The following is a 49,117-nucleotide window of genomic DNA, read 5'->3' on the forward strand; positions in this document are numbered from 1 at the left end:
GAAGGGGGTGTTTTTTATATCAAAAAATTGAATTTGAAAATAATTAAATCCTTTTAACTAAATAAGAAGCTCCATTCAGTTAATTTATGCCAAACAATAAATGGCTTACTGATAAGGCTAATATCATATAAAACAACCCAATAAATTAGTTGAAAAGCTAAATAATAAACAATAGTGAATGGTTCAAAAAATGAATGATTTACAATGAAATTTTTATTTACAAAGAGCATCAAAGTTAATTATTAAATAAAATGCCAATCCAAATTTGTATATTGAGTATTCAAAATTATGGTTTCAGTCGAAAGGTTATATAAAAATTCATTCTTAGTAACTAAAAAAAATATAAAACTCTTAAAACTTGAATTTTCATGATTTTTTATGCCAATTGAATTATTAATCAATCTATTAAATGAATAATCCACTAGAAAGTTGTATAGACAAAAATCCTAATTTATTGCATTTATATAAAATATGAATCTAGGTTCATTATTTTAAAAATACTCACAATTGGAGGTGAGATAAAAAATGACAGCGCAGACAATGAATGTGAATGCTGTAATTGATAATGCAAAATTTAAACCCTTTCATTTATCAATCGTATTATGGTGTTTATTTATCGTAATTTTTGACGGTTATGATTTAGCAATTAATGGCGTAACGTTGCCACTTCTTATGCAAGAGTGGGGTATGACTTCTGTCCAAGCTGGGTTATTAGCGAGCACAGCGCTAGCGGGAATGATGTTTGGTGCGATGCTTTTTGGTATGTTGGCAGATAAAATTGGTCGAAAAAAAGTTATTTTGATTTGTGTAACCTTGTTTAGTGGTTTTACTTTTTTAGGAGGATTCGCAACTAATCCAACAGAATTTGGAGTTTTAAGATTCATTGCTGGACTTGGTATCGGCGGTGTTTTGCCAAATTTAGTAACTTTAACTTCTGAATATGCACCACAAAAATTGAGAAGTACCTTAGTTACGATTATGTTTAGTGGCTATGCAGTTGGTGGAATTATGGCGGCTTTATTGGGTGTAAAATTTACACCTGAATTTGGTTGGCAGATTATGTTCTTTATTGCAGGAATTCCATTATTAGTATTACCGTTTATATGGAAGTATATGCCTGAATCACTAACATTTTTAGTGAAACAAAAAAATTATGAACCTGCTTCACAAATTATTAATAAGATCAATGCAGATTTAAATGTTAATTCTTCAACTCATTTGGTTCTAAACGAAATTAAATTACCTGATGCATCGGTTAAATCTCTATTTACTGATAATAGAGCGAAAACGACGTTATTATTTTGGTGCTGCTTTTTTATGTGTCTTTTAATGACATACGCATTAGGAAGTTGGTTACCAAAGTTAATGATGGCTGCAGGTTATTCTTTGGGAAGTAGTTTAACATTTTTACTTTCATTAAATATTGGCGCTGTCATCGGTACTATTGGTGGTGGAATTCTAGCAGACAAATTTCATCTCAAACCTGTTGTGATTTCGATGTTTGTAATCGGAGCTTTTGCTTTATTTGGATTAAGTTTTAACTCACCACCAATGGTTATTTATCTACTGGTGGCATTGGCTGGTGCAGCATCAATTGGTACTAGTATTTTAATATATAGCTATGTAGCGCAATCTTATCCAATTGCGGTACGTTCTACTGGAATTGGTTGGGCTTCAGCAGTAGGGCGTACAGGTGCAATTGTTGGCCCCATTGTCATTGGTATTCTTTTAGGAATGGAATTGCCACACAAATGGAATTTCATTGCCGTTGCTATACCAGCAGTAATTGGTGCAATAGCCGTATTCTGTATTAAAAGGACAAAAGTGATTGAAACAGTTCCTGAAAAAATAAAAATCGCATCTTCAATTACACAGTAGAATAAAAGCCTCATAAGAGGCTTTTTTTATAAATATGATTTTAAAATTTTTTGATGCTCTTTAACCTGTTTGGCATAACGTTTACCTTGTTTTTTCATTTTTCGATTTGTGTTGTATCCAGTAGGTCCAACGTTGTAATAGGCCAGTGCTTTTTTCCAGCTACCAGTAGATTGATTGTATTTTGATAGAATATAAGTTCCACAATGAATATTAATATTTTCTTGAAAAAGGTCACCTGGACAAGATTGCTGCCAATATCTAGGGATAATTTGAGTAAGACCTACAGCACCTGCTGGTGATACTGCATAATTTCGATAACTCGATTCTTGTCGAATAAGTGCGGCCATTAACAGGGGGTCGACATCAAATTGTTGCGCACTTTGCACAATTAGGGGAGAAACCCTATTTGCGGTGTCTGGGTGTACAGAGTATGCCTTTTGGATACCTGTTGAAAGTTTTGCGGCGCGTTTTTGTACTGAACCACCACCTAAAGATGAGCAACCAACAAACACGACACACGATGATAGAACTAAACTAAATTTAAGGAAAGTAAAGGATGGGTGAGGTGATTGTAAACGTTGTAAAAAAAGCAAAATTGTAACCGTGCAAATTCAATTTGCAAAAATCATAAGTAAGCTGGTGATTGGGGTCAAGCCCTAGATAAATTGGAGTGTTGTAGTTTTGCAATATATTGATGAGTAAGATAAATAGATCAGAAAAACTTTAAAATTGATTCAAAATTTTCTTATAATAATGCCATTATTAAATGCCTGAAATCATCATGACGCCAGCTTGTAAATTTCTGAAAAACAAAAAGATAGATTATTCTGTTCATGAATATGACCATGATCCTAATGCTGAAAGTTTTGGTTTAGAAGCAGCTCAAAAATTGGGTTTATCTGTACATGAAGTTTTTAAGACACTTCTAGTGACAGATGATATCAATTATTTTGTGACAATTTTACCAGTGGACCATCAACTTAATTTAAAAAAGGCGGCGAATGCTTTCAGTTGTAAAAAACTTAAAATGGCTGATCCGAAAGTGGCTGAGCGTCTGACCGGTTACTTAGTGGGTGGGATTAGTCCAATTGCTCAAAAAAAGCGACTTAAGACAGTCATTCACCAATCGGCAAGTTCTCTTAAAAAGGTGTACGTGAGTGGTGGAAAACGAGGGCTAGATATCGGATTAGATCCTCAATCATTGGCCCAAGTATTAGATGCTCAATTTAAGGACATTGTGGATCACACTTAATGTTTGATCACTACATTTGACGTAGATTGGTTAGATATTCTTGAGCGATAAAAATTTCTTGATCATCAGTTGGGCATACCTTGTTCCATTGATGTTCTTGATCTAATTCCCAAGCACGTTGATTATCGTTCAGATAATTCAATAGACCATCTTTAATAATCGTTTTCTTTAGTTTTTTATCTTCAATCGGAAAACAAGTTTCTACTCTTGAAAATAAATTACGTCCCATCCAGTCTGCACTTGAACAATATAATTTCTCATTGCCTTGATCTAGAAAATAGTAAACCCGTGTGTGTTCTAAAAAACGTCCTACAATAGATCTGACGCGGATATTTTCTGATAACTGTGGTACTTGAGGTCTTAATGAACAGATGGAACGAATGATCAGATCGATTTGAACACCTGCATTTGAGGCTTGATAAAGTGCCGCGATTAATTTAGGTTCAGTTAAAGCGTTAACTTTGATAATAATATGCGCTTTATGACCAGACTTAGCATGGTGGATTTCATTGGCAATGAGTTTTAAAAGCTGTTCATGCAAGGTAAAAGGTGCATGGAACAGCTTTTTAGGCTTTGCCATTTTTCCCATACCTGTCAATTCTTGAAAGATTTTATGGACATCTTCACAAATTTCATCATCAGTGGTCAGCAGACCGTAATCGGTATACATTTTTGCATTTCCAGCATGATAATTACCAGTTCCCAAATGAACATAGCGCTTCAGATGGTCTGTTTCTCTACGAACAATCAAAATCATTTTAGCGTGAGTTTTATAGCCCACGATGCCATAAACAACGACAGCTCCAGCTTCTTGTAAAAGGTTGGCGACCATGATATTGGATTCTTCATCAAATCTAGCACGTAATTCAATAATCGCAGTAACTTCTTTACCATTTCGTGCCGCTTCTGCTAAGACTTGAACGATCTCTGAATCTGGTCCGCTGCGATAAAGAGTTTGCTTAATTGCCAAGACATTAGGGTCTTTTGCAGCTTCTTTTAACAGGTTGATGACAGGTGAAAATGAGTCAAACGGATGATGTAAAAGGACATCACGTTGTTTCAATACATCAAAGATACTTTTTGATTGTCTTAGTATCTTCGGTATCACGGGTTGATAGGGTTTAAACTTTAAATCTGGACAATCAAAATCTGAAAATAATCGAGCTAAATTCACAGGGCCTTGAACACGATAGAGTTGTGAAGGTTCTAAATCAAATTGTTCAAGTAGATATTGGTTAATCGTTTCTGGGCAATTGTGATCAATTTCAAGTCGAACTTCACGTCCAAATCTTCGCGAAGAAAGTTCATCTTTAAGAGCAACTGCCAGATCGTCTACATCGTCAGCTAAATTTAAGTCAGCATTGCGTGTAACACGGAATTGGTAGCATCCTGTCGCCTTCATTCCTGGAAATAAGTCATTGATATGTTGTTGCAGAATAGCCGACAACAGGATGTAATGTTGCTTATCTTTGCATAAGTCATCAGGAATTTTGACCGCCCTTGGTAAAGTTCTCGGTGCAGGTACGATCGCGAGCTCAATCTGACGACCAAAAGCATCTTTACCTTCAAGCGTGATAATAAAATTAAGGCTCTTATTGACTAAACGGGGAAAAGGATGGGCAGGGTCTAAACTGATGGGCGTGATTACTGGTTGAATAAATTTACTGAAGTAGTTTTGAATCCATTCAGTATATTTATCTAAAATTCCATGATATTGAATAAATTCGATACCATAAGATTTAAGTTGAGGAATGAGCTCGTTATTAAGTATCTGATATTGTTCTTGAACCGCATGATGCGTTGTTTTAGATATTTGTTCTAAAATAATTTCATTGGGAATAGCATCAGGCGCAGTTGTTATTTGATTTAATTCTATCTGTTTTAAAAGTCCAGCAACGCGTATTTCAAAAAACTCATCTAAATTCCGAGAAAAGATGATTAAAAAATTTAGTCGCTCTAATAAGGGGTGGTGAGGGTCTTTAGCTTGAGCTAAAACTCGTTTATGGAATTCTAATAATGAAAGTTCGCGATTAATGTAAGTGTCTGAATTGTGTTGAAAGTTTTCAAAAGAGTGCATAGTACCAATTATTGCTTTAAAAGCCGTCAGGAAAGACCTTGCAGCGATGGTACGTTTGATGTGTGACAGTAATATTACATTGGTTGGTATATATACGATAAATATAAGTTATTGGATTTATTTTATTTCAATAAAAAAGCACACTTTTGAAGTGTGCTTTTTTTGTCCTTTCTAATTTAGAAGTCGTAGCGGAAACCAAGTGAGAGACCTGTAGAATTTTCACCGTTGGCGCCTGCAACATTATTCGTTCTTGCTTGAGACCATGGATTTAAATTAACATTTTCATCATTAAGGACAGTTGCTAAATTGGCATAGACACGCACAGCTTTGTCTAAACGATGCTCAACACCTAATGCTAATAGAGTTGAGTCTCTTTCATCAGCATCTACACTACGTTGAAAAACTTGACCACGAACTGTAGTTTTTGGTGTTAATTTATAGTCTGCAGCTACACCATACACATCTGAATCACGATTGTCCTGACCGTCAACTTTAGCCATTTGATAGAATGCGCCAAGATTTAAGCTGTCAGTAAGTTTGTAGGCGCCAGCGATACGTAATGCATCACGATCAGAACTAGCACGAGCATTCGTTGCATTCTCTTCATACATCGCATATGCAATAGCAAAATCGATAGGGCCTTCTTTGTAGGTCAAAGCAAGATCGTACGCTTTGTTGTCTTTTTCAGCTTGACCATTCTCTTGTTTATCGATGGTAGTTCCAGAGTGTAGTGATAATGCAGCAGCAACATTAAAACCATTTCCGAATTTTGGAGATTTATATTCAATGGTATTTTCATTACGTTCATCGAAACGTTGATCACTTACACGAGTCACGTTACGTAAATCACCAACTTGATCACCGAAATAATTTACTGGAGAACGAGCTGCTTTAAAGGGTGTGTCGAAACGACCAACTTTTACTTGACCAAAGTTACCTTTCAAACCAACGAAAGTATCACGAGTTGAAAATTCAGTACCACCATCAGTGTTACCACTTGTAAAGTTAATTTGTTGTTCGATTTGGCCAAAAACAGTCATGCCATTTTCTAATTTTTGTTCAGCTTTAAAGCCTAAACGAGATGAGTTAGATGATAGACCTACTTCATTATAATCTTTACCATCATCAAGGTAATCTAATGAAACATGTGCGCGACCATAAATTTTAACGTCAGCTGCCATTGCGATTGCTGGTGTAATAAGTGTTGCCCCAACTGCTAATGCGCAAAGTGTTTTTTTCATTTCTAGCTCCAGTAAAGACTGATTTTTTGTCCTAATAATCATGATCAGTAGTTTTTTTGTAACTACTGTTCTCTATTGGTGCTAAGTATTCATTACAAATAAGTCAGTAATATTAAGAATTTATTTCATTATCATTAAAATGGGTAGAAACAATTTATAGTAATCTAAAGGCATAAAAACAAAAAAGGAGCCAAAGCTCCTTTCTTTATGAGGATCTGTTATAAAGCAGCTTTAATCTTCTCAGCCAAAGCCTTGATACGTTCTTGATCACCCATTTGTGCTGCGTGTTTACCCAGTTCATGAATTGAACTTGGAATAAGATGAAAGTGTACGTGAGGCACGGTTTGCCCAGCTGCAGCACCAGATAACTGCATCAACACTATACCTTTTGCATCTAGTGCATTTTCAATCGCTTTTGCAATTTTTTGAACGATTTGAATCGTGTATGCTGCAGTGTTTGGGTCCAAGTCGAGTAAAGTTACGGCAGGTGATTTAGGGATGACTAAAGTATGACCATCTGCCTGAGGCATAATGTCCATAAATGCAAGAACTTGCTCATCCTCATACACTTTAATTGCAGGAAGTTCACCTCGTAGAATTCTTGCAAAAATATTTTGATCATCATAAGCCATAGCTATTCCCAGAATGTAATTAGATTGAATTATTTACAGTTCAATTCTTTCTGACGTTGCTTAATAGAGTCAAGTTTTTGTTGCTCTTTTTCTGAGAACTTAGGTTTAGTTGTATTGCAATTTTCATTGCCAAACTTTGCCTTAGTATCTGGATCTTTAAAACAGAAGCCTTTTGATGCATAGATGATGTTGTAATCATCTTTAAGTTTTTCACACTCTTTTGTAGTGTCGGCAAAAGCATTAACCCCAGCTGAAACAGATACAGCAGTAATTAAACCTAATAAAAACTTATTCATGAGTATCCTCATTTAGAAATGGACATTTGATATTGTCACATTTCAATTATATGGGCTTTATATGTGAATTCAATGGCGAAAATTTATTCTAAGGTAATTTTGCTCCATGATTCGTACATTTTAACTGCTGTCGAAAAATCACTATTAGGTTCAGCTATTGCGTTAGCAGCACCAATTAGACTTTGAGTAAGCGTAATGACAGGTGCGGATAATTTTGCTTGATGAATGAGGTCTACTGCGATACCAGTGTCTTTGCTCAGTAACGGTAAGGCAAAAGTATTTGGAAAACTTCGATTTAATACCCGTTGAGGCAATATATTTTCAGTCACACCACTTTTACCACTTGAAGCATTGATGCACTCTAAAGCTTCATTTAAATCCACACCATGTGCTTTAAGTGCAGTAAAACCTTCAGCAGCGGCACATAAGTGAACAGCTAAGAGCATGTTGTTCACTGCTTTCACAGCAAAACCAGATCCTGAGTCTCCTACATGCTTAATCAGTTTACCCATGGCTTGCATTGCTGGTAATGCAGCTTCAAAAGCAGCTTTTTCACCACCTACCATGAAGGTTAAAGTCGCATTTTCAGCACCAATAGTTTGTCCGCTAACCGGCGCATCTAGAAAAAATACACCTTTTGATTTTAAAAAAGCTTGTTGTGCTTTAGCTGCATCAGGCACGCCACTGGTACAGTCTACCCAAATTGATCCAGATTTAATGTCGACTTGATGAATGATCTCATTGACTTGCTGACTCGTTGGTAAGCAACTAAAAATGATATCAGCTTGGGCAGCTTCTTGAAGTAATACAGCTTGTGTTTGATATTCAGTTGCATGTTGTTTGGCTTTCTCGAAATTTCGATTCCATACCAAAACTGATTCATAGTGTTTGGGTAAATGGGCTGCCATACGGTAACCCATTGCTCCTAATCCAATAAATGCAACTGTCGTCATTTTCTTTACTCTATTTGTGTTGAACGCTCTGCTAACCAGTGAGCAAGTTCAGGCCAAAATTGATCGGCACTTTTTTGACTCGACATTAAACCTAAATGCCCACCAGGAATAAGAGTAAACGTGACATCACGACTATTTGTCAATTCAGTCAATGGTCTAACAGCATCAGCTGTGACCATTTGATCGCTTGAACCAGCGCCAATCATAAGAGAGCAGTCTATATTTTTTAATTCGATTTTCTTATCTTGAAGTTCGATATAACCATTTTTTAGCGGATTTCTTAACCAGACATTGAATAACATGTCTTGGTTTACCCCAGCAGGATAATCAATCATATGATTGAGGAAATAACCTAAAGTGGCGTGTTCATGCAAAAGTTTTTTATCATCAAGATTCAGTAATAATTGTTTATGGCCTTCATACCAACCTTTAGGATCTAAAATTTTAAATCCAATTGCATTTAAAATACCTGGGGAGTGAATGAGGCGCTTAGGAATACGACCGTTATAAACTTTATGTTTGAGTAGACGAGTTCTTTCAAGATAGCGATTCATCTTAGCATATAGCTTTCCGATACTGCCTGAAGCAAAGCTATCAATTGGACTACCTAAAACGATTAGATTTTTTACATGGTTCGGCTGTCTGAGCGCTGTGTACAACAGAACAAATATTCCCGCCATACTCCAGCCATGTAAAGAAATTTGATCAGATTTAGCGTGTGTGCGTATTTGATCGATACAATTCGGGATTGCATCATCAATAAAACCTAAAAAGTTGAGATCGCGATCCTTATAGCTAAAGTGTCCCCAATCCAATAAATAGACATCAAAACCTTGCTCTGTATAATATTTAATAAGAGAACGGTATGGATAAAGATCATAAATATCCATCTTGATCGCTAAAGGCGCGACAAAGACCAATGGCTCAACATATTTTTTATTTTCAGATGCGTAATATCGAATTTTACTCGATTTATGAGTACCTATCACATCATACGGCGTTGCTTGAGATAAAACCAAAGATTTACCGTAAAAAATGCGTGTCCCTAAATTTTTTAACTTGCTTTGTTTAGAACGCCAGTTAGTTTTTAAATGTTCCATGAAGGTTGAAGATCTCATAAGCATGTGATTTGAACGAAGTCTAAGCGATATTTATATATTTTACCTTGACCTTAAATGCTTTGGACGCTCAAAATGTTGGCAATTATTCACAAAGGCAGTTTTTAGGACTGATTTAGAGCAATGAGCCAGCAAGACGACATTGAATACCAACTTGATACATTAGCACTTCGTACAGGTCATACACGCAGTTTTGAAGGTGAGCATGCTGAACCGATGTTTCTAACTTCTTCATTTGTATATGCAAATGCAGCAGAGGCAGCAGCTAAATTCTCTGGGAAAGAGCCCGGTAATATTTATTCTCGCTTTACAAACCCAACAGTCGCAATGTTTGAAAAAAGATTGGCTGCAATGGAAGGTGCTGAACGTGCAGTGGCAACAAGTACGGGTATGGCTGCGATCATGGCGGTGGCGATGTCATTCTTAAAGGCTGGTGATCATGTTGTATGTTCTCGCGCAGTATTTGGTTCAACCGTGGCCTTATTTGAAAAATACATTTCTAAGTTTGGTGTGACTGTCAATTTTGTTGATTTAACAGATTTAGATGCTTGGAAAGCTGCGATCAAACCAGAAACTAAACTACTATTTGTAGAATCTCCGTCAAATCCATTATCGGAAATTGCTGATATTCGTGCATTAGCAGATATCGCGCATGAAAATGATGCCTTACTCGCAATTGATAATAGTTTCTGTACGCCAGTGCTACAACAACCATTAAAATTGGGCGCGGATCTAGTTGTCTATTCAGCGACAAAATATTTAGATGGTCAAGGTCGTGCGTTGGGTGGTGCTGTCGTAGGTAGTCATCAATTACTTGAAGAAGTTTTTGGCTACGTTCGTACAACTGGGCCTTCTATGAGTCCGTTCAATGCTTGGGTTTTCCTAAAAGGTTTGGAAACGCTTCGTCTACGTATGAAGGCTCATTCTGAAAGTGCACAAAAGATTGCTGAGTGGCTTCATCAGCACGATAAAATCGAAAAAGTATTCTTTGCTGGCTTAGCGGATCATGTAGGTCATGATTTGGCTAAGAAGCAACAAAAAGGTTTTGGTGGTATCGTTTCATTCGTGGTAAAAGGTGGGCGAGAAGCTGCTTGGAAAGTGATTGATCACACTCAATTTATTTCTATTACTGGAAATCTTGGGGATGCAAAATCAACGATTACTCATCCTGCAACGACTACTCATGGTAAATTGCCTGATGAAGCGAAGGCTGCAGCTGGCATTGCAGAAGGTTTAATTCGTCTTTCAGTAGGTTTGGAAGACGTTGATGATATTATTGCAGACATTCAACGTGGTCTTGATTTAGTCTAATTTAAATTTGTTCGGAGTATACAAATGAACATTAATATGCTTATGCAACAAGCACAGCGCATGCAAAAGGAAGTAGAGTCCAACATCAAGAAAGCGAAAGAAGAGCTTGCACAGAAAGAAGTGCATGCTGAAGCTGGTGGTGGTTTGGTAAAAGTGACAATGACTTGCCGTAATGTGGTAAAACGCATTGAAATCAATCCAGAATTGCTTCAAGACGATCCAGATATGATTGAGGATTTGATTGCAGCTGCTATGAATGACGCTGCACGCCAAGCCGAAGCGATTTCAGAAGAAACAATGAAGTCTGCAAATAGTGGTATGGGATTACCTCCTGGCTTGTCAGGTTTATTTTAAGGATATTGCCGAGTGTTCAGCGAACGGTTTGACCAACTCGTCCAAGCACTGCGAATTTTACCAAGCGTTGGGCCTAAGTCGGCTCAGCGCATGGCGTTGCATTTGATCATGAAGAATAAGCAAGGTGCTTTGGCATTATCTGAAGCACTTAGCGATGCCGCTGATCATATCCATGAATGTTCTATTTGCCACTCATTGACTGAGAATGAGGTGTGTGACATTTGTCTGTCGCAAGACCGAGATGATACCTTGCTCTGTGTGGTTGAATCTCCTGCAGACGTGATGGCAATTGAGCAAAGTGGAAGTTTCAGAGGCAAATATCATGTATTGGGGGGGCATTTATCTCCTTTAGATGGTATAGGGCCTGAAGAGGTTGGCATACCTGCATTAGTTCAACGCTTAGCTGAAGGTCAGGTAGCAGAGGTTATTCTCGCTACCAATGCAACGGTTGAAGGGCAGGCTACGGCACATTATTTGGTAGAAGCCACACGTCATTTGAATCTTAAAATGACGCGTATTGCTCAAGGTGTACCACAAGGGGGTGAGCTTGAGTATGTCGATAGTCACACCTTAAGCCAAGCAGTTCATAATCGTATGCAAATGAAATAAGCACAAATTGTGCTTATTTTTTTGATTAGAGAAATATCACTTTTCTGAATTGTTTTTTAGTCGAAAAAAATATTAAATTTTTCATGTTTTATAACTATTTACAGCGTATACATAGATTTGCTTGACGCTTTAATTGAAAATTTATATTTAAAATTGATAATTTAAGCTAAAATACATCTCGATACCAATCTAGCACATTGTTTTTTATGATGTTTCAATTTATCCAAGAGCAAAAAGAACTCGAGCATGTTTTGACACTAATGAGTCAACAAGATGTTTATGGTTTAGATACTGAATTTATCAAAGTTGATACACTATGGCCAAAATTGGGTGTCTTGCAAATCAATGTCGCAGATCAGGTGTTTTTATTAGACGGTACACGTCTAGATTTTTCGAGTTTCTGGCCTAAAGTTTTTGCTGCAAAGCAAAATATTTTCCATGCTTGTGGTGAAGATATTGATCTGATTTACCATTATTCAAAAGGCAATCATCTTAATAATGTATTTGATACTCAGGTGGCTTTGTCTTTTCTCGGACACGGATTACAGGTCAGTTATCAAAATGCGCTTAAAGAAATTTTAAATATAGAAATTGATAAAGATCAAACACGTTCAGATTGGCTTGCACGTCCTTTAACTGAAGAGCAAAAAGCATACGCAGCGAATGATGTCTTATATATTATGAATTTAGCCGATGCGCTAAAAAATGAATTAGAGAAAAAAGGGCATTATCAGTATGTACTAGAGGACTGTAAGAGCCTCACGCTTGAGATTGCGACAGAAACGCCGAAAGAGAAACTATACGAAGATGTCGGAAATTATAGACACTCTCGAAAGCAGTTAATGCAGCTACAATTGCTCAGTGTTTGGCGTGAAGAAATGGTGAAGGCTTTAAATCAGCCTCGAAGTTTTATTCTGAAAAATGCCACTATGATTGATTTGGTGGAAAAAAATCCAAAAAATACCTTCCAATTATCTCAAGTTAAAAATATTCGTCCGAATGTGGTTCGTGAGCACGGTAAAACGATTTTGGATATTATTGCGTTGCTGCCCCCAATGGAAGAATGGCCATTACGAATTGCTCGACCAATTAAACATTCATCCAAAGATATTACCCATGATGTTGATAACATGATTGGTAATCTTGCAGAAGAGTTGGTGATTCCTAAAGAAGTATTAATGCGAAAAAAATGGCTTGGGGCTTTATATCAGCATGTGGTTTTTCATGGCGATGAACAAGACTTACCTCAGTATTTACTCGGTTGGCGTTATGATTTACTAACGAAGCCATTAATTGAGTTGCTTCATAAAGATGCACAATATTTGAGTATGCAAATGAAAGTCAATGAATGACTTCTCTCAAAATTTGATTAAAGAATTACCAGTCATCCTAAACTAGACTGATGCGTTAACAAACGCTAATGTTTCGCCGTTTTTTTTGATGTATGCTTTGCTTTGAGTTTAAAAGGTGTTGTTTGAATCATGTGGTGTGAAATCTACAAATCTAGTAAGAAAGACGAAATGTATATTTACGTTGCGCGTCCTGAACAAGCGGAAAACCAAGAAGCTGTTGATCCGTTATCAGTATTATCTGATGCAATGAAAAATGCATTTGGCCGAGCGACATTTGTGATGTCACTGGAATTACATGCAGAACGCAAATTAGCGCGTGCAAATGTTTTACATGTGATGGATTCAATTCAGACGAAAGGATTCTTTTTACAATTGCCGCCTGAAGGATTGATCAATCCTAATGCGGTAGAGCCAGAGGGACTACGCGGTGCGTGATAATCAAGTTGGAGGATGGGATCAGTTTGTTTCAATGTTGGATTCAATTCCAGAATATAACATTGCAATTACCGTCTATATTCTCGGAACTTTGATTATTCTGTGGTGTTGGTACGGCATAGCGAAACGCCTACCTTCACCTTTAGGTGGAGTGACTTGGATTTTTGTGTTTGCTATTTTGGCAACACCAACGATTTCTGAAGGTCCTAATTCCGCCTTAGCACCCGCAACTTTTGGTTTGATATTTGGGGTATTAACAAAAGATTCACCTTTGATCTGGTCCAATTTCTCATTGATTGCCTTTGTTATTGCTTTAGGGTTATTGGCAGGTTATTTCTGGTCTAAGTACGCTTCTAAACAAAAGAATCCGAGACACACATCGTCAGTGAAGACACCACCACTTTAATTATCCAAATAAAAAAATAAGGTTTCATTATGTCTGTTGATGCACATCAATTTACGGGTACAGATCAATATATCGCCACAGATAGTCTCAAGCTTGCTGTGAAGGCCGCTCGAGCGTTGCAAAAGCCTCTTTTAGTGAAGGGTGAGCCAGGTACAGGTAAAACATTATTGGCTGAACAAGTTGCTGAAAGTCTGGGTTTAAAACTGATTACTTGGCATATCAAATCAACGACGAAGGCCCAACAAGGTCTTTATGAATACGATGCCGTTTCAAGATTGCGCGATAGTCAATTGGGCGATGAGCGTGTTTATGATATTAAAAACTATATTAAACCAGGTAAATTGTGGGAAGCATTTACCTCTGAAGAACGTTGCGTTTTATTAATTGATGAAATTGATAAAGCAGATATCGAATTCCCAAATGATTTGCTTCATGAACTAGACAAAATGTCATTCTTTGTTTATGAAACTGGTGAAACAATTACTGCAACACAGCGTCCAATTGTGATCATCACTTCAAATAATGAAAAAGAACTTCCTGATGCTTTCTTACGCCGTTGTTTCTTTCATTATATTGAATTCCCAGATGAACAGACCATGCGTGAAATTATTGCAGTTCATTTTCCAAGAATTTCAACGACATTGGTCAGTGAGGCACTTCAGGTCTTCTTTAAGCTTCGCCAAATACCTGGTCTTAAGAAGCCACCTTCAACTTCTGAATTAATTGATTGGTTAAGCTTATTGATGGCTGATGATATGCCTGAAGATATTTTAAGAAACCATGATAAGTCAAAAGCAATTCCACCGCTGTATGGTGCGCTCATCAAAAATGAGCAAGATGTGCAGCTACTTGAGCGCCTCGCATTTATGACTCGTCGATAGGTGATACTATGTTCGTAAGACTGTTTTACACCTTGCGAAAATACGGAATCCCCGTAACGACACGCGAGCTGATTGATTTGAATCAAGCGATTAGTCTAGGTTTGGTTTTTGCAGATCAAGATGATTTTTATCAGCTTGTGAAGACAGTCATGGTCAAGGATGAGCGTTACTTCGATAAGTATGATCGTGCTATGAAGGATTATTTTCAGGGCATTCAAACCTTTGATGTAGATGATTTACTCAGTAAAGTTAATCAACTTCCTAAAGAATGGTTTGATTTAGAACTCCTTGAAAAACACTTAACGCCAGAGCAACGTGAAGCACTACAAAGAGCAGGTTCTTTAGAAGAGCTCATGAAAATGCTGGAAGAGCGTTTGCGTGAGCAACATAAAAAACACCAAGGTGGTAATCGTATGATTGGCACTGGTGGCACTTCACCGTTTGGAGCTTTTGGTGACCACCCAGAGGGGGTGAGAATTGGAGGGCCGGGACGTAAAAAATCTGCGGTGAAAGTGTGGGAACAACGTAAATACCAAAATCTTGATGATGATCAAATTTTGGGAACACGTCATATGCAAATGGCGTTGCGTCGTCTGAGAAAATTTGCGCGTCAAGGTGCTGAAGAAGAGCTTGATATAGATCAAACGATTCGCGAAACGGCTAAGCAGGGAATTCTTGATGTACAGATGGTGCCAGAGCGTCGTAATCGAATTAAAGTTTTGATGTTGTTCGATGTAGGCGGTTCTATGGATGCCTATATTGCACAATGTGAAAAACTGTTTAGTGCAGCCAAAACAGAATTTAAGACTTTAGAATATTTCTATTTCCATAACTGTCTTTATGATTGCGTGTGGAAAGACAATCATCGCCGTACTTCGACAAAAATGAATACCTTAGATGTATTTAATACCTATGGTAAAGATTATCGAGTGATTGTTGTTGGTGATGCAAGTATGGCGCCATACGAATTAAAATCTGCTGGTGGTTCTGTCGAATACATGAATGAAGAGTCGGGTGAAATTTGGTTGCGTCGTTTGCGCCAGCATTATGAAAAGACGGCTTGGTTGAATCCTGAAACTGAGAATTACTGGCATTACACTCAAACGATAGGAATGATCAAAGAAATATTTGAAGATCATATGTATCCAATGACTTTAAAAGGCATTGAAGATATGACTAAATTCCTCTCACGCTAACTTTTTTAAATTATATTCATCTAAAGGATCTTGATATGAGCTATCAAATCAATGGTGTGGCATTGCCAAATGAAGAAGGTTTTTTTGGTGAATATGGTGGTCAATTCATTCCACCTCATTTAAAAGCAGCAATGGATGAAATCAATGTTGCTTATGAAGAAATTCGTAAAACACCTGAATTTCAAAATGAGCTTTCAGAGCTGTTTGCGCATTATGTAGGTCGTCCAAGTCCTTTATTTCATGCCAAACGACTTTCAGAACAATTGGGTGGTGCTCAAATTTATCTGAAGCGTGAAGATTTGAACCATACTGGTGCGCATAAAATTAACCATTGTTTGGGTGAAGCTTTACTTGCTAAATACATGGGCAAGAAAAAAGTCATTGCTGAAACTGGGGCAGGTCAACATGGTGTCGCATTAGCAACTGCTTGTGCCTTGGTTGGTATCCCGTGTGAAATTCATATGGGTCAAGTTGATATTGAAAAAGAACATCCAAATGTCGTGAAAATGAAAATTTTGGGTGCGAATTTAATCTCAGTCACTCGTGGAACAGCAACATTAAAAGATGCTGTTGATAGTGCTTTCGAAGAGTATTTGAAAGACCCTGAAAGCTTTATTTATGCCATCGGATCAGTCGTTGGTCCACATCCATTTCCTAAAATGGTGCGTGATTTCCAAGCAATTATCGGTGATGAAATTAAAGTTCAATCACAAGACAGATTTAACAAATATCCTGATTATATTATTGCTTGTGTTGGCGGTGGCTCAAATGCAATGGGCGCATTCAGTGCATTCCTTAATGATGATAGTGTGAAATTAATTGGTGTTGAACCAGCAGGACATGGTTTAGATACAGATCAACATTCGGCAACATTAACTTTAGGTAAACCAAGTCAACTTCATGGTATGGCGTGTTATGTGCTGGAAGATGAGAATGGCGAGCCATTACCTGTGCATTCAATTGCTTCTGGATTAGATTATCCTGGTGTGGGGCCTCAACACAGTTTCTTAAAAGATATTGGTCGTGTTGAGTACTCAACAGCAACTGATGAAGAGTGTCTGAATGCATTCATGACTCTATCTCGAGTTGAAGGGATTGTGCCTGCATTAGAAAGTTCACATGCTGTTGCTTGGGCAATACGTGAAGCTCCACAACTGTCCAAAGATACCATTGTGGTAGTGAATTTATCAGGTCGAGGTGATAAAGACTCGGACTATGTGGCAGAAAAATTAGGTTTAAATTAACACATAAAAAAACCAGCTTAGGCTGGTTTTTTAATTACATTTCTGGTGGTTCTTCATTCAAAGGTGTAAGAATATTTTCAAAGGATGAAATTTCAATCGGAATGAGCGGCGTTTCGATTGAAAGATCTTGAACAAGTGTTTCAGTCGCTTGTTGAGCTTGTTGAGCTTGTTGAGCTTGTTGAGCTTGTTGAGCTTGTTGAGCTTGTTGAGCTTGAACCATGGTTTTCATAATTTCATCAGCTGGTGCACTTAGTTCGTGTGCTTTTTTGCTGTCATATTTGGTGGCAAGTTCTTTTAAAATTGCGTAAGACAAATAACTCGTAAATGCTGGATTCTCAGATTTAGCCTTGGATGGAAGTAGAGAAACACAAGCGGCATGAAATAAACCATGTTGTACGTATGTTGCATTGAACGCAGGATCTTTAGCTTTATCAGGATCACCTAAATAACCAATCTTGAAGCCAATTTCAGATGCAGCACAGGCATTGGTCACTTCAGAAGAGGGATTGCGATAGTCAGCATTTTTTTTGAAATATAGCACTTCTGCGATCGACATCATTTCATCTTGAATTTTTTTGAGTCGACCATCTAAATTTGGGACTGCAAAATAATTTTTTAACTTAAATAGCGTTACAGTACCTTCGAGCCATTTTTGGGGTTGTTCTGTATAATTCAAATTTGTATAACAGGCAGAAGTTTGCAGGGCGGCTTCAACAAATTCTTTGTTTTTTCTTGGATTTTTCATATCTTGATCAGCCCCTAAATATCCCATTTTGTAGGCTTTTTCATAGGTATTACATGCAGGCGTGATGAGCGTCTTTTTTTGATATGTTTTTGCTTTTTTTAGCAGCTCTATTTGATTCTTTATCGTTGGTTCAAGTTCAGATGCATAAGAGGAAGCAGTTACAAATAAAGCGGTGTAACACAATAACTTTTTATACATCATCAGTCCTTAGGCAAAAAATTCCATAATGTAATGACTTTACTGATGCTGTTTAAATAGTTCAATGACTCAATAAAAGAAAATCATTGTAAAAGATGACTAATTTCAATCTATTGTTCAAAATTGAGATCATGATGGAGTTATCAAAAAAGCCCCCGAGATGGGAGCTTAGCTTTATCCTGAAATATACTGTTGAAGTTGTTCAATCAACACTTTTTGGTCTTCCATCGCGGCTTTAACTAAGTCACCAATAGATACAATTCCGACGAGTCTATCGTCTTCTAATACTGGCAGATGGCGAATATGACGTTCTGTCATTAAATCTAAACACTCATCTACGGTGTTGCTTTTACTTACAGATAAAACCGTACCAGTCATAATTTCTGAGACTGTAGTTAAGTCGGATGTACGTTGCATAAGTGCAATTTTACGCGTGTAATCCCGTTCAGATAAAATTCCAACAAGTCTTTCATCTTGTACGACAACAACGGCACCAATACCTTTTGTTGCCATTAATGTGATTGCTTCTAAAACCGTAGCATCAGGTGTGATGGTAGAGATTTCTGAATTGTTTTTATTTTGTAGGACTTGAGCTACTGTTGTCATAAAGGTTCCTCTTGTTGGATATTCGTCCATGTATAAGTTAATAACTGAAATCTTAAATCTTTACAATCGTTTTAGTGGAATTTTCTGCTAAATAGATGGGCTCAAATGATTTTGAAAAAATAGCATCTGCATGTGTGGAATAGTGAGCTTAAAGTGGCGATCTCGATGATTGCACAGGGCAGGTGTGACTTTTAGTCGCGTTAGGGTTGGGAGTAGTGAATTTTTAAAATCATCAGGCGTTATTTTTCGAGGCTGATAGTGCGGCCAGTGAATTTTTGCATAATGTAAAGCCTGAACTGAATTGAGCCAGAAGGGGAATATGTATTCTTGATTGATTGATCGAATGGCCCAACCTTGATGTTCTGGATTATACAGTCCCCACAGTACTCCACAATACATCATGGTTTTAAGGATATTAACTTTGAGTAAAAAATGCTTTGAATTTGGTTGCAACTGTACAAAGGTGTTCATGATCGTTCGATGATTCATTACCAATGATGATAAATTCAGTCTAATGATTTTTTCTTAAAGTTTAGTTGCATTAATTTAAAGTTTGGTAAGCAAATATGTAATAAAAGAGCTAAAAAAACGCCACTAATGTGACGTTTATTTATGCTTGCATTGTGGCCATGTTTTGCCAATACTGTGCTTTCAAAGAATCACGTTCTACACGGAAACCTTGAAGATAGAGTTCAGCTAGAAACATCGCTGCTTTACCGTGACCCGCACGTGCTGCATTCTCAAGTTCTGAAACTGCGTCTGTAAAATTCATTTCAAATTGAATGGTATTTACAGCATTCGAATACATATGTTCGAGGTCTTGTTGAGAGAATTGTTTAATCATATAAAACTCCTTATTCTAATTATGATTAGTACTACAGTTATAAAGACCTAAATTAGGTCAAAATGGAATATAACAAAGTAATATTAAACTATTATTACAATTTGCGTTAATTGTCAAATAAATTTTCAAGATAAATCTTTTAAAAAATACTTACATGATTAAACTTTAATCATTTTATATTGGGTTTATGATAAAACTGTAAATAACTATAAAGGAGAATGACTTATGACTAATACCATTGATGGTTTCACATTTGGCAATCCACCTGAGCCATCCGATATTATTGCGCTTGCACATCATCATAAAAAACAACTTGATGAAGCAATTTTTCATCAAGAGATCCATTTAGGTCACTACTGTTTAGAGCAGCGTAAACGCGTGCATGATTACACGCAGACACTTGATCCTGCATCCAAAGCTGAATTTTATCGCTACTATGACGGCGAATTAAAACGTATCGCCGTCATTGACGAAGAACACCCTGATGATGCTGAAGGTGGTTTAAGTGTTTTCACTATTTTTATCGTACTCGCGGTGATCGCTGCTATCTTATATTTTGGTGTTGTGCAGAATGTTGTCTCTTAAAGGTGAATAAGCGCCATTGTTAGCATAATGGTTCTTGTTAAATTCAACGTTAACACTATATTTTTAAAGCATCTCGGATTACACTTAAGCTAATCCGAGGTTGTACATGCTCCATTTAAAAAAAATTTCGTCTGATCTTTTCTCACAATTAAATATTGAGCAGATTCAAAATGCTTTCATCATAGGCATTGTACTTTTTATTCTTATTGTCTCTAGTATTGCACTGAATCGTCCAATTAATTCAGCCCACTTTGAACAAGTTCAAGCGCTCGCGGCTCAAAATCGTTTAGAGCGAACGCATGAAATGGCAACTTTGTTACTTGCAAAACCTAAGATTAAAAATATTGAATTTTATCGTTTGCTGAATGCTTATCATATCGAGAATACTCATATAAAAATTTATCCAGCGATTGAAAAGTTGGATTAGTCTTCAATCTTATTCAGATTGAGTCCAAGATTTTGATTTAGTATTTCTTCGATCTGCTTGGCAGTGACACGGTCAGAGACAGCAATAACAGTCATTTGATCGGGGTGTAAATGTTTTTGTATTGCATTTTGAATATCTTGGCGAGTTAATTTTCGAATCTGCTCCTGATACTCATTTAGATAATTGGAATTAAGTCCGTAAAAACCAATTGATGCGATTTGGGCATTAATATTTGCATTGCTATTTAAGGTCATTGGAAAAGACCGAAGAATACTTTCTTTATTTTCTTTAAGCAAAGAGTCAGTAATAGGCTGTTTTTTGAAGTCAATGAATACTTGATGTGCGAGCTTTAAGCTTTCGAGCAATTGGTCTTGTTGTGTCGCATATCCAAAACTAAAAACGCCAGGTACCTGTGGTGTAGTCAGCGTACTCGATGCGCTATAGGTGAGTCCTCGTTTAACTCGTAACTCTTTTGATAAGATTGAATTAAAACTCCCACCACCAAACATTCTGTTGGCAACTTCCAAAGCGGCACGATCTGGATGTGCTCGCTCTAAAGATAAATGACCCAATAATGCATGTGCTTGTAGGCTTTCGCGTTTTAGTACTGAAATTTTAAAACCTGATTCACTGACGGGAGTTGGAAGGTCGGGCTGTCTTTGCCCTTGCGGTAAATTGATACTGATCAGTTCCGAGATCTGTTGAGCTTGATCTTGAGTGAGTTGTCCTGTGATTGCTATATTGGAATTTTGAGCGACAAGCAATCGATCTCTAAATTCTTTGAGTAATTCAGGCGTAATTTTTTTTAAACTACCTACTGTCCCAGCTGTTGGTTGAGCATATGGATGATCCCCATACAGCATACGGTACAGTTGTATTGACATTAGTCTGGATGGATTCTCTTGAAGTTGTTTTTGCCCAATTTGAGTATTACTGAGCGCAAGATTAATGCCTGATTGTTTAAAGGTGGCATGCTTGATTAAATGCAGTAGTAAGTTCAGTGCAGGGTCAAATTTTTCAGGATCATTTAACACTCTTAGTCGAACAACAAACATATCACGATAGGCGTTGAAAGAATATTTGGCGCCTAATCCCTCAAATGTGGTGGTAATCTGTTTGGCACTGAGCTGATCTGTTCCTTCAAGCATAAGGCGAGCTGCCATATTGGATATACCGTAAAGTCCTTGACCAATGACTTCATCTCGTGCAGAACCAGCATTGAATGTAATTTGAATGTCGACCATCGGCAGATCATTCGTTTCGACAAATAAGGTTCGTACATTTAAAGAGTTTTTAAGTTCTTGAACAAAAGGCGCTTTATAATTTTGGGAAGATTTTGTGATCTCTTTTAAGCTTAATAAGTTTTTAATCGAGCTTAGACCACTGGGATCTTCTTCGATGATTTGTTCAATTGGTTCAGCTTCTATAAGTTCCTCCGCATGCGACAGTGAACTCAACATGGCACTACACAAGATACTCGTTAAAAATAGAGAAGATAAATAATTCATAAAACGCCTAGTTATTGTTTTTCTGTTCAGGATAAAGATGTAAAACGCTCAAATTGTCACGATTAAAATAAATATTGGCAATGCGTTGTAAATCGTGCGGTGTGACTTTATCGAAGTATTCAGGGAGTTGATCAATCATGCGATAGTCTAGATCATTGATGCTGAGCAAACCAATGAGTCGAGCTTGCCCAATAATATCATCTTGGCTATACACTAAATTGGAAACGAAATTCGCTTTGACCCGATTGAGTTCTTTTTCATTGATCAATTCTGATTTGAATAAATCTAGTTCCTGCTGTATGCGTTTTTGCGCTTGCTCAAGACTGATACCCTCAGCAGGTATGGCAGAGATTAAAAATAGGCTATCCCCACGATTATATGGATCATAACTTACATTAATTGAGGTCAGAATTCGCTTATCTCGGATCAGTCTCTCTTGTAGACGTGCTGAAATTCCGCCGTCCAATAGATTTTGAATAATGGTTAAAGCGTAGGCGTCTTGAGGGTTTTTTGCTGTTTTAATGGAATTGACATTCCAAGACATAAACAAGTTGGGTACATGTACAGCCTGATATTGCTCCATGAAGCGATATCCAATTCTTGAAAATTCAAGCACATCATTGCGTTCAGGAACGGATTTTTTTGGAATCTTATTAAAATATTTTTTGACTTCTCGAATGGTTTGTTCAGGATCTACATCCCCAATAATGACTAATGTTGCATTATTCGGCGCGTACCAAGTTTCGTACCATTGTTTTAAATCATTCAATTGAATGTTATTCAGATTTTTCATTAAGCCAATCACTGGTTGGCGATAGTGACTGGTCGGGTACGCAATCCATTTAAATCTTTCAAAAGCAAGGTTTCGAGGATTATCCTCTGTTCGTTGCCGTCGTTCAGCCATCACGACTTTAATTTCGGGTTCGAAATCTTCTTGGCGCAGAACTAAATTTTGCATTCGATCAGCTTCTAACTCTAATGCCAGTGGAAGATATTTTTTAGGATAGAATTGATAGTAATTGGTGTAATTTGTGGATGTGAATGCATTGACACTACCACCATAAATTCGACTAAGGCGTGTGAATTCATCATTCGGTACTTTTTTAGTGCCTTTGAACATCATATGTTCTAGGACGTGTGAAATGCCGAGTAAATTCCCTGACTCGTCACTACTGCCGACGGCATACCAGATTTGGCTGATGACTACAGGTGCGCGATGATCTTCTCTAATAATGACTCTTAAACCATTGTCCAGTGTTGTTTCGACGGTGTTTCGAGAGATTTGAGCAGTTTGTTGATTTGCAAATGTCATCATCGGTGCTGATGTAATCGCAGCAATGATGATTGTCTGTTTGAAAATGAGTTGCAGAGAGAATTTGAGCCGGCTGAGAGACACAATTAATCCGAATAATGACTTTAAAATTATTCTTGATGATGTCGTATATTTATTCAAGATTGAACTGTTGCAATTTGGTTGATCGTTTTAAAAGTAATTGCAGATCGTGAATTTAAAGCAATCTATGCTAAACTCCATTCTTTTAATCGCAATGCTTTTCAAGGAATCGGCATGCAAGAACAGCAAAATAAATTCTTGATTGATGCGGATATTGGTGATGACGATGTCACCTTACCGAGCCTCCCGGCCGTTAATGTGCCTATTATCGAAAACAATGAAGTAGAAAAGCTGGAAACGGTGCCGGCCGTTGAAGAAACAAAACCGAAAGGTGGTTTCTTCAGTCGTATGAAAGAAGGCTTATCAAAATCTCGTAAAAATTTAGCTGATGGAATGATGAATATTCTAGTCGGTGGTAAAGAGATTGATGATGAGCTGCTCGAAGAAGTTGAAGAGCAATTATTGGTCGCAGATATTGGGGTAGAGGCGACGAAAACAATTATTGCCAATTTGACTGAAAGAACTGCGCGTGGCGATTTGATCTACTCTCATTCTCTCTATAAAGCACTTCAAGAAGAATTAGTTGCTTTATTAGCACCACGTGTCAAACCATTACATATCGATCCGAATAAAAATCCCTATGTGATTTTGGTTGTGGGTGTAAATGGTGTAGGTAAGACAACCACAATAGGTAAACTCGCAAAACGATTACAAGGTGAAGGTAAAAAAGTCATGCTCGCGGCAGGCGATACTTTCCGTGCTGCGGCGACTGAACAGCTTCAAATTTGGGGTGAGCGTAACGATATTCATGTCGTTGCACAAGGTCATGGTGCAGACAGTGCTTCTGTAATTTTTGATGCTTTTGAAAGTGCACGAGCGAAAGGGATCGATGTATTGATTGCAGATACCGCAGGGCGTTTGCATAACAAAGGTCACTTGATGGAAGAGCTCAAAAAAGTAAAACGCGTTATGCAAAAAATTGATGCGACTGCACCGCACGAAGTGATGCTTGTTGTGGATGCTGGCACAGGACAGAACGCGATTAACCAAGTTGAAATGTTTGATGAAGCTGTAGGCTTAACGGGTCTTACTATTACTAAATTGGATGGTACTGCAAAGGGTGGTGTGCTATTTAACATTGCGAGCCGTACACATGTGCCAATCCGATTTATTGGTGTAGGTGAAAAGATTGATGATTTGAGACCGTTCTCAGCAAAATCATTTGTCGCTGCATTATTCGATAACGAAAAATAATCATTCTTGGGTTAATTTAAAAAGCTCCATATACGGAGCTTTTTTTATAAATATTTAAAATTCATAAAGTTAATCAAATATGAGAAAGCCGAATCTTTTGACTCAATACATTAAATACGCAATTTGTTCCAAAAATAGAACACTTTGTTATAAAGATAAGGCTGAAAAGGTTTCGTAATATGAATAAGATAGCATCATCGTTAGCACACAATGAATGTTAAAAATAAGGAATAAGTTATGTCTTTTCTAAATCAAATTAAAAATCGCCGTACCATCTATGCAATTGGTAAGAATGTTTCTTTAGACAATACTCAGATTGAAGAAACCATTAAAGAAGCGGTACGTCAAAGTCCATCGTCATTTAACTCACAGACATCACGTGTTGTAACACTTTTTGGTGAGTCACATGACAAATTTTGGAATATCGTTTTAGAAACTTTACGTAAAATTGTTCCTGCAGAAGCATTTGAGGGAACTCAAAATAAGATCAATAGCTTTAAAGCGGGTCATGCAACTGTATTGTTTTATGAAGATCAAGATACGGTGAAAGGTTTACAAGAGCAATTCCCACTTTATGCTGAGAATTTCCCAATCTGGTCTGAACATTCAACAGCTATTGCTCAATTTGCGGTTTGGACTGCATTGTCAGAAAAAAATATTGGAGCATCATTACAACATTACAATCCAATTGTGGATGAAGAAGTGGCTTCAACATTTGAAATTCCAGCTTCTTGGAAACTTCGTGCTCAGCTTGTGCTCGGTTCAATCGAAGCGCCTGCAGGAGATAAAACGTTTATTGATGACGAGATTCGTTTTAAAACTTTTAATTAATCCAAATCATATAAAGGCACTTCGGTGCCTTTTTTTATGACGAGTTCTGTCATTAAATTGTCATCGCTTGGTAGCATAGTAGTCATATCTAACAATCTAATATTGAGTTATTTATGAAATTAAAAATTGCGTCTGCATTGATATTTACGGGTTTGAGCAGTCAAATTTTTGCAGCGGCGACCTTGGTGGTTCCAGAGGAACTGGTCGTAATTTCAGTGAATAATCAAGAGGTTAAATCAGGACTATTTAAATCAAAAAAACAATACCAAATTGATGCGAATCAACCTTTGGTGAATGTTCGATATAATCAATACTTTGAACTACCTTTAAATAATCATGAGATCGTAAAGTCGGATATTCTTACTTTGAAATTGCCAACCCTAGAGGATAATAAGTCATACAAATTGGATTTAATTCATCCACCACGAGATTTGGACCAAGCAAAAACATTCGCCAAAAATCCTCAATTGGCAATTTATAATCAAAATAATCAACTCATTTCAAATAATCTGATTGTTCAAATGACCTCGCAAAGTTTGCTAGGCGGTACGATCAATCAGATATTGCATAATGAGCCACAAGCTAGCCCAATGATCAAGTCAAGTTCATCATCAATAAATACTCAAACAGTGGAACATGCTGACATTAAAAATACAAATTCAAATACTCATGATGGTCAGACGTTGATTGAAGTATGGAAAAATTCTTCAAAGCAGGAACGTCAAAAGTTTATGACTTGGCTTGCAACGCAATAAAACATTTAATATTTCATAAACAGATATAAAAAAGCCCTCATAGAGGTCTTTTTTTATAAATTAAGTGAATAGCCAAGTATAGTAACCATAAATCATCAATGGCCATGCTACATATGGACTAAATAAATACTTCCATATCCAATAACGTGGTATAAACCCTACGCCATGGATAAATCCACCAGATATTCCAATCATAATCAGCATCATGGCACGGTGACTGTAATGACCACTTGCATCCAACATCAGACTTGGGTGGATGAGTAATATGGTAGCGAGAGGCAATGCCATCAGAAATGAAATGATCATTGCGAATGAGTATTTACGTTTTTCAGAATTTGACATTGCAAGCTCACTCATCTCATTCACCATCTAAGTCTTGATGTTGTTCCATGTAAATGGCTGCAAGTACACTCGCGAAACATGCCATTAACACACCTAGTATCCATGCGAAGTACCACATAATTTTCTCCTAACAGTGATTCGGTTTTAATACAGACTATGCGTGTGGTCTTGAATATGTTTCTTGGTAATCACACCCCACATTTTGTAGTAACACCAAGTGGTGTATGCCAAGATCAGTGGGACAAAAATACATGCAGCAACTGTCATTACTGAAAGCGTCATTTGGCTAGATACTGCATCCCACATCGTCAAGCTAATGTTTGGATGAATACTAGATGGCATCAGGAATGGAAATAGGGCAAAACCAGCAGTGAGGATTGAGCCAATCACAGCGAACGATGTACCCAGAAAGCTAAGTCCCGCTTTATTTTTAGTCGATGCTAAAACCACAATTATTCCTCCGATAATCGCCATTACCGGTGCTAATATTGTGATTGGATAAATAGAATAATTGTTCATCCAGCCATGATTGGCATCAGTAAGTACTTCTTTAGCGAGTGGATTAGCTACACCATTCGTATCATAAGGTGTTACAAGCGTATAGCCTTCGATATTGCCGAAATACAACCAAGCACCAGCACCGAGAAAACAGATGAGAAAAAGAATACCCATATATCGTGTAGCTTGAGCTGAGCGTGTTCTTAATGCACCTTCAGTGCGTAGCATTAACCATGCACCACCATGCGCAGCAAGCATCGTCAAACTGACCAATCCACAGACCAAGGCAAATGGATTTAAAAGTTCAAAGAAGCTTCCTGTGTAAGTTGAACGAACAGTTTCATCAAGTGTAAAGGGTACACCAAGGAACATATTGCCAAAAGCAACACCAAAAACGAGTGCTGGTACTGCACCGCCAATACATAAGCCCCAATCCCAAGCATTACGCCATTTAGTATTTTCGAGCTTTGAGCGATAGTCAAAACCAACAGGTCTAAGGAATAAAGCAAATAATACGAGTAATAGCGCCCAGTACATACCCGAGAAAGCTGTTGCATATACCATTGGCCAAGCTGCGAAAAGTGCACCACCCGCCGTAATAAACCAAACTTGGTTTCCATCCCAATGTGGTGCAATCGTGTTGATTGCAGCACGACGCTCTTCATCGTCTTTTCCAACGAACGGCATCAGTGCCATAGAGCCCATATCAAATCCATCAGTCAATGCGAATCCAATAAGGAGGACGCCGACCAATACCCACCAAATGATTTTGAGAAGTTCATATTCAATCATGTTAAATCTCCTCAGTTGACTTATTGGCTGCTGCTAGTTTTTCGAAATGATACTTACCAGTATGTAAAGAGCTTGGTCCTAATCTTGAGAACTTGATCATTAAATACATTTCTATGATGAGCAGCACTGTATAGAAAGCAGCGAGTGCTAAAATGGAACCCCATACATCCGCTGAACTAATACTTGATGCAGATAGGTGTGTTGGTAAAACTTCACCAATAGTCCATGGTTGACGACCAACTTCAGCAACGTACCAACCTGTTTGAGCTGCAATCCATGGAAGTGGAAGGGCGATCAGTGCAAACTTGAGCAACCAAGTTTTATTTTCAGCATTACGTTTCATGACAGCATACGTTGCAAGAATGAACAACAAGAGCATTAAGAAACCTGACGCCACCATCGCTCTAAATGCCCAAAATAAACTTGGAACATGAGGGATAGTATCTAAAGCTGCAGACTTAATTTGTTGTTCAGTAGCATCAACTACAGTTGGTGTGTATTTCTTCAACAATAGACCATAACCCAAATCTTTTTGAGTCTCGTCAAATGCAGCTTTGAGTTCTGGTGATTGATCTCCAGCACGAAGTTGTTCAAGCTGTGCATAAGCGACCATGCCATTACGGATACGTTGCTCATGTTGTGCGATTAAATCTTTGATCCCTGTGACTTGTTCAGTTGTAGAGCGAGTCGCGATTAAACCCATGACATATGGAATTTTCACAGCATAGTCTGTTGTTTGCGTCTCAGGATTGGGGATACCAAATAATGTGAATGCAGCTGGTGCTGGATGTGTATCCCATTCTGCTTCAATTGCAGCGAGTTTGGTTTTCTGAACATCACCTAATTCATATCCTGATTCATCACCCAGTAAAATTACGGATAATGTCGAAGCAAGACCGAAAATAGCAGCAATGGCAAATGAACGACGGGCAAAGGCCAAATCACGTTTTTTAAGTAGGTAATAACTTGAAATTGCCAATACAAAAATTGCACCAGTCACATAACCCGCAGAAACAGTATGGACAAATTTAACTTGTGCCACTGGGTTAAAGATTAGTGCGGCAAAATCTACCAGCTCCATTCGCATGGTTTCATAGTTAAATGCGGCCCCGACAGGGTTTTGCATCCAACCATTTGCAACCAAGATCCAAAGTGCTGACATATTAGAGCCTAAAGCCACTAACCATGTCACACATAGATGTTGGACTTTAGAAAGACGTTCCCAGCCGAAAAAGAATAAACCAATAAAAGTAGATTCTAAAAAGAAGGCCATTAATCCTTCGATTGCTAATGGCGCTCCGAAAATGTCACCTACATAATGTGAGTAGTAAGCCCAGTTTGTACCAAACTGGAATTCCATCGTTAGTCCAGTGGTTACCCCTAAAGCAAAGTTGATCCCGAATAACTTACCCCAAAACTTGGTCATGTCTCGGTAAATCTCTTTACCTGTAATCACATAGGTGGTTTCCATGATGGCAAGGATAAATGCCAAACCTAGAGTGAGGGGTACAAATATAAAGTGATACATTGCGGTCATTGCAAATTGAAACCGCGATAGATCGACCACGCTTTCAGAAATCATCAACGTGTCTCCTTCATTTTAAGTTCGCTGCCCATAATTCGTTCAGCGACTTGATGGTCAAAGTTTTTGGGAATGGTAGGTGCATCAAACCAGATATTTTTAATCACGATAAGAATGATTACTTTGATAATGAGAATTAAAGCAATCTCTTTGATTAAATTTTTATTTAAACTTGAAGGTTTAATCATCATATTTAAATGCATTATTTTAATCTATTTTAATTATTATTATCTTTTTTTTATTTAAAATAAATACTTTACAGTCATAAATATTTTTAATATAAAAAATATAATAAAAACAGTTATTTATAATTTATATTTTTAATAAAATTAAATCCAACTAAAATGGTTATATTAAAAAATAAAATAGACTAAAATACTTGGTATTAATATTTTAATTCCAACTAAAATAATAGGATTATTGTTTTAAAGTTTATTAAATTGGTTGGTTTTAAATCTGATTAAAATGGTTGGTTATAAGGATTTTATTAATTTTTATATAATCGTTGAGTTGGTTGGATTTAAATTTAATGGGCGTCACAAAATACCTTGAATGAACTATTTTCCAATCAAATGCATATAATTGAAGTGGGGTGTTAATAGCTCATTAATGCTGATCAACATTGAAAAGTTGATTTGTTTTGGCAATTTTTTTAGCAATAAAATGAGATCTTTTTGCACGGATCAGGAGGATTTGAGATTGAAATTCAAGTTCCCCAAACTCTGGTTCAACTTGTACATAATGTAATTGACCGAATTCATCGCGAACGCGTGCTTGAGCAGAGAAACCAGGACGTGCATTACCACTGGAAACAGTTGCTAGTCGACCAAGCAAATTTGAGTGCTCTGATTTGTACTTGGGTTTGATCACTTGATCCAAACAATGAATCATAAATACCGTAAAGAAGATTGCGATAATTAAAGCGGGTAATAAAACATAGTACCAAGCTAGAAAGGTTTTCTGGCTTGCAAATACAATGAGCTGAAGAAAATATCCAGCAAAACTAAAATTGATCAGAAAAAAAACAAGAATGAGAACTTTGGAAAATTTAACTTGAAGCAAAGGAAGGCGAATAAGCCAATAAGGTGTTAATTTTTTTATAAATTGACTGGGTCTTAATCCCACAAAATAGCCTAAGGTTTCAGCCATGCTGAGCATTAGCAATGCAAACACGCACATATGAAATGGCATTAAATCAATTTCCATTAAAAATGCCAGCATGTCCTTCACCTCATGACTTAAGATTCTAAGTAAATTCCACCATCAGAATGAACTTTAATCTCGACTTTTTCTAAAGATTCACCTTGGCATGGGCCTGAAATGCACACACCAGTTTCTACATCAAATAAAGCACCATGAGTAGAGCATTCAATGAACTCTTGATCACGATCTAAGAATTGATTTTCAAGAAACTCGAGTTCAACTTGCAAATGTGGGCATACATTTTGATACGCATAGAAGCAACCATCTCGTTGCGTAATGAAAATGTTGTCACCATTTTCAGTTTCAAAAGATCGAGATTCTCTTTCAGGAATGTCTTCAGTCATGCAAATTTTATTCATTTTATGCGACTTCTATTTGAAATTCTTTAAGAAGTTTAGCGTAATCAGCTACGTCTAAACGTGGACCAAATTGAGCAACCACTTGGCTTGAGATTAAAATAGCCAATTCAGTCGCTGTTTGTAAATCTTTACCAGCATTTAATGCATATAAAAATGCACCAGAGAAAGCATCACCAGCACCGTTCGTGTCTAAAGCAACAACTTTACGTCCTTTCACTCGGAACTCAGTTGATTCCGTTGCTACAAGAGCGCCGTCTGCTCCAAGCGTAATAATGACGGTAGAGCTTAATTTTTGAAGTGCAGCAAGAGCATGCTGTAAGTCTTCAGTTTGTGTATACATCAATGCTTCTTGTTCATTACAGAATAGAACATCTACACCATCATCTAATAATTCGTCCAAGCCTGTACGCGCGTACTGCACCATAGCAGGATCAGAGAGCGTTAACGCAATTTTAACATTATTTGCTTTCGCAATTGCACGCGCTTGCTTCACGGCAGCTCGTGCCGTATCACTCGTAGAAAGGTAACCCTCTATATATAACCATTGAGCGGTTTTTAGCGCTTCAAAATCAATTTGTTCATTACTGAGTTCAGCAGTAATACCTAAGAAGGTATGCATGGTACGTTCTGAATCAGGACTGACCAAAACCATGCAAGTCCCAGTTACGCCTTCACTGATCGAACGTTCAGAGGTTTGTATTCCTGCATCATTTAGACCTTTTAAGTACAACGCTCCAAGATCATCATTGCCGACACGGCATCCATAAAATGCTTGACCACCTAAGGCACTAAAAGCCACTGTTGAGTTAGCTGCAGATCCCCCAGAAGCTTGACCTTTATATTCTTGAGAATTTTTTAAGTTTTGAAATAAACGGGCTTGAGTTTCCCCATCTGTAAGCTGCATAGTACCTTTTTGCAAATTTTGCTCTAAAAGAAATTCATCAGATACTTTGAATTCTTGGTCAATGAGGGCATTGCCAATCGCAAAAAGGTCAACTTTAGCCATGTCTAAATTCACATCACGAAAAAAGAAAACGATTTTACACCAATGCGATTGAATTCAGTAGCGTATAGCTTGATTTTCAAGCTTTAACCCAGATTTAATCGAAATGGATCGTTTAATTCAGATATAGTTTTATTGATTTAGTTTTAATCTGACTATTTTACTCGGAAAATAGTTGGAGTTTGTTGTATAAATGATGAATTGTATTGAACTATCAGTATAATGATCTTTGTTAAAATTTATGTAAATTAAGGAGCACACATGACCGTAGATGTTACTGAAACCATTCAAAACACCGTTCATCCCGCGTTTCAGTTGGTACGTCAACATCATGTAGCCGCACTCGATATATTAGTTTCAGAATACCGTCATAAAGAAACTGACGCTGTGCATTTTCATCTAGCAACTGAACATGATGAAAATGTTTTTTTAGTTGCTTTCCGTACACAACCGATGGATTCAAAAGGCGAAGCACACATTCTTGAGCATACTGCATTATGTGGTTCTGAAAAATTTCCTGTACGTGATCCATTCTTTTTGATGATCCGTCGTTCTCTAAATACGTTTATGAACGCATTTACAGCTGCCGATTGGACAGCTTATCCATTTGCGACACAGAATAAAAAAGATTTCCAAAACTTACTTTCCGTCTATTTGGATGCAGCATTTGCAGCCAATTTAAACCCTTTGGATTTCGCTCAAGAAGGTATCCGAATTGAGTTGGAGAATGGTGAGCCTGTTTACAAGGGTGTGGTTTTTAATGAAATGAAAGGTGCAATGAGTTCACCTTCAGATCAGTTATATCACCAACTTGCTCATCATTTATTCCCTAAAACGACTTACCACTATAATTCAGGTGGTGATCCGAAGGATATTCCTGATTTGACTTACGAAGAGTTAGTCAGTTTCTATAAGTCACATTATCATCCAAGTAATGCTATTTTCATGACTTTTGGTAATCAATCTGCCTATGAGTTACAAGAGCAGTTTGAAACTTTAGCGTTATCTAAGTTTAAGAAAGGTCAAACCTTATATTCGACACCAGAACAGCGTTTAGAAGCGCCTATTGAGGTGACAGAGACTTACGCGGTAGATGCTGAAGATTTGAAAGATAAAACCTACCATGTACTGGCATGGTTACTTCCTGAATCTAGTGATATTCAACTTCGTTTAGGCTTACGTTTGGCTGAAGGGATCTTATTGGAAGATTCTGCTTCACCATTACGTCACTATTTAGAAACGTGTGGTTATGCTCAATCTACAGGACCAATTTTAGGTCTTGATGATTCTAACTATGAAATGACTTTCTACTGCGGTATTCAAGGTTCAAATCCTGAACATGCAGAAACATTCAAAAACGGTGTGTTGAATGTGCTGAACGAGGTTGCCTCGAAGCCTGTAGATCAGTCATTGGTTGATGCGATTTTGCATCAAATTGAATTACACCAACGAGAAATTGGTGGAGATGGCACGCCTTATGGTCTAAGCCTCATCCTCAATGGTTTAAGCAGTGCAATTCATCATAATGATCCAATACATGTTTGGGATGTAGATTCGACTATTGAGCAAGTGAAAGAGCAGTTGAAAGACCCAATGTGGTTGCCTAATCTGATCAAGACCCACTTAATTGATAATCCGCATCGTGTACAGATGACGCTTGTACCAGATGCGAATAAGTCGAAATTAGAGGCTGAAGCAGAAAAACAGCGTTTAGCTGATATAGGCGCACGCTTAACAGATGCTGAAAAAGCGGAAATTGTACGCCAAACTGAGGCATTAAATGAAAGACAGGCGACTCCTGATAACTTAGATTTATTGCCGAAAGTTGGTCTAGAAGATATACCCGCTGAGCTTCCAGTCGTTCAAGGTCAATTGCGAGAAATCATTTCTAATAACTTAGATACACCACTGAACTTATACCATGCTGGTACTAATGGAATTTATTATCAACAAGTGATTATTCAAATTCCTGATCAAGTCGTGAAATCACCATATTTTAACTTGCTCTCAGTGCTCATGGGGGAAGTCGGTGCAGGTGAATATCATTATTTAGAATTACAGCAATTACAAACAGCGGTAAGTGGTGGCCTTGGGATGGGGGCATCTCTACGTAGCAAAGTTGATGATAAAGGTAAAATTAGCGCATTTTTAACGCTGACAACAAAATCGCTTGCCCACAAACTAGATACGATTCAATTGTTAAAATTGGCATTTGAAAAACTACGTTTTGATGAAAAGGATCGTATTATTGAACTCTTACAACAACGTAAGACGCGTTGGGCATCCCGTTTGTCTGGTTCTGGACATAGCTATGCCATGCAGATCGCTTCTCGTAATATGAGTGCATTGGCATTACGTGATTATAATAATACTGGCTTAGGTGCGCTTAATTGGTTGAGCGAGCTTGTTCAAAGCATCGAAACAGATGAGCAAGCTTATGCGCACCTCATTGAAGAGCTGCAAAATATTCACCGTTTGTTGTTACTCGCGCCTAAACAGTTCCTACTGGTCTGTGAAGAGCAGCAGTCTGAACGTTTAATTGAAGAAATTCAACATGTTTGGGATAAACTTGAAGTGAATCGTGAACCAGTGCGTCTTGCTGAAGTTAATTTTGAACAAACACAAAATGACGAAGCATGGCTGATTCAATCCAATGTCCAATTCTGTGCTTCTGCTTATTCAGCAGTTGAAGTTTCTCATCCGGACGCAGCACCGTTAATGGTGCTTGCGGGTTATCTACGAAATGGTTTCCTACACAGTGCAATCCGTGAAAAAGGAGGCGCTTATGGTGGTGGTGCAAGCTATGATGGCAATGCTTGTGCATTTAGATTCTATAGTTATCGTGATCCACGTTTAGCAGAAACTTTCCAAGATTTTGAAGCAAGTATTGATTGGTTATTGAATACTGAACAAAAACCACACCAACTTGAAGAAGCGATTCTTGGTCTTGTATCGAGCATGGATAAGCCAGGTTCTCCAGCAGGTGAAGCAATTACTGCATGTTATGCACTATTGCATGGACGTACGCCTCAATTCAGAAAAACTTTACGAGAGCGTTTGCTCAATGTAACGTTAGATGATCTAAAACGTGTAGCAGAAACGTATTTAGTGAACCAAAAACCAACGAAGGCTGTTGTAGCACCAATGGCTAAAAAAGAGCAACTTGCAGAACTTGGATTTGCAATAAAACAAGTGAATTAAAATTAAAAATGGGGCTTAGTCAATGCGAAATAGAATAAAACGTTCACCAATATGGTTGGGTGTGTCGTCGTTTATGTGTTTGCCTATACAGACTGTTTGGGCAACAGATGTGGTACCAGCGAATCCAGCGTCACCACAAGCGTGCGTTGCACTTGATTCAAATGCAGAGCGTTTAGCCTGTTATGATGCATTGTTCAAAGCCCCTGAACTTGAGCAACCTGCGTATGTTTCTGAGCGTCAGGCCGCGCGTGAAATACCAGCACCGCAGGTTGAACCTCAGGATTTAAAGTCTAAAATTGAGCAAAAAGTTGAAAACTTGTTTTCGGTGGAAGGTCCTGTAATTACACCAAATTCATCGTTGCTTGATAAACGATGGGAATTGGCTGAAGACAGTAAATTAGGTACTTGGAATATCCGTGCACATCAACCTGTGTATTTGCTTCCTGCATTTTGGACGTCTGATAAGAACGAATTTCCGACAAGTTTAAATCCAGACAATTCTGTTAAAGAAGATCAAAATTTAAAGTCTTTAGAGTCTAAGTTTCAAATTTCACTGAAAACCAAAGCTGTTGAAAACTTAATCGGGAATAATGGCGATATTTGGTTGGGTTATACCCAGTCATCTCGTTGGCAGGTTTACAACTCTGAAGAATCACGACCATTTCGTGAAACGAATTATGAACCTGAAGCAAGTATTGTGTTTAGAACCAACTATGAATTTTTAGGTTTAAATGGTCGCTTACTCGGTTTAACGCTGAATCATCAATCAAATGGACGTTCGGATCCTTTATCACGTAGTTGGAACCGTGTGATGCTGAACTTAGGATTTGAGCGTGATAATTTCGCTATGATGATTCGACCTTGGTATCGAATCGAAGAAGATTTCAATGATGATAACAATCCTGACATTAAAAACTATATTGGTCGTGGTGATTTAACGACTTTTTACCGTTGGAATGATCATGATTTTAGTTTGATGTTAAGACATTCACTTAAGGGTGGGGATGATTCTCGAGGAGCTGTTCAATTTGATTGGGCATTCCCAATCAGTGGGAAACTTAGAGGTCATTTTCAATTATTCGATGGGTATGGTGAGAGTTTGATTGATTATAATCATCGTGCTACCTATGCGGGTATTGGCGTCTCTTTAATGAATGCTTTCTAAATAAAAAAACCACGCTTAGGCGTGGTTTTTTTAGCGATCTTAATTCGATTGAATTAGGGGAACACCAGTCACTTTCTGTATCTCATCAAAGGTGACGTCATGAGCCAGTTCTATCAGTTTTACCCCTTGAGGCGTGATATCCAAGACCCCTAGATCTGTGATCACGCGATGAACGACTGCTTTACCTGTAAGAGGCAGTGAACATTCCGGAACAATTTTTGGGGTGCCATCTTTGGCACAATGTTCCATCAGCACGACGACTTTTTGTACGCCAGCCACCAAATCCATTGCTCCACCCATACCTTTGACTTTTTTCCCTGGAATCATCCAATTCGCAAGATCACCTTGCTCAGAGACTTCCATAGCGCCAAGTATAGCTATATTCACATGCCCACCACGGATCATGGCAAATGAATCTGCACTGGAAAAGAATGCAGCGCCTGCTCGCGCCGTAACAGTTTGCTTACCCGCATTAATCAGGTCAGCATCTACGGTTTCTTTTGTTGGAAATTCACCAATTCCCAGCAAACCATTTTCAGATTGGAGCCAAACATTGATGTTTTCAGGAATGTAGTTCGCAACCAATGTTGGCAATCCAATCCCTAAATTGACATAAAATCCATCTTCGAGTTCCAAGGCAGCTCGTTGTGCCATTTCATTACGCGTCCATGCCATAACTTATGCCTCCGCCTTTAAGGTCATTTGTTCGATTCTTTTTTCTGGTGTGGTGTTAAGAACGATACGATTTACATAAATACCGGGTAAATGTATTGAATCGGGATCGAGCTCACCGATCTCTACAATTTCCTCAACTTCAGCGACTGTAATTTTCCCAGCCATCGCACAAACGGGATTAAAATTTTGAGCTGTTTTCCTAAAGATTAGGTTACCTGCCTTATCTGCTTTATACGCTTTGACCAAAGCGACATCTGCAGTTAAAGAGGGTTCTAAAATATATTCTTTACCATTGAACTCACGTACTTCTTTACCTTCTGCAATCAACGTACCTACGCCTGTTTGGGTGAAAAATGCAGGAATCCCAGCTCCACCAGCACGGAGTTTTTCAGCCAAAGTGCCTTGAGGGGTTAGCTCGACTTCAAGTTCACCATTTAAGTATTGTCGCTCAAATTCTTTATTTTCTCCGACATAGGACGAGATCATTTTTTTAATTTGTTTTGTTTCGAGTAATAATCCCAAACCAAAACCATCTATACCCGCATTGTTTGAAATACAAGTCAGCTCTTTAGCTCCTGTTTGTTTCAGGGCAGCAATCAAAGCCTCAGGAATACCGCATAAGCCAAAACCGCCAACAGCTAAGGTTTGACCATCTTGAATAATATCGTTCAGTGCACTTTCAGCACTTTCATACACTTTGTTCGTCATTGAACACCTCATTGTATTTTTATTTTGTTCATCATGAATCAGCTTCTGATCTTCATCTTTTCATAATGCTGATACGTACTAAGCACATTTTTTTTGCCAATACGCATTGGCATAGTTAGATGGATTATTTCGTTGCAAAACTTGACTAATGTTACGACTCGCAAGCATCAGGGCATCTAGGTCAATGCCAGTCTCATAGCCCATATTGGACAAGAGATAAAATAAGTCTTCAGTGGATACATTACCCGAAGCACCTTTGGCATAAGGACAACCGCCAAGTCCTGCAATCGATGAGTCAAATATGCGGATGCCTTGTGTCAGTGATTGATAGATATTGGCAATTGCCATGCCGTAGGTATTGTGAAAATGGCCTGCTAAAAGTTGTGGTTCAATTCGTTCCAAACATGCATTCCAAACTTTGGAAACACGATCAGGTGTAGCTGTGCCGATGGTTTCACCCAAGGATACTTCGTAGCAACCTAGATCAATTAACTTTGCACTGACTTCAGCAACCTTAGATGGATCAATTGGACCTTCATAAGGGCAGTCGACGATACATGAAACGTATCCGCGTACTTTAATATCATGTTGTTGAGCAAGTTGTAATACATCAGCAAACTTCTCAAAGCTTTCCTCAATTGAACAATTTATATTCTTTTGAGTGAAGCTTTCAGAAGCAGCGGTGAAAACCGCAACTTCTTTACAACCTACAGCTAAAGCTGACTCAAAACCCTTAAGGTTTGGTGTCAGTAAGCTGAACTGGATATCTTCATCATGTGGTAGGCTGGCATAGAGTTGATCACTTTCTGCCATTTGAGGTACCCACTTTGCAGATACACAAGAACCGACTTCGATATTCTTCAAACCAGTTTTCATCAAATCAAGAATAAGATTGCGTCTGTCTTCGAATGTTAAGGGTGTTTTTTCATTCTGAAGACCGTCACGAGGTCCAACTTCAACGATTTTCACAAAATTATCGTGATTTGGTGTGGTTTGATTGGTTGTTTTCATCATGCCGCATTCTCCTCAGCAGCTTGAAACTCAACCAGCTCATCACCAGCTTTCACTTGATCACCTTGTTGGAAATAAGCTGCGACTACGACACCATCAAATGGTGCACGTATAGCGTATTCCATTTTCATTGCTTCTAACGTTAATAACACTTCATCTTTTTTTACACGTTGATTTGCTGAAACAAATACTTGTGTCACTGCACCCGGCATTGGCGCTTTTAGATTTGAGTCAGATGAGGATTGATCATCTGTATTAAAATTAGCTTTGATGAGTTCAAATTTAAAAGTCTGCCCATTTTTAAAGAGGGTGACCGCATCATTGGTTTTTTTGAAACTGATTTTCTCTTGACCAAAAGAGGTATAGATTGCTATGAGACTTTCATTGAGCAACTGACCTGAGATAGCGTAGCTTTGGCCATCAAGCTGTGCTTCGAACCCTTGCGAAGTTGAGATAAATTCAACTTGATACGTTTGTCCGAGATGTTCAAGTTTTATCGGTGTACGAGCATCAACATTATTTCTCCAAAGGGGTTTTGCTTTCCAAACTGGATGGCTTGTACGCTTGGATTCATTTAACTGAGAATGCAGTTCAATAAATGCTGCTGTGACAATTGTTTCAGCCGAAGAAGGAGTAGTGGTTTTAAATAGGAACTCATCTTCACGCTGAATTAAATTAGTATCTAGATTGGCATTTTTGAAAGAGTCACATGCCACTAAGCGATCTAAAAATGCAATATTGTTGCCTAAGCCTTCGACATGAAAGTGGCTCAAAGCATGATGCATTTGGACGAGAGCTGCTTCACGGTTTTCTCCCCATACGATGAGTTTAGCAATCATTGGATCATAGAACGTTGTGATCTCATCACCTTGCACAATGCCACTATCAACACGGACACATTCATTTTGAGTCGGATAATGCAGATAATTAATTTTTCCAATTGCTGGAAGAAATCCTTTCTCTGGCTCTTCTGCATAAACACGAGCTTCAAGTGCATGACCATGAATTTTTAATTCTGACTGTTGTTTTGGCAAAGGTTCACCATAAGCAACACGTAATTGCCATTCAACCAAATCTTGTCCTGTGATCATTTCCGTCACAGGGTGTTCAACTTGAAGGCGAGTGTTCATTTCCATGAAGTAAGCTGTACCATCTTGCTCAACAATGAACTCAACCGTTCCAGCACCGACATAGTCTACTGCTCGGGCAGCATTAATCGCAGCATCACGCATCGCTTCGAGTTTAACTTCAGCCATTTTAGGGGCTGGGGCTTCTTCTAGGACTTTTTGGTGACGGCGCTGCACAGAGCAATCTCGTTCAAAGAGGTGAACATAATTGCCATGTTTGTCACCAAAAACTTGCACTTCAATATGACGAGGATTGACAACATAACGTTCAATTAGAACGTCATCATTGCCAAAGCTTGATTTCGCTTCACTTTTGCATGAGTTCAGTGCAGAAAGAAAGTCTTCAGCATGCTCCACTAAGCGCATGCCTTTACCACCACCACCTGCACTGGCTTTAATCAGCACAGGATAGCCAATCTGATCAGCTTGTTGTTTAAGAAAATTCGCGTCTTGATTGCTGCCATGATACCCAGGTGTGAGTGGTACACCTGCTTTTTCCATCAATGCTTTAGACGTTGCCTTTAAACCCATGGCTAAGATGGCAGCCACTGGAGGCCCTATAAAAGTAATGTTGTTTTTTTCACAGGCTTCAGCAAATTGATCATTTTCAGATAAGAAACCATAACCTGGATGGATGGCTTCCGCTCCAGTTTTTAGTGCAGCTTGAATAATACGATCTGCTTGTAAATAACTTTGTGCAGCAGGGGATTCACCAATATAAATGGCTTCATCTGCTAATTTAACATGCTGCGCTTGGGCATCTGCATCTGAGTAGACTGCAACCGTTGCGATACCTAATTTTTGTGCACTACGAATCACACGACATGCAATTTCGCCACGGTTTGCAATGAGAATTTTTTTAAACATATTGAATTCCTTTTTATTGTTCTGCCGTTGCTTGAATCCATGCTGGGCTTTGTTTATTTAAAAAAGCAGTTAAGCCATTTTTGGCTTCATCACCTTGACGTACGTGCGCAATGTGTTGGGCGGTTTGAATCAGTAAATCTTCTGTGACTTCTTGATGATCAACTAAACGAATCAAAGACTTTGATGCAGCTTGAGCTTCAGGGCCACCAAGCAAAATTGCATCAATGATTTGCGATACGGTGGCATCCAACTGTTCTGGCTGACAAACTTCATGGACGAGACCAATATGCTTTGCTTGCTCTGCAGAAATACGTTCTGCGGTGAGAAAATATCGAGATGCTTGACGAGCACCGATCGCACGGATCACGTACGGACTAATCGTTGAAGGTGCTAAACCTAATCTCACTTCTGAAGTGGCAAACTTAGCATCAGTGGAAGCCACACAAATATCGCATGCTGAAGCAAGCCCCATGCCGCCGCCAAATGCAATACCATGGACACGTGCGATAGTCGGTTGTTTCAGCGAGGCTAAACTTTGTAACATTTTGGCAAGTTTCAAAGCATCTTCTTCATTTTCCACTTTTGATGCTTGACCTGCTTGTTTCATCCAATTGAGGTCCGCACCTGCTGAAAAGCTTTTACCACGACCTGCCAAAACGACAACACGAACGTCATCATCAGCATTTAATGTTGTGAAACAGTGATTCAGCTCTTCTATCACTTGTGTATTGAATGCATTGTGTAATTCAGCACGATTAATCCAAACGTTCGCAACTTGGCGTTCAATTTCAAGCTGTAAAAATTCATAACTCATGTCATTTTCTCCTTACATGCGGAACACGCCGAACTGAGTTGGTTCAATTGGCGCATTCAATGCAGCAGCCAAACTCAGTCCTAAGACATGACGTGATTCTGCTGGATCAATCACACCGTCATCCCATAAACGTGCAGATGCATAATAAGGGTGTCCTTGCTTTTCAAATTGATCACGATAAGGTTGTTTGAATTGATCTTCTTCTTCAGCTGACCAAGTTTCACCACGTTGCTCAATTTGATCACGCTTAATCGTGGAGAGGACACTAGCAGCTTGTTCACCGCCCATCACGGAAATACGTGAATTCGGCCAAGTCCATAAGAAGCGAGGAGAATATGCTCGACCGCACATTCCATAGTTGCCTGCACCAAAAGAACCACCGACCACCAAGGTGATTTTAGGAACATTTGCGGTCGCTACTGCCATGACCAATTTGGCTCCATTTTTTGCAATACCTTCATTTTCATATTGGCGACCGACCATGAAACCGGTGATGTTTTGGATAAAGAGCAGTGGAATATTGCGTTGCGTACACAGTTCAATGAAATGCGCACCTTTCTGAGCAGACTCTGAAAATAAAATTCCGTTATTGGCAATGATTCCGACCTTCATGCCGTAGATAGATGCAAAACCTGTAATTAAGGTTGTACCAAAACGAGCTTTAAATTCATCAAGTCTTGAACCATCCACGATACGTGCAATCACTTCACGGATGTCAAAGGGTTTGCGTGAGTCACTCGGAATGACACCATAGAGTTCTTCAGCACTATAAAGTGGTTCTTCAATTTCTGTCTTAAATGCTTTCGGTTCGATATTTAGGTTTTGAACAATATTGTGTGCAATTTGAATTGCATGTTCATCACTTTCTGCAAGATGATCTGCGACACCAGATAAACGGGTATGAACATCGCCACCACCAAGGTCTTCAGCAGTCACCACTTCACCTGTTGCAGCTTTTACCAAAGGTGGACCACCGAGGAAAATCGTACCTTGATTGCGGACAATAATTGTTTCATCGGACATGGCAGGGACATATGCGCCACCCGCAGTACAACTCCCCATAACCACGGCTATTTGTGCAATACCTTTACTCGACATGCGTGCTTGGTTGTAAAAAATTCGTCCAAAATGATCGCGATCAGGGAATACTTCATCCTGCATTGGCAGAAATGCACCGCCTGAGTCGACCATATAAATACAAGGAAGATGATTTTGTTCAGCAATTTCTTGCGCACGTAAATGTTTTTTTACAGTTAAAGGATAATATGTCCCCCCTTTAACTGTTGCATCATTGGCAACGATCATGCAAGTCACACCATGCACTTGACCAATACCTGCAACCACACCTGCGGCTGGTACATCATCAGCATAAACTTGATAAGCAGCGAGTTGACCAATTTCAAGAAAGGCAGTTCCTGCATCAATGAGTTGATCAATGCGCTCACGCGGTAATAATTTGCCACGTGCTAAATGTTTCTGACGTGCTTTTTCTCCACCGCCTAAGGCAATGTTGTGAGCTTGTTTTTTTAAGTCTGCGACCAATTCAAGCATTGCAGCTTGATTGATTTTAAACTCTTCACTACGTGGATTGATTTTGCTTTTAATTTCGTTCATCAATGACTTCCTTGTATTAACTTGAATTATTTGGTTTCGTTGAATAACTCACGACCAATTAACATGCGTCGAATTTCAGAAGTTCCTGCACCGATTTCATAGAGTTTGGCATCACGCCACAATCGACCTGTGCTGTAATCATTGATATAACCATTGCCCCCAAGGGTTTGAATTGCTTCACCAGCCATCCAGGTTGCTTTTTCAGCTGAGTAGAGAATGGCACTTGCTGCATCTTTACGTAAACCACGATCATGATCAGCTTTATCACATGCTGCACCCACGGCATAAACCAAAGCCTTGCTCGCCAACCATGTAGAATACATATCCGCAATTTTGCCTTGCATGAGTTGGAATTCACCTAAACATTGACCGAATTGCTTACGTTCATGAATGTATGGGATGACCACATCTAAACATGCATCCATAATGCCTAGTGGTCCACCACTCAGCACAGCGCGTTCGTAATCCAATCCACTCATGAGCACTTTTGTACCGTTACCCACACCACCCATCACGTTTTCTTTAGGCACTTTGACATTGTCAAAGAACAGGGGATAAGTATTTGAACCACGCATTCCGAGTTTGTCTAAGTGACTCCCATGACTAAAGCCTTTCATGCCTTTTTCAATAATGAAAGCAGTCATGCCTTTGGCACCAGCATTGATGTCAGTTTTGGCGTATACCACCAGCACGTCAGCATCTCCACCATTGGTAATCCACATTTTTGAGCCATTAAGTACAAAGTGATCACCATGATCTTCAGCACGTAATTTCATACTAACGACATCTGAACCCGCATTCGGTTCAGACATTGCCAAAGCACCGACATATTCGCCAGAAATTAATTTAGGAAGATATTTTTGTTTTTGTTCTTCGCTACCATTTCGATTAATTTGATTCACACAAAGATTTGAATGTGCCCCGTATGAAAGTCCAATGGAAGCAGATGCTCGTGAAATTTCCTGCATGACAATGATATGAGCCAAATAACCCAGATTGACACCACCGTATTCTTCACTCACGGTAAGTCCAAGTAACCCCATATCACCAAATTTTTTCCATAAGTGAGCTGGAAATAAGTTGTCTTGATCAACTTGTTGAGCAATAGGTGCGATTTCCTTTGCACAGAATGCAGCTACAGAATCACGTAAAGCGATTAGTGTTTCGTCTAGTCCAAAGTCGATACTCTGTAAATTCATTTTCATTCATCCTAAAATTTAATTTTTATTTCCAGTGAAGCATTTTGTCCTTGCTTGAGAAATACAATACAGTTATTTTTTAAAAAAGTGAATATAGATTCAGAAAATGATTTATAATTCATTTTAGTTGATTGGGTGAACAATTATGAGTTATAAAAGATCCACTTTGATGCAAGAGCGTATGGAGCAAAATCGTCAATCGATATTGCAATCCGCGCGCGAACTTATTGCGGGTGGTGGTTTTAAAGATGCACAAGTGCAAGCGATTGCAGATAAATCTGGTGTCTCGAGTGGTTTGGTCTATCGCTATTTTGAGAACAAAAATCAGATTTTGATTGAAGTGCTTTCACAGGCCATCAAAGGTGAGGTTGATATTCTGAATCAGATTGCAAAAACTGATTGGACTTCGACTGAGAAGTTGACAAAGGCCGTCACTGCTTTCGTAAAACGTGCTCTGAATAGCCCTCAACTTGCATATTCACTCATGTTTGAGCCCGTAGACCCAACGATTGAGCATGAACGTTTTAGAAGTAAGCAACTGATAAAACAATCTATAAAGGAGATTCTTGCCGAAGGAAAGGTCAGTGGCGAGTTCGAATTTGAAGATTTAAATACAGCTGCATTATGCGTGGTTGGTGCGATGACATTTGTTGTGATTGAACCCCTAAATCCATCGCGTAATGTGATGTTTGACGACGGTTATAAAGGTTATTTCGTTAAGCAAATTGCAGACTTTTGTGTCAATGCAGTTAAGTCGAAGGAGGAAAATTAATTTAATTCACACAAAAGGATGTCATGTTTAAACGAGTAATCGCGTAATTAATAACGAAATATTGGATTGATATAAGAAAATAGAATCAAGGAGTATGATTCAATGACGCAATTACGACTCAGTTATGCCTATGGCACCAGTGAGCAACCCTTATTGGGTATGACCATAGGCCATAAATTTGATCAAGCATGCCTACAATATGCCGATCAGGATGCTGTGGTCAGTGTGCATCAAAATGTACGTTTGACCTATCAGCAGTTACAAGAGAAAGTAAATGCTTTTGCATGTAGTTTATTAAAAATCGGTTTAGAAAAGGGAGATCGTCTAGCGATTTGGTCCCCTAATTGTATGGAATGGACGATCGCACAATTTGCAGCCTTCAAGGCTGGAATTATTTTGGTCAACTTAAATCCTGCGTATAAAAGCTACGAGCTAGAATACGTACTCAATCGAGTGTCATGCAAAGGATTGATCATTGCATCGACCTTTAAGACGACCAATTATCAAGAAATTTTGACGCAAATTGCACCAGAAATTTTGCATACGACCAATGGCGTTTTAAATGCTGAAAAATTGCCGCATTTAAAGTATTTGATCAAAATAGATGATCAACAACATACTGGGTTTTATCGCTTTAGTGATTTATTGGTTGAACCGACTTCAGAGCAGTTAGATCAACTTAATGAGATAGCATCTGGTCTTCAATTCGATGAAACCATCAATATCCAGTTTACCTCAGGAACGACAGGTAGCCCCAAAGGGACCATGCTGACACACAATAATATTCTTAATAACGGGTATTTTGTGGGAGAGGCAATCAAACTGACTTCTCAAGATCGAGTTTGTATTTCTGTACCGTTATTTCATTGCTTTGGTATGGTGATGGGTAATCTCGCGTGTATTACACATGGATCAACCATGATCTATCCATCAGCTGTATTTAATCCTCTTGATAGTCTTAAAGCGATTGAACAGGAGAAATGTACCGCGGCTTATGGTGTGCCTACCATGTTTATTGCCATGCTTGATCATGAGCAATTTGACGAATTTGATTTGACCACATTACGTACAGGCATCATGGCTGGCAGCCCATGTCCAAAAGAAATCATGAAACGCGTCATTGAGCGTATGCATATGCGAGATATCACGATTTGTTATGGCATGACTGAAACAGCGCCAGTAAGCGCACAAAGTTCGATCACAGATTCGCTAGAACAACGAGTGAGCACTGTTGGTCGAGTTCATCCACATATCGAAATTAAAATAGTCGATGAACACGGTAAAGTAGTGCCTCGTGGCAAACTCGGTGAGTTGTGTGTACGAGGATACTCAGTCATGCTGGGCTATTGGGATGAAGAAGAAAAAACCCGAGAAGTTGTAGATGTCGCAAAATGGATGCATACCGGTGATATCGCTGAAATGGATGATGAAGGATTTATCAAAATCAAAGGTCGCATTAAAGATGTCGTGATTCGTGGGGGGGAGAATTTATTCCCTAAAGAGATTGAAGACTTCTTATATAAACATCCTGCTGTTAGCGATGTCCAAGTGATTGGACTTCCTGACCCGAAATATGGCGAAGAATTATGTGCTTGTATTATTTTGCATGAAGGACATGAATGTTCTGAACAAGTGATCAAAGATTACTGCAAAGCCAATATCTCACATAATAAAGTGCCACGATATGTACATTTCCTTAAAGAGTTCCCAATGACTGCTTCTGGTAAGGCTCAGAAGTTTAAACTCCAAGAATATATGCGTGAGCAACTCAATATTTTTGATGAGAGTGCTTAATCGTCATTGAGTGATATTTTTAACTTCAAGCTAGAAAAACAACAAAGCCGAACTTAGTTCACTAAGTTCGGCTTAATTTTAAAAAATAGTAGAAGAGCGATATGGCAAAGAATTTTGATCACCCAAAAATCGTAGAAAACTATGATGAACATATCAGGCAGCTCATACCAGGATATGAACTGATGCATCTACATATATTAGCGCTGCTTGAAACTCATCTCAAAGAAGAGGCTAAAATTGCCATTGTCGGGTGCGGAACTGGATTTGAACTGAATTATTTATTAGATTATTTTCCAAAGGCGGAGTTTGTTGTGTTTGATCCATCGGCAGCGATGCTTGAAAAAACAAATCAGATCGTTCAGTTTAAGCAGCAAATGCACCGAGTCACAATTCTGCAAGGTGACACGACTGTGCTACAGAAATATCCTGAAAATTTTGATGCAGTATTGAGTATTTTGGTTTTTCATTTTGTTTCACATGCATGCAAAAAGAGTTTTTTAGATGATATTTACCATGCTTTGAAACACGAGGGCATGGTTATGAGTTTCGATCTGATGCAATTTGAAGAACCAAATGATCAGTTAGTATTAAAAAATTTGGTGACAAAAATAGGATTAAGTGAAAAACAAAGTCAGATCATGTTGGAAAGAATACATGATGACTTTAATTTAATGACGGTGAAAGAGATGAAAAATCTATACCTTCAGGCTGGTTATCAAAATTTAAGAACTTTTTGTCAAATGTCTAATTTTTATGGATTAAAAGCAGTAAAGTGATAATTTCATATTTAGAATAACCTATTCATTTTATCTTATATGAAAATCCTACAAATGGTTATATATCTAAAATGAAAAAGGATTATGATAAAAGTATTGTTTTATGAATATAAGGATTGTTCATGACCACAGAGACTCAATTTCCACAAACTTCTAATCGTGGAATCGCGGTATACAGTAATAACGCTGAAGCGATTGGTAATACACCGCTTATTCGCATTAATCGTGTGATACAGGGTGGGGCTACAGTTCTTGCTAAAGTGGAAGCACGTAACCCAGCATTTTCAGTAAAATGCCGTGTTGGTGCAGCTTTGATTGCAGATGCAGAACAACGTGGTGTGCTTAAAGCAGGAATGCATATTGTTGAACCTACGAGTGGTAATACCGGAATTGCGCTAGCTTTTGTTGCTGCTGCTAAAGGTTATGACATCACACTGACCATGCCTGCAAGTATGAGTATCGAGCGCCGTAAAGTACTCAAAGCATTGGGTGCTCATTTAGTATTAACCGATCCTGCTAAAGGGATGAATGGTGCTGTTCAAGAAGCAGAACGTTTAGTTGCTGAGAACCCAGAGCTTTATTATTTACCTCAGCAATTTGAAAACCCAGCAAATCCTGCCATTCATGAAACTACAACTGGACCTGAAATTTTTGAAGCAACGGGTGGTAAGGTTGATATTTTAGTGGCTGGTGTAGGTACGGGAGGTACGATCTCTGGTATTTCGCGTTATTTTGAGAAAGTTAAAAATCAAGCCCTTTACTCAGTTGCAGTTGAACCAGCAGACTCACCAATTATTGGACAAGCGAAGCGTGGCGAAACACTGACTCCGGGACCACATAAAATCCAAGGCATTGGTGCAAACTTTATTCCTAAGAACCTAGATTTAGATTTGGTGGATGAAGTTATCGCGATTGAAAATCAAACTGCAATTGATTTTGCTCGTCAATCTGCAATCAAAGAAGGGATTTTTGTGGGGATTTCAAGTGGTGCAGCATTAGCGGCCGCTCATGAACTTGCTCAACGTCCTGAAAATGCCGGTAAAACCATAGTGGTGATTTTACCTGATGCTGGAGAGCGCTATTTATCTTCAGTTTTATTTGAAGATATCTCAGCAGATTAAGAAGAAAATCAAAGCATTCTAAAAAAAACGGTCTTCATGGCCGTTTTTTTTTTGTGATTTATTCGATTAAAACAATTTTTAACTCTTCTTAAGTTACCAATCATTTTAAATTT

The 49,117-nt window shown here is 38.3% G+C and carries 50 protein-coding genes; 22 read left to right on the plus strand and 28 right to left on the minus strand.

The window, feature by feature from the left end; translation table 11 throughout:
* The first annotated feature begins 525 nt into the window (after positions 1-525).
* Complete coding sequence (locus CL42_RS06870; protein WP_035266535.1) at positions 526-1,878, plus strand: MFS transporter; 1,353 nt, start codon at positions 526-528, stop codon at positions 1,876-1,878.
* Between the two features lie 26 nt (positions 1,879-1,904).
* On the opposite strand, the gene CL42_RS06875 is transcribed toward CL42_RS06870, so the two are convergent.
* Positions 1,905-2,390, minus strand: a complete 486-nt coding sequence (locus CL42_RS06875) for a lytic transglycosylase domain-containing protein (protein ID WP_035266537.1) — start codon at positions 2,388-2,390, stop codon at positions 1,905-1,907.
* 269 nt (positions 2,391-2,659) lie between these two features.
* On the opposite strand from CL42_RS06875, the gene ybaK reads away from it, so the two are divergent.
* Positions 2,660-3,130, plus strand: a complete 471-nt coding sequence (gene ybaK / locus CL42_RS06880) for a Cys-tRNA(Pro) deacylase (protein ID WP_035266631.1) — start codon at positions 2,660-2,662, stop codon at positions 3,128-3,130.
* A gap of 10 nt (positions 3,131-3,140) precedes the next feature.
* On the opposite strand, the gene ppk1 is transcribed toward ybaK, so the two are convergent.
* From ppk1 to CL42_RS06910, 6 genes are all read right to left on the minus strand, one after another.
* Positions 3,141-5,207, minus strand: coding sequence for a polyphosphate kinase 1 (ppk1, locus tag CL42_RS06885; RefSeq protein ID WP_035266540.1), 2,067 nt, complete (start codon positions 5,205-5,207; stop codon positions 3,141-3,143).
* A 176-nt stretch (positions 5,208-5,383) separates the two neighbouring features.
* Entirely contained in the window at positions 5,384-6,448 is a 1,065-nt protein-coding gene (locus tag CL42_RS06890) for a porin (protein ID WP_035266542.1), read from the minus strand.
* Positions 6,449-6,666: 218 nt separating this feature from the next.
* Positions 6,667-7,080: an HIT family protein gene (locus CL42_RS06895; RefSeq protein ID WP_035266543.1), complete on the minus strand. Its 414-nt coding sequence runs from the start codon at positions 7,078-7,080 to the stop codon at positions 6,667-6,669.
* Positions 7,081-7,109: 29 nt separating this feature from the next.
* The gene (locus CL42_RS06900) at positions 7,110-7,376 is read right to left on the minus strand and encodes a YARHG domain-containing protein (protein ID WP_035266544.1); all 267 of its coding nucleotides are present in this window, start codon (positions 7,374-7,376) and stop codon (positions 7,110-7,112) included.
* Between the two features lie 83 nt (positions 7,377-7,459).
* Entirely contained in the window at positions 7,460-8,329 is an 870-nt protein-coding gene (locus CL42_RS06905; protein WP_035266545.1) for an NAD(P)-dependent oxidoreductase, read from the minus strand.
* Between the two features lie 5 nt (positions 8,330-8,334).
* Positions 8,335-9,429, minus strand: coding sequence for an alpha/beta fold hydrolase (locus CL42_RS06910; RefSeq protein WP_035266546.1), 1,095 nt, complete (start codon positions 9,427-9,429; stop codon positions 8,335-8,337).
* Between the two features lie 141 nt (positions 9,430-9,570).
* Here CL42_RS06910 and CL42_RS06915 point away from each other — a divergent pair, with 141 nt between their 5' ends.
* The 9 genes from CL42_RS06915 (at position 9,571) to trpB (ending at position 17,235) form a co-directional block, all read left to right on the plus strand.
* Complete coding sequence (locus CL42_RS06915) at positions 9,571-10,758, plus strand: O-succinylhomoserine sulfhydrylase (RefSeq protein ID WP_035266547.1); 1,188 nt, start codon at positions 9,571-9,573, stop codon at positions 10,756-10,758.
* Between the two features lie 24 nt (positions 10,759-10,782).
* Positions 10,783-11,112, plus strand: coding sequence for a YbaB/EbfC family nucleoid-associated protein (locus CL42_RS06920; RefSeq protein ID WP_035266548.1), 330 nt, complete (start codon positions 10,783-10,785; stop codon positions 11,110-11,112).
* Positions 11,113-11,124: 12 nt separating this feature from the next.
* Positions 11,125-11,721 carry a recombination mediator RecR gene (gene recR / locus CL42_RS06925; protein WP_035266549.1) on the plus strand — a complete coding sequence of 199 codons (597 nt, stop codon included), beginning with the start codon at positions 11,125-11,127 and terminating at the stop codon, positions 11,719-11,721.
* 209 nt (positions 11,722-11,930) lie between these two features.
* Positions 11,931-13,073 carry a ribonuclease D gene (locus CL42_RS06930; RefSeq protein WP_035266550.1) on the plus strand — a complete coding sequence of 381 codons (1,143 nt, stop codon included), beginning with the start codon at positions 11,931-11,933 and terminating at the stop codon, positions 13,071-13,073.
* 129 nt (positions 13,074-13,202) lie between these two features.
* Positions 13,203-13,508: a YcgL domain-containing protein gene (locus CL42_RS06935; protein ID WP_035266558.1), complete on the plus strand. Its 306-nt coding sequence runs from the start codon at positions 13,203-13,205 to the stop codon at positions 13,506-13,508.
* 34 nt (positions 13,509-13,542) lie between these two features.
* Positions 13,543-13,914: a hypothetical protein gene (locus tag CL42_RS06940; RefSeq protein ID WP_035266633.1), complete on the plus strand. Its 372-nt coding sequence runs from the start codon at positions 13,543-13,545 to the stop codon at positions 13,912-13,914.
* A 29-nt stretch (positions 13,915-13,943) separates the two neighbouring features.
* Positions 13,944-14,795: an AAA family ATPase gene (locus CL42_RS06945; protein WP_035266560.1), complete on the plus strand. Its 852-nt coding sequence runs from the start codon at positions 13,944-13,946 to the stop codon at positions 14,793-14,795.
* Positions 14,796-14,803: 8 nt separating this feature from the next.
* Positions 14,804-15,991, plus strand: coding sequence for a vWA domain-containing protein (locus CL42_RS06950; RefSeq protein WP_035266561.1), 1,188 nt, complete (start codon positions 14,804-14,806; stop codon positions 15,989-15,991).
* 35 nt (positions 15,992-16,026) lie between these two features.
* Positions 16,027-17,235, plus strand: coding sequence for a tryptophan synthase subunit beta (trpB, locus tag CL42_RS06955; protein ID WP_035266563.1), 1,209 nt, complete (start codon positions 16,027-16,029; stop codon positions 17,233-17,235).
* A gap of 34 nt (positions 17,236-17,269) precedes the next feature.
* Here the strand turns inward: trpB and CL42_RS17395 are convergent, their stop codons facing one another.
* The 4 genes from CL42_RS17395 to CL42_RS06975 form a co-directional block, all read right to left on the minus strand.
* Positions 17,270-18,178: a hypothetical protein gene (locus CL42_RS17395; RefSeq protein WP_035266564.1), complete on the minus strand. Its 909-nt coding sequence runs from the start codon at positions 18,176-18,178 to the stop codon at positions 17,270-17,272.
* Between the two features lie 174 nt (positions 18,179-18,352).
* Positions 18,353-18,784 (minus strand): CBS domain-containing protein, encoded by a 432-nt coding sequence (locus CL42_RS06965; RefSeq protein ID WP_035266567.1) that lies wholly within the window; start codon positions 18,782-18,784, stop codon positions 18,353-18,355.
* Positions 18,785-18,871: 87 nt separating this feature from the next.
* A complete protein-coding gene (locus CL42_RS06970) occupies positions 18,872-19,255 on the minus strand; it encodes a DUF2750 domain-containing protein (protein ID WP_035266570.1) in 384 nt (127 codons plus the stop codon).
* A 139-nt stretch (positions 19,256-19,394) separates the two neighbouring features.
* Positions 19,395-19,628, minus strand: a complete 234-nt coding sequence (locus tag CL42_RS06975) for a hypothetical protein (protein WP_035266572.1) — start codon at positions 19,626-19,628, stop codon at positions 19,395-19,397.
* 225 nt (positions 19,629-19,853) lie between these two features.
* Here CL42_RS06975 and CL42_RS06980 point away from each other — a divergent pair, with 225 nt between their 5' ends.
* Positions 19,854-20,213: a hypothetical protein gene (locus tag CL42_RS06980; RefSeq protein WP_035266574.1), complete on the plus strand. Its 360-nt coding sequence runs from the start codon at positions 19,854-19,856 to the stop codon at positions 20,211-20,213.
* 106 nt (positions 20,214-20,319) lie between these two features.
* Complete coding sequence (locus CL42_RS06985) at positions 20,320-20,640, plus strand: hypothetical protein (protein WP_035266577.1); 321 nt, start codon at positions 20,320-20,322, stop codon at positions 20,638-20,640.
* Here the strand turns inward: CL42_RS06985 and CL42_RS06990 are convergent.
* Together CL42_RS06990 and CL42_RS06995 are read right to left on the minus strand one after the other, a co-directional pair.
* The gene (locus CL42_RS06990; protein ID WP_035266579.1) at positions 20,637-22,148 is read right to left on the minus strand and encodes a M16 family metallopeptidase; all 1,512 of its coding nucleotides are present in this window, start codon (positions 22,146-22,148) and stop codon (positions 20,637-20,639) included. The two genes, CL42_RS06985 and CL42_RS06990, sit on opposite strands and share 4 nt — an antisense overlap.
* A gap of 7 nt (positions 22,149-22,155) precedes the next feature.
* Positions 22,156-23,463 carry a M16 family metallopeptidase gene (locus tag CL42_RS06995; protein WP_081403251.1) on the minus strand — a complete coding sequence of 436 codons (1,308 nt, stop codon included), beginning with the start codon at positions 23,461-23,463 and terminating at the stop codon, positions 22,156-22,158.
* Positions 23,464-23,715: 252 nt separating this feature from the next.
* On the opposite strand from CL42_RS06995, the gene ftsY reads away from it, so the two are divergent.
* The 3 genes from ftsY (at position 23,716) to CL42_RS07010 (ending at position 26,381) form a co-directional block, all read left to right on the plus strand.
* The gene (gene ftsY / locus CL42_RS07000; protein WP_035266635.1) at positions 23,716-24,795 is read left to right on the plus strand and encodes a signal recognition particle-docking protein FtsY; all 1,080 of its coding nucleotides are present in this window, start codon (positions 23,716-23,718) and stop codon (positions 24,793-24,795) included.
* A gap of 237 nt (positions 24,796-25,032) precedes the next feature.
* The gene (locus CL42_RS07005; protein ID WP_035266583.1) at positions 25,033-25,626 is read left to right on the plus strand and encodes a nitroreductase family protein; all 594 of its coding nucleotides are present in this window, start codon (positions 25,033-25,035) and stop codon (positions 25,624-25,626) included.
* A 113-nt stretch (positions 25,627-25,739) separates the two neighbouring features.
* The gene (locus tag CL42_RS07010) at positions 25,740-26,381 is read left to right on the plus strand and encodes a DUF2057 family protein (RefSeq protein WP_035266585.1); all 642 of its coding nucleotides are present in this window, start codon (positions 25,740-25,742) and stop codon (positions 26,379-26,381) included.
* 60 nt (positions 26,382-26,441) lie between these two features.
* Here CL42_RS07010 and CL42_RS07015 read toward each other — a convergent pair whose 3' ends face one another.
* From CL42_RS07015 to CL42_RS07050, 8 genes are all read right to left on the minus strand, one after another.
* Positions 26,442-26,738 carry a cyd operon YbgE family protein gene (locus CL42_RS07015; RefSeq protein ID WP_035266588.1) on the minus strand — a complete coding sequence of 99 codons (297 nt, stop codon included), beginning with the start codon at positions 26,736-26,738 and terminating at the stop codon, positions 26,442-26,444.
* Between the two features lies 1 nt (position 26,739).
* Entirely contained in the window at positions 26,740-26,841 is a 102-nt protein-coding gene (gene cydX / locus CL42_RS16650) for a cytochrome bd-I oxidase subunit CydX (RefSeq protein ID WP_035266590.1), read from the minus strand.
* Positions 26,842-26,867: 26 nt separating this feature from the next.
* On the minus strand, positions 26,868-28,013 hold the full coding sequence (gene cydB, locus CL42_RS07025; protein WP_035266592.1) for a cytochrome d ubiquinol oxidase subunit II: 1,146 nt from the start codon (positions 28,011-28,013) through the stop codon (positions 26,868-26,870).
* A gap of 1 nt (position 28,014) precedes the next feature.
* Positions 28,015-29,595 (minus strand): cytochrome ubiquinol oxidase subunit I, encoded by a 1,581-nt coding sequence (locus CL42_RS07030; protein ID WP_035266593.1) that lies wholly within the window; start codon positions 29,593-29,595, stop codon positions 28,015-28,017.
* The gene (gene cydP / locus CL42_RS07035; RefSeq protein ID WP_035266637.1) at positions 29,595-29,786 is read right to left on the minus strand and encodes a cytochrome oxidase putative small subunit CydP; all 192 of its coding nucleotides are present in this window, start codon (positions 29,784-29,786) and stop codon (positions 29,595-29,597) included. Before cydP ends, CL42_RS07030 begins: the two co-directional genes overlap by 1 nt.
* 415 nt (positions 29,787-30,201) lie before the next feature.
* Entirely contained in the window at positions 30,202-30,816 is a 615-nt protein-coding gene (locus CL42_RS07040; RefSeq protein WP_035266601.1) for an OB-fold-containig protein, read from the minus strand.
* A gap of 17 nt (positions 30,817-30,833) precedes the next feature.
* A complete protein-coding gene (locus CL42_RS07045) occupies positions 30,834-31,142 on the minus strand; it encodes a Rieske (2Fe-2S) protein (protein ID WP_171076765.1) in 309 nt (102 codons plus the stop codon).
* Positions 31,143-31,158: 16 nt separating this feature from the next.
* Complete coding sequence (locus CL42_RS07050; protein ID WP_035266605.1) at positions 31,159-32,163, minus strand: adenosine kinase; 1,005 nt, start codon at positions 32,161-32,163, stop codon at positions 31,159-31,161.
* A gap of 258 nt (positions 32,164-32,421) precedes the next feature.
* On the opposite strand from CL42_RS07050, the gene CL42_RS07055 reads away from it, so the two are divergent.
* Positions 32,422-35,361 (plus strand): insulinase family protein, encoded by a 2,940-nt coding sequence (locus CL42_RS07055; RefSeq protein WP_035266607.1) that lies wholly within the window; start codon positions 32,422-32,424, stop codon positions 35,359-35,361.
* 73 nt (positions 35,362-35,434) lie between these two features.
* Positions 35,435-36,526, plus strand: a complete 1,092-nt coding sequence (locus CL42_RS07060; protein ID WP_051586555.1) for a phospholipase A — start codon at positions 35,435-35,437, stop codon at positions 36,524-36,526.
* 39 nt (positions 36,527-36,565) lie between these two features.
* On the opposite strand, the gene CL42_RS07065 is transcribed toward CL42_RS07060, so the two are convergent.
* From CL42_RS07065 to CL42_RS07095, 7 genes are all read right to left on the minus strand, one after another.
* Complete coding sequence (locus CL42_RS07065; protein ID WP_035266610.1) at positions 36,566-37,201, minus strand: CoA transferase subunit B; 636 nt, start codon at positions 37,199-37,201, stop codon at positions 36,566-36,568.
* A 3-nt stretch (positions 37,202-37,204) separates the two neighbouring features.
* Complete coding sequence (locus CL42_RS07070) at positions 37,205-37,909, minus strand: CoA transferase subunit A (RefSeq protein ID WP_035266613.1); 705 nt, start codon at positions 37,907-37,909, stop codon at positions 37,205-37,207.
* A 78-nt stretch (positions 37,910-37,987) separates the two neighbouring features.
* On the minus strand, positions 37,988-38,920 hold the full coding sequence (locus CL42_RS07075) for a hydroxymethylglutaryl-CoA lyase (protein WP_051586556.1): 933 nt from the start codon (positions 38,918-38,920) through the stop codon (positions 37,988-37,990).
* Positions 38,920-40,914 (minus strand): acetyl/propionyl/methylcrotonyl-CoA carboxylase subunit alpha, encoded by a 1,995-nt coding sequence (locus CL42_RS07080; protein WP_035266616.1) that lies wholly within the window; start codon positions 40,912-40,914, stop codon positions 38,920-38,922. Before CL42_RS07080 ends, CL42_RS07075 begins: the two co-directional genes overlap by 1 nt.
* 13 nt (positions 40,915-40,927) lie before the next feature.
* Positions 40,928-41,728: an enoyl-CoA hydratase/isomerase family protein gene (locus CL42_RS07085; RefSeq protein ID WP_035266617.1), complete on the minus strand. Its 801-nt coding sequence runs from the start codon at positions 41,726-41,728 to the stop codon at positions 40,928-40,930.
* Between the two features lie 12 nt (positions 41,729-41,740).
* Complete coding sequence (locus CL42_RS07090; protein ID WP_035266619.1) at positions 41,741-43,342, minus strand: carboxyl transferase domain-containing protein; 1,602 nt, start codon at positions 43,340-43,342, stop codon at positions 41,741-41,743.
* A gap of 26 nt (positions 43,343-43,368) precedes the next feature.
* Positions 43,369-44,541 (minus strand): isovaleryl-CoA dehydrogenase, encoded by a 1,173-nt coding sequence (locus CL42_RS07095; RefSeq protein ID WP_035266622.1) that lies wholly within the window; start codon positions 44,539-44,541, stop codon positions 43,369-43,371.
* A gap of 145 nt (positions 44,542-44,686) precedes the next feature.
* Between CL42_RS07095 and CL42_RS07100 the strand changes: the two genes are divergently transcribed.
* The 4 genes from CL42_RS07100 (at position 44,687) to cysK (ending at position 49,004) form a co-directional block, all read left to right on the plus strand.
* Entirely contained in the window at positions 44,687-45,313 is a 627-nt protein-coding gene (locus tag CL42_RS07100) for a TetR/AcrR family transcriptional regulator (RefSeq protein WP_035266624.1), read from the plus strand.
* Positions 45,314-45,415: 102 nt separating this feature from the next.
* A complete protein-coding gene (locus tag CL42_RS07105; protein WP_035266626.1) occupies positions 45,416-47,107 on the plus strand; it encodes an AMP-binding protein in 1,692 nt (563 codons plus the stop codon).
* A 101-nt stretch (positions 47,108-47,208) separates the two neighbouring features.
* Positions 47,209-47,883 (plus strand): class I SAM-dependent methyltransferase, encoded by a 675-nt coding sequence (locus CL42_RS07110; RefSeq protein WP_035266627.1) that lies wholly within the window; start codon positions 47,209-47,211, stop codon positions 47,881-47,883.
* A 122-nt stretch (positions 47,884-48,005) separates the two neighbouring features.
* Positions 48,006-49,004 carry a cysteine synthase A gene (cysK, locus tag CL42_RS07115; protein ID WP_035266629.1) on the plus strand — a complete coding sequence of 333 codons (999 nt, stop codon included), beginning with the start codon at positions 48,006-48,008 and terminating at the stop codon, positions 49,002-49,004.
* The last annotated feature ends 113 nt before the right edge of the window (positions 49,005-49,117 follow it).

The sequence above is a fragment of the Acinetobacter sp. Ver3 genome (assembly GCF_000632455.1).
In the GTDB taxonomy this organism is placed as follows: Bacteria; Pseudomonadota; Gammaproteobacteria; order Pseudomonadales; family Moraxellaceae; genus Acinetobacter.

Bases quoted from the DNA above. Each gene is read 5' to 3' on its own strand.
- CL42_RS06870 (WP_035266535.1), top strand. From the start codon at position 526: ATGACAGCGCAGACAATGAATGTGAATGCTGTAATTGATAATGCAAAA.
- ybaK (WP_035266631.1), top strand. From the start codon at position 2,660: ATGACGCCAGCTTGTAAATTTCTGAAAAACAAAAAGATAGATTATTCT.
- ppk1 (WP_035266540.1), bottom strand. From the start codon at position 5,207: ATGCACTCTTTTGAAAACTTTCAACACAATTCAGACACTTACATTAAT.
- CL42_RS06890 (WP_035266542.1), bottom strand. From the start codon at position 6,448: ATGAAAAAAACACTTTGCGCATTAGCAGTTGGGGCAACACTTATTACA.
- CL42_RS06895 (WP_035266543.1), bottom strand. From the start codon at position 7,080: ATGGCTTATGATGATCAAAATATTTTTGCAAGAATTCTACGAGGTGAA.
- CL42_RS06900 (WP_035266544.1), bottom strand. From the start codon at position 7,376: ATGAATAAGTTTTTATTAGGTTTAATTACTGCTGTATCTGTTTCAGCT.
- CL42_RS06905 (WP_035266545.1), bottom strand. From the start codon at position 8,329: ATGACGACAGTTGCATTTATTGGATTAGGAGCAATGGGTTACCGTATG.
- CL42_RS06910 (WP_035266546.1), bottom strand. From the start codon at position 9,429: ATGGAACATTTAAAAACTAACTGGCGTTCTAAACAAAGCAAGTTAAAA.
- CL42_RS06915 (WP_035266547.1), top strand. From the start codon at position 9,571: ATGAGCCAGCAAGACGACATTGAATACCAACTTGATACATTAGCACTT.
- CL42_RS06920 (WP_035266548.1), top strand. From the start codon at position 10,783: ATGAACATTAATATGCTTATGCAACAAGCACAGCGCATGCAAAAGGAA.
- CL42_RS06930 (WP_035266550.1), top strand. From the start codon at position 11,931: ATGTTTCAATTTATCCAAGAGCAAAAAGAACTCGAGCATGTTTTGACA.
- CL42_RS06935 (WP_035266558.1), top strand. From the start codon at position 13,203: ATGTGGTGTGAAATCTACAAATCTAGTAAGAAAGACGAAATGTATATT.
- CL42_RS06940 (WP_035266633.1), top strand. From the start codon at position 13,543: ATGTTGGATTCAATTCCAGAATATAACATTGCAATTACCGTCTATATT.
- CL42_RS06945 (WP_035266560.1), top strand. From the start codon at position 13,944: ATGTCTGTTGATGCACATCAATTTACGGGTACAGATCAATATATCGCC.
- CL42_RS06950 (WP_035266561.1), top strand. From the start codon at position 14,804: ATGTTCGTAAGACTGTTTTACACCTTGCGAAAATACGGAATCCCCGTA.
- trpB (WP_035266563.1), top strand. From the start codon at position 16,027: ATGAGCTATCAAATCAATGGTGTGGCATTGCCAAATGAAGAAGGTTTT.
- CL42_RS17395 (WP_035266564.1), bottom strand. From the start codon at position 18,178: ATGTATAAAAAGTTATTGTGTTACACCGCTTTATTTGTAACTGCTTCC.
- CL42_RS06965 (WP_035266567.1), bottom strand. From the start codon at position 18,784: ATGACAACAGTAGCTCAAGTCCTACAAAATAAAAACAATTCAGAAATC.
- CL42_RS06970 (WP_035266570.1), bottom strand. From the start codon at position 19,255: ATGAACACCTTTGTACAGTTGCAACCAAATTCAAAGCATTTTTTACTC.
- CL42_RS06975 (WP_035266572.1), bottom strand. From the start codon at position 19,628: ATGATTAAACAATTCTCTCAACAAGACCTCGAACATATGTATTCGAAT.
- CL42_RS06980 (WP_035266574.1), top strand. From the start codon at position 19,854: ATGACTAATACCATTGATGGTTTCACATTTGGCAATCCACCTGAGCCA.
- CL42_RS06985 (WP_035266577.1), top strand. From the start codon at position 20,320: ATGCTCCATTTAAAAAAAATTTCGTCTGATCTTTTCTCACAATTAAAT.
- CL42_RS06990 (WP_035266579.1), bottom strand. From the start codon at position 22,148: ATGAATTATTTATCTTCTCTATTTTTAACGAGTATCTTGTGTAGTGCC.
- CL42_RS06995 (WP_081403251.1), bottom strand. From the start codon at position 23,463: ATGATGACATTTGCAAATCAACAAACTGCTCAAATCTCTCGAAACACC.
- ftsY (WP_035266635.1), top strand. From the start codon at position 23,716: ATGCAAGAACAGCAAAATAAATTCTTGATTGATGCGGATATTGGTGAT.
- CL42_RS07005 (WP_035266583.1), top strand. From the start codon at position 25,033: ATGTCTTTTCTAAATCAAATTAAAAATCGCCGTACCATCTATGCAATT.
- CL42_RS07010 (WP_035266585.1), top strand. From the start codon at position 25,740: ATGAAATTAAAAATTGCGTCTGCATTGATATTTACGGGTTTGAGCAGT.
- CL42_RS07015 (WP_035266588.1), bottom strand. From the start codon at position 26,738: ATGAGTGAGCTTGCAATGTCAAATTCTGAAAAACGTAAATACTCATTC.
- cydX (WP_035266590.1), bottom strand. From the start codon at position 26,841: ATGTGGTACTTCGCATGGATACTAGGTGTGTTAATGGCATGTTTCGCG.
- cydB (WP_035266592.1), bottom strand. From the start codon at position 28,013: ATGATTGAATATGAACTTCTCAAAATCATTTGGTGGGTATTGGTCGGC.
- CL42_RS07030 (WP_035266593.1), bottom strand. From the start codon at position 29,595: ATGATTTCTGAAAGCGTGGTCGATCTATCGCGGTTTCAATTTGCAATG.
- cydP (WP_035266637.1), bottom strand. From the start codon at position 29,786: ATGATGATTAAACCTTCAAGTTTAAATAAAAATTTAATCAAAGAGATT.
- CL42_RS07040 (WP_035266601.1), bottom strand. From the start codon at position 30,816: ATGCTGGCATTTTTAATGGAAATTGATTTAATGCCATTTCATATGTGC.
- CL42_RS07045 (WP_171076765.1), bottom strand. From the start codon at position 31,142: ATGACTGAAGACATTCCTGAAAGAGAATCTCGATCTTTTGAAACTGAA.
- CL42_RS07050 (WP_035266605.1), bottom strand. From the start codon at position 32,163: ATGGCTAAAGTTGACCTTTTTGCGATTGGCAATGCCCTCATTGACCAA.
- CL42_RS07055 (WP_035266607.1), top strand. From the start codon at position 32,422: ATGACCGTAGATGTTACTGAAACCATTCAAAACACCGTTCATCCCGCG.
- CL42_RS07060 (WP_051586555.1), top strand. From the start codon at position 35,435: ATGTGTTTGCCTATACAGACTGTTTGGGCAACAGATGTGGTACCAGCG.
- CL42_RS07065 (WP_035266610.1), bottom strand. From the start codon at position 37,201: ATGGCATGGACGCGTAATGAAATGGCACAACGAGCTGCCTTGGAACTC.
- CL42_RS07070 (WP_035266613.1), bottom strand. From the start codon at position 37,909: ATGACGAACAAAGTGTATGAAAGTGCTGAAAGTGCACTGAACGATATT.
- CL42_RS07075 (WP_051586556.1), bottom strand. From the start codon at position 38,920: ATGAAAACAACCAATCAAACCACACCAAATCACGATAATTTTGTGAAA.
- CL42_RS07080 (WP_035266616.1), bottom strand. From the start codon at position 40,914: ATGTTTAAAAAAATTCTCATTGCAAACCGTGGCGAAATTGCATGTCGT.
- CL42_RS07085 (WP_035266617.1), bottom strand. From the start codon at position 41,728: ATGAGTTATGAATTTTTACAGCTTGAAATTGAACGCCAAGTTGCGAAC.
- CL42_RS07090 (WP_035266619.1), bottom strand. From the start codon at position 43,342: ATGAACGAAATTAAAAGCAAAATCAATCCACGTAGTGAAGAGTTTAAA.
- CL42_RS07095 (WP_035266622.1), bottom strand. From the start codon at position 44,541: ATGAATTTACAGAGTATCGACTTTGGACTAGACGAAACACTAATCGCT.
- CL42_RS07100 (WP_035266624.1), top strand. From the start codon at position 44,687: ATGAGTTATAAAAGATCCACTTTGATGCAAGAGCGTATGGAGCAAAAT.
- CL42_RS07105 (WP_035266626.1), top strand. From the start codon at position 45,416: ATGACGCAATTACGACTCAGTTATGCCTATGGCACCAGTGAGCAACCC.
- CL42_RS07110 (WP_035266627.1), top strand. From the start codon at position 47,209: ATGGCAAAGAATTTTGATCACCCAAAAATCGTAGAAAACTATGATGAA.
- cysK (WP_035266629.1), top strand. From the start codon at position 48,006: ATGACCACAGAGACTCAATTTCCACAAACTTCTAATCGTGGAATCGCG.